We start from the raw sequence: 55,597 nt of genomic DNA, 5'->3' as shown, positions 1-55,597 counted from the left end.
TGGCTATGTTACCCAGCTTCGTTCACTTACTTCAGGCCGCGCAACTTCCACCATGGAATTCAGCCATTATGCACCGGCACCCGCAAACATAGCTGAAGAAGTGATTGCCAAAGCCAAGGGTAAGGTAAGCGTGGAATAGTAACTCAATTTTAAAAATATGCATGAACCCGCCTGATTCAGGCGGGTTTTTTATTTCCCGGAGGTGATGAAAATCATCATATCCTGATGACATATGTCATCAATCACAGCCATCACGACATATATTTTTGTGATGTTCAGTAAAATCAAAAATAATTTGTCATGAAAAAAAGATTAAATACTCTCTTATTCCTGATTGCCGGTTTGTGGGTTGTGGGTTGTCATTCTTCAACCTCAAACAGCCAGCAGGCAAGCGAAAATGCGGCTGCTCCTGCTGCGTCGGCATCCACTGCAAATCCCCTGGATGACAAAGGCATCGGACCTATCAAATCCGTTCAGCTCGGACCTATCCAGCCCGAACTTGCAAAAAAGGGCGAAACCATTTTCAATGAAAAATGTACGGCCTGTCACCGGATTGATAGCCGTTACATCGGTCCTGCTTTGAAAGGAGTTACCAGGCGACAGGCTCCTGAATGGATCATGAACATGATTCTCAATCCGGATGTGATGATTCAGCAGGATCCCATAGCCAAACAACTCGTAGGTGAAAGTAACGGCGCCGTTATGGCCAATCTTCATCTTAGTGAAGATGAAGCACGGGCCTTACTCGAATATTTGCGTTCGGTTGATGATAGTTCTTCATCCAAATAAAATGCATGTATCATGAAAACAAAAATTTTTCTCAAACAAAAGCAGCTGATTCCCATTGTTGCCGGAATCATTGCAGTTGCAGGTTTGCTGCTTGCCTCATGCAACAATCATTCATCAGTTGGTCAGGGTGCCATCAGTGCCCAGGATGCTGCACAACGGGTGTATGTAGCTCCGGGTCAATACGATGAATTTTATGCTTTCATGTCTGGTGGATACAACGGACAGGTCAGTGTATATGGATTGCCATCCGGGCGATTGTTTAAAATCATTCCGGTGTTTTCACAAAATCCTGAAAATGGCTATGGATACAGCGAAGAAACCAAACCTTTGTTGATGACTTCTTATGGATTTATTCCCTGGGACGATGCACATCATCCGGAATTGTCGCAAACTAATGGTGTGCCTGATGGGCGGTGGTTATTTATCAATGCCAACAATACTCCACGCGTGGCCAGAATTGATTTAAAAACTTTTGAAACCGTTGAAACCATCGAAATTCCCAATTCAGCTGGTAATCACAGTTCACCCTTTGTGACGGAAAATACGGAGTATGTAGTGGCAGGTACGCGTTTTGGTGTGCCTATTCCACAAAAAGATGTACCGATTGCATCTTATAAACAAAATTTTGGAGGCGTGCTTTCATTCATCAAGGTTGCTCCTTCCGGTGATATGGATCTTGCTTTCCAGTTGATGATGCCGGGATTTGATTATGACCTGGCACATGCAGGCAAAGGCAAATCAAAGGATTGGGTATTTTTCACCTGTTACAATTCAGAAGAAGCTCATACCTTGCTGGAAGTAAATGCTTCACAAAAGGATAAAGATTTTGTGGCTGCTATCAACTGGAAGAAAGCTGAGGAATATGTACAGCAGGGCAAATATCATGAATTTCCAGGTACATATTATGATAACCGGTTTGATACCAGCACACAAACTGCGCATTCGTATGTACATCAAGGTGTAAAGGTGTTGATTCCTTCCGAATGTCCCGGACTGGTTTATTTTATTCCTGCACCCAAATCACCTCATGGTGTGGATGTAGATCCGTCAGGAAATTACATTGTAGCCAATGGCAAGTTGAGTGCAGATCTGTCTGTATTTAGTTTTGATAAAATACAACAGGCCATTCAGCAAAAACAATTTGATGGAGAGGTAAATGGAATTCCGGTGTTGAAATTTGATGCTGTGCTGGCTGGTGTTGTGAAAAGCGGGGGTTTGGGACCATTGCACACAGAATTTGATGATAAGGGAAATGCATATACTACATTCTTTATTTCATCCGAAGTAGTGAAATGGAAACTTGGTACTTGGCAAGTGGAAGACCGGCAGCCTACATTTTATTCTCCCGGCCATCTGATGATACCCGGTGGTGATTCACGCAAGCCATGGGGTAAATACCTCGTTGCATTGAATAAAATTACAAAAGATAGATATCTGCCCACGGGACCTGAATTATCCCAGTCAGCTCAGTTGTTTGATATTTCGGGTGATAAAATGAAATTATTGCTCGATTTTCCGACAGTAGGTGAGCCGCATTATGCACAGGCCATTCCTGCCAGCATTCTGATGCCACGGTCTGATAAAATTTATCAATTGGCCAGCAATCATCATCCTTATCTGACCAGGACAGAGAAAGATGCAAAAGTAGTAAGAAAAGGCAATCGCGTAGATGTATATATGACAGAAATCCGCAGTCATTTTGTTCCGGATAATATTGAAGGGATTTATCTGGGAGATACGGTTTATTTCCATGTTACCAATCTGGAACAGGACTGGGATGCAGCACATGGTTTTGCTGTGGAAGGAAATCGTGATAATGCTGAATTGCTGTTGATGCCCGGTCAAACCAAAACATTGAAGTGGGTTCCCGAGAGAGTAGGTGTGTTTCCGTTTTATTGTACAGATTTCTGTTCGGCATTGCATCAGGAAATGCAGGGATATGTACGAGTGTCTTCCCCAAATGATCATGTAGCACTGACTTGGTCAACGGGCAAAGAATAAAATCATGAGTTAAAAATATTCAGCCATGAAAACAAAATCCAATCGCACAGCTTCCTGGCTTATGCTGGGAGCTGTGCTATCATCAGTATTGATTTATTTTTTTCCGCTTTGGCAAATCATACTTTATGCCCCCCAATATCCACAAGGCATCCGCATGTATATTTGGATCAACAGAATCACAGGTGATGATGCCTATGCACTACAAAATATCAATATCCTGAATCATTACGTAGGTATGAAAGATATTGACCCACATGCAGTGCCCGAATTATATTATTTTCCTTATGTACTGGCAGGGATCATTATTCTGGGTGTAACAGCATGGCTCATAAAAAAGAGATGGGCTTATTTATCATGGGCAGTTTTATATACCGTATTGGGTGCAATCGCAATCTATGATTTTTATTTATGGGAATATGATTACGGGCATCATCTTGATCCTAAGGCTCCCATCAAAGTGCCGGGTATGACCTATCAACCTCCTTTGATTGGTATGAAACATTTACTCAACTTCACAGCCATTTCTTTACCCGAATGGGCGACGGTATTTATGTTGATCTCAATTATATTGGGATTCACAGCTTATTTCTGTTGCAGAAGATCATCTGATAAGAAGCTGGTACAAAACCATCCGAATACGCTTACATCTTCGTCTCGATTAAGGGTTTTGATTCATCATTAAAAAACAATGATATGAAAAAATACATATTTCCCGTGTGTATCATGTGGCTGATGATAGCGTGTAAGCCCAAACCGGAACCAATTAAATATGGATATGACAGTTGTGATTTTTGCAGGATGACTATTGTAGATAAAAGATTTGGCGGAGAACTGATTACTTCCAAAGGCAAGGTGTATAAATTTGATTCCATTGATTGTCTTGACAGCTTTTATCATAGTGCGCATGAATCTTTCGCTTATGTGTTGTTTGTAGATTATAACCAACCGGGCACACTCATACCTGCAAAGGATGCGTATCTGCTCTACAGCCCGCAATTGCACAGCCCGATGGGTGAAGGTGTGGCTGCATTCACCGATAAACAGCAGGCAGAAGAAATGCAAAAGAAATATGGTGGTGAAATCAAAAGGTGCCCTTTGTCATTCAATAATCAGCCATGAAAAAAATTTTCCTTTTCTGCTTTCTGGCAATACTAACAATAAAATCCCGGGCAGGAAAAATTCAGGTATGTGCCTCCTGTGAAGTGCAAACCATTGAAAAAGCCTTGCAGCAGGCCAAACCTTATGATACAATCTTGCTGAGAGGAACCTTTCGGCTCGATAGTGCATATACCATTACAATGCCTTTGTCTATCATTGGCCAACAGGCGGTTTTGGACGGGCAGGGAAAAACAGGCATGTGGGTAATCCACGCCAATCATGTATTGATCAGAGATTTGATTCTGCAGCATACGGGCATGAGTTATGTGGAAGACAGGGCTGCAATCTCGATCTCAAAATCCAATCATATTAGCATCATAGATGTAAAAATCATTCAGTCTTTTTTCGGGATTTATGCCTATCAAAGCAAGCATATTCTTATTGAAAGAAACTTCTTTGATGGATCAGGAAGCAGTGAATTTAATGCAGCAAATGGCATTCACTTATGGTATTGTGATAGTGTAAATCTGATTGACAACATTGTTCAGCATCACCGAGATGGCATTTATCTTGAATTCACCCATAACAGTGAAATCAGAAATAATATCAGCTCGAACAATATTCGTTATGGCATGCATTTTATGTTTTCCAATAATGATGCCTACATTGGGAATACGTTTCAATCTAATGGTGCCGGAGTGGCTGTGATGTATTCACACCACATTCAGATGAAAAAAAATACGTTTTCACGTAATCACGGTCCAAATGCCTACGGTTTGTTGCTAAAAGAAATTCATGATTCAGAGATCAAGCAGAATTATTTTGTAGAAAATACAGTTGGAATATTTATGGAAGAATGCACCCGACTGAATATTATCGGAAATAATATTCAATCGAACGGATGGGCCATGCGGATAACGGGAAGTTCATCGAACAACGAGATTACCCAAAATAATTTTCTACAAAATTCATTTGATGTGGCCTCGTTAACGGCAAATGTTCAGGATAATCGTTTTTATGAAAACTACTGGAGTGATTACAGGGGCTATGACCTGAACGGGGATAACATAGGTGATGTGCCCTTTCACCCGATGCGGATGTTTGCTTATGTGGTGATGAGATATGATATTTCCGTGATTCTGCTGCGGAGTTTGCTTGAAAGTTTGCTCAACATCGCAGAATCTGTTATTCCCATTGTCACTCCATCCAAACTTGTTGATCTGGCACCATTAATGAAACCCATTCAGCATGATTGAGATTAAAAATTTATCGAAAGCATATAAGAAGCGTAAGGTATTGCATCATATTGATGCAACTATCAGCAACCCGGGTATATATGCCGTTTTAGGACCGAATGGATCAGGGAAAACGACTTTGATGAAAATTTGCATGGGCCTTGTACTTCCAGATGAAGGAGATGTCTATATCTATCGGGAATCTGTGCGCGCAAGTATCCAATACCGTCGGATGGTGAGTTATCTTCCGCAGATTGCACGTTTTCCAGACAACTTGAAGGTAAAGGAACTATTGCAATTAACCGAACATCTTCGTGGTAAGGCACAACGCAAGGAAATGCTGATGGAATTGTTGGATCTTGATCCATATATGGATCAGTTGTTTCGCAATCTTTCCGGGGGAACCCAGCAAAAAGTAAATCTGGTAACCTGCTTGATGTATGATGTCCCTTTGTATTTACTGGATGAGCCTACAGCAGCACTAGATCCGGTTACCCAGATCAGATTGAAAGAATTTATTCAGCACGAAAGAGAAAGGGGGAAAATGGTAGTGCTCACCACGCATGTTCCTCATCTGGTTCAGGCGATAGCCGATGAAATATTCTTTTTGCTGTATGGTGATATTTATTTTCATGGATCTGTTGAACAATTGATTGGTGCTTATCAGGCAAATGATGTGGAAGAAGCCATTGCCCGGTTGCTTATGTATGAACAGGAAAAAGTAAAAATATGAGGAAGATACTGCAATATGGTTTTATTGACCTGTTGAGGAGCAAATGGATGATGGGTTATGGCATCGTATTTTTTTGTCTTACTTCTACCATTTTGTATCTGATTGGTGATTTCAAGCAGGTTATTATAAGTATGATGTATCTGGTGTTGTATCTGATACCTTTGTTATCTGTGATACTGGGTATCATGTATGGCTATCAGATCAGGGAATATATCGCGTGGGTTTTATCACATCCTGTTTCAAGGAAAAATGTGTTTATGGGATATTATTTGAGTCTTTCTCTGGTGTTGATTATTTATTTTCTTATCGGAATGGGTATTCCGTTTTTAATTGCAGGAGTTTTGCATAGTACTTCTGCAGATGCATTTGCATTTTTATTGATAGCAGGAATTGTGCTTTGTTTTATCTTTTCAGGTATAGCATTATGGGTAGTATTTGGTTTTGATCATAAGCTCCTGGGTTTGGGTATGGGATTGTTGATATGGCTGGGAATGGCGGTTTTGTATGATGTTTTCTTTCTGATTGCAGTGATTGCGTATCAAGATTATCCGCTTGAAATATTTGCCATTGTGGCAAGCATGCTGAATCCAGTGGATTTAAGCCGTATTTTGCTGATAGCTCATCTCGACCTTTCTGCCCTGCTTGGATACACTGGCGCCGTTATCAAATCATTTTTTGGTACGAACGGAGGACTCATATGGATATGTGCCGGATACCTGATCTGGCTGATAATTCCTGTTTGGCGGTATATGCATATTACCTCAAAAAAAGATTTTTGATGCTTGTGATATGAAGAATAGCATAGCATCGGTAAATGGGCATGCACGTGTAGCTGCCTGGTGGTGGATAATGTCTATTGTGTTTCTTTTTTGTGGAGCTGTTATCGGATTAGGGCTCAGGTTTTATTTTGTGAAACCTTTGCCTGTGCGGTTTCAATATTGGCTTCACGCTCATTCACATGTGATGCTGCTGGGGTGGGTGTTCAACGCTTTGTTTTTATTGGTTTATCAGCAATTTTTTATCGTTTTTTCACGGATCGAACAGATTTGCATTGGATTGCTGCAGGTTGGGGTGTTGGGCATGCTGATTAGTTTTCCTTTTCAAGGATATGGGCCGGTGGCAATTGCTTTTTCTGCCGTGCATCTTACAGTAGCAGATGTGCTGGCAGTACTGCTTTGGATTCGAACAAAATCACCTGCTTTTTTCGCGGCCGGCTCGGAACACACCAGGCGTTTTCTCAGGATTGGCGCATTTTTCCAGCTTCTGTCTTCGCTGGGCCCGTTTATGCTTGCTTACCTGATGGCCGGTTCAAATCGTGCGTCTGGCATTGAACACACCGCTTTGTATCAATTATCCATATTTTTTTACCTGCATTTTTTATACAATGGTTTGTTTTTCTATCTGGTACTTGCTTTATGGCTGTCCTCGGGTATCGTTACACGTTCTTCTCAGTACCTGATGGTGTTGGGAACGATTTTAATCTTTGCCCATGCCATTCTGTACGTAGATGAACGATGGTTGTGGTCGTGGGTGGCTGCCATCGGTTCCATCCTGCAGTTATCGGTATGGCTAACATGGATGCATCAAAATTTTGATGTACTCAAGCGAAAGACTGGCATGATACTCCTGGCAGCTATGACTGTAAAACTGATTGTGCAGGTAGGCGGAAGTTTCCCTCCGTTGAGCCATCTGGTGGTTACACAAAGATTTTGGCTGATGGCCTATCTGCATTTTTTGTTTTTGGGTATTTATACACCATTTACATGGGCCATGAAAGGCCTTTCCAGAAGGTTTTTACCTTACGGATTGTACTGGCTGATGCTGCTGGGTACAGAAGGATTGCTGCTCTCTCCCTATCTGTTCAGAAAAACAAACTTCAATGCTGAAGCATGGTATGCCTGTATATTGGCTGTGTATGCCGGGCTTGTGGTATTGCTGCTGGGCATCACCTGCAGACTTTCTCCCTACCGATGACACGCATAATGTGAATCCTTTTTGTCATTTTCAAAAAATCCTATTACCTTTGCCGTCCCAAATTACATCGGGAAAATTGTTTAATCATGGCACAGCGGATTCGCATTAAATTGAAATCTTACGATCACAATCTGGTGGATAAATCGGCCGAAAAAATTGTAAAAACGGTCAGAAGCACGGGTGCTGTGGTAACGGGTCCTATTCCCCTGCCCACGGAAAAGAAAATTTTCACCGTGCTGCGTTCTCCCCATGTGAACAAGAAATCGCGCGAGCAGTTTCAGCTGTGCACACACAAGCGTTTGTTGGATATTTACACGTCCTCGTCCCGCACGGTAGATGCGCTTTCCAAGCTGGATTTACCTTCGGGTGTGGATGTTGAAATAAAAGCTTAGTATTCTGTTTATTGGTCTCAACTCCGTTTGGGGCAGCTTCCAGGAAGCCGTCCTATCCTTCGGTTAAGCCGGGGGCGGAGCGCTGAAAAACAAATATCATGAAAGGAATTCTTGGCAGAAAATTGGGTATGACCAGCATTTTCGAAGCTGATGGGCGGCAGACAGCCTGCACCATCATTGAAGCTGGTCCCTGTGTAGTAACTCAGGTCAAAACCCCCGAAAACGACGGTTATCATGCTCTTCAGATTGCCTTCGGGGAAAGAAAGGAAAAAAATACGCCTCGCCCGCTCAGGCAACACTTCGCAAAAGCCAATACTTCACCCAAAAGATATGTCAGGGAAATCCGCGATCCGGAAATCCAGAAGCAGGTGGGTGAACTGATTACCTGCGATATCTTTCAGGAAGGAGAAATTGTCAATGTAATCGGCACGTCCAAGGGTAAGGGATTCCAGGGCGTGGTGAAACGTCATCATTTCCGCGGTGTGGGTGAATCCACGCACGGCCAGCATGATCGCAGCCGGGCACCTGGTTCCATTGGTGCTTCCTCCTTTCCTTCGAGGGTATTAAAAGGGATGCGCATGGCCGGCCGGATGGGTAATGAACGGGTGAAGGTAAAGGGTTTGCGCATACTCAAAATATTTCCCGAACAGCATTATATCCTGGTAAGCGGATCCGTTCCGGGTCATAATGGTTCCATAGTTTTAATTGAAAAATGATATGCAGCTCGAGGTATTCAATATAGCAGGTGAAAAAACCGGGAGAACCGTTGAACTTCCCGACCAGATATTTCAGGCAAAGCCGCACCAGCACGTACTTTATCTGGCTGTGAAGCAATATCTGGCTGCTCAACGACAGGGTACACATAAAACCAAAACCCGGAATGAGGTAAAGGGTTCTACCCGTAAACTGCACCGGCAGAAGGGTACAGGAGGATCCCGCAAGGGCAGCATCCGCAATCCGCTGTTCCGTGGCGGAGGAACTGTATTTGGCCCCCAACCGCGTGATTATTCCATTAAACTCAACAAAAAAGAAAAAGACCTGGCAAGGGTTTCAGCCCTTTCTGTCAAAGCCTCCGAACAGGCTATCCGGATCGTGGAAGATTTTTCCATTCAGCCCCCGAAAACCAAACAGTTTGTAAGTGTGTTGAAGGCTTTGGGTATCGATCCGGAATGGAAGAAGGTGTTGTTTGTTACTCCGGAATATCAGGAATCCATTTTCCTCTCATTCCGGAATGTACCTACAGTTAACGGTCTGGCATTTAAGGACCTGAATGCCTATGATATTTTAAATGCCAATTATCTGGTATTTACCGAGCAGGCGGCCAGGCTGTTTCAGGAAGCAGCTGAACCTGTACCGGCTCAATAATTGAAGCTTAAAAAACAGAACAATGAAAGCCACCGATATTCTGATTAAGCCGATGGTTACCGAAAAATCGAATCAGCAGTCTGAAAAGCTGAACAGGTACACTTTTCAGGTGAACCGGAAGGCCAATAAACTGCAGATCAAAAAAGCTGTAGAAGAATTTTACGGCGTTACGGTAACAGATGTGAATACCAGCATTGTTCCCGGAAAACGCAGAAATCGATATACATATTCAGGCGTAATCAGCGGAAAAAAATCGGCCTATAAAAAAGCCGTGGTTACCCTGGCTGAAGGGGAATCGATTGATTTGTATGCCAATGTATAATGCAGGTCGCACATTGATAGTGTTTTAAACGAATGAGATTCCATGGCACTGAAGAAATTTAAACCGGTTACACCAGGCACCCGATGGAGAATCGGAAATGCTTTTGCGGAAATCACTACCGATGAACCCGAAAAAAGTCTGCTGGAGCCTATTTCCAAGACCGGCGGGCGTAACGCACAGGGGCATCGGACTATGCGCTATATCGGTGGCGGACATAAAAAACGCTATCGCATTATTGATTTTAAGCGGGACAAGAGAAATATTCCCGCCACAGTCAAAAGCATTGAATATGATCCCAATCGCAGTGCATTCATAGCCTTGGTGGTTTATGCAGATGGTGAAAAACGCTATATCCTGGCCCCCCAGGGTTTGCAAGTGGGTGCCACTGTGATGAGCGGTGAAGATGTGAGCCCTGAGGTTGGAAATGCCATGCCATTGAAAAATATGCCGCTGGGTACCATTGTGCACAACATTGAATTGCATCCCGGCCAGGGGGGTGCCATTGCCCGGAGCGCCGGCACCTATGCCCAGCTCACAGCGAAAGAAGAAAAATATGTGGTGTTGAAAATGCCTTCCGGAGAAATCCGTCGGGTACTCGGCCAATGTTATGCCACCGTGGGCAGTGTATCGAACTCCGATCATGCTCTTGAACAAATGGGTAAAGCCGGACGTAATCGCTGGCGTGGCATCAGGCCCAGAACCAGAGGAGTGGCTATGAATCCGGTTGATCATCCAATGGGAGGCGGAGAAGGAAAAGCATCGGGAGGTCATCCCCGTTCCAGAAAAGGCCTGTACGCCAAAGGATTGAAGACCCGCTCCAGAAAGAAAGCTTCCAACAAGCTTATTCTGCAGCGGAGAAATGGCCAGAAACTCAGCAGCTAATATTTGACAAGCATAAACCAATATTTTAAACGATATGGCTCGTTCTATCAAAAAAGGACCTTACGTAGATCATAAACTGGAAAAGAAAGTGCAGTTGATGAATGAAGGGACCATCAAGAAGGCCGTCATCAAGACCTGGAGCCGGCGTTCTACCATTACGCCCGATTTTGTGGGACATACATTTGCCGTGCACAACGGCAACAAGTTTATTCCGGTGTATGTGACGGAATTCATGGTAGGTCATAAGCTGGGAGAATTCGCTCCTACACGGAATTTTAAGGGACATTCCAATAAGAAACAACAATAATTTGTATACCTAATTTTTCGGTCATGGAAGCTGTAGCTCGTTTGAGAAATTATCCCAGTTCACCCCGTAAAATGCGTTTGCTGGCCGATCTGATTCGGGGCAAGGATGTAGATGTGGCTTTGAATATTTTAAAATTTCACCCGAAACATCCCAGCAAACCACTGGAAAAGCTTTTGCTGTCGGCCATTGCCAACTGGCGGGAAAAGAATCAGGGTGAACGGGTGGAAGATGCCAGGCTGTATGTCAAAACCATTTTCGTGGATGGCGGTCGTACCCTGAAAAGGCTCAGACCAGCCCCACAAGGCAGGGCCTATCGGATCCGCAAGCGCAGCAACCATGTAACCATTATTGTGGATTCTGCGCTGGCAGCCCAGGCAAAAGATTCGGCGCAAACCACGGCTTCCGCTACCGAAACAACATCCGAAGAAACTGCATCTTAAACTAAAATTTTAGAAAGTGGGTCAAAAAACAAATCCAATCGGCAACAGATTAGGCATTATCAGAGGCTGGGACTCAAATTGGTACGGCAACAAACGTGATTTTGCCCCTAAATTGGTGGAAGATCATAAGATCCGTACCTATCTGGATGCCCGAATCAGCCGGGGAGGTATCTCACGAGTGGTTATTGAGCGTACGCTCAACAAACTCATTATCACCATTCACACCTCCAAGCCCGGGATTATCATTGGAAAAGGAGGCGGGGAAGTGGATCGGATTAAGGAAGAATTGAAAAAACTCACAGGAAAAGAAGATGTGCAAATCAATATTCTGGAGATCCGTCGTCCTGAAACCGATGCACGCATTGTAGCCGAAACGATAGCCCGGCAGATTGAAAGCCGCGTGAACTATAAAAGAGCCATTAAGATGGCCATTGCCACCACCATGCGCATGGGCGCAGAGGGGATTAAGGTGAAGGTGAGTGGCCGCCTGGGTGGAGCAGAAATCGCTCGCTCCGAAGAAATCAAGCAGGGGCGCGTACCCTTGCATACATTCCGGATGGATATTGATTATGCATGCCTGTTTGCCCAAACTGTGTACGGGAAGATTGGCGTGAAGGTATGGATATGCAAAGGTGAAGTGCTGGGCAAGCGGGATCTGGATCCCAACTTTGTGGGAGGACGTGATCACGGAAGAGAACGCAGGGGCAGAGAACGCGATCGGAGAAAATAAATCAGTTGAATCCACTAATGTATTTGAATCATGTTACAGCCTAAACGTACCAAGCACAGAAAAATGCAGAAGGGCCGGATCAAAGGGGTGGCCCAGCGGGGAAATACCCTTGCCTTTGGTTCATTTGGCCTGAAGGCACTGGAACCACACTGGATCACCGACCGGCAGATAGAGGCAGCCCGGGTAGCCCTTACCCGGCACATGAAAAGGGAAGGGAATATCTGGATTCGCATTTTTCCCGATAAGCCCATCACCAAGAAACCACTGGAGGTGAGGATGGGAAAAGGGAAAGGCTCCCCCGACCATTGGGCAGCCGTGGTACAACCCGGTCGCATTCTGTTTGAAGCTGATGGGGTACCTATGGATGTAGCTAAGGAAGCTCTGCGCCTGGCAGCCCAGAAACTGCCTATTAAAACCAAATTCGTGGTGAGACCTGATTTTGAAGCTCAATAATAAATGGATCCATGGCAAAGACAAAAATTGATCTGAAAGCACTTAGCGATCAGGACCTGGAACAAAAAATCGCCGAAGAAACCTTGCATCTGAAGCGGCTGAAATTCAGCCATGCCATTTCCCCGCTGGAAAATCCGATGAGTATTCGGCAAACCCGCAGGGAAATTGCCAGGCTGAAGACAGAACTTCGGCGCCGGCAGCTTCAGGCCCGACAGGATGCAGCCATTCAATCTGAAAATAATAAACAATAACATACATCATGGCAGAACGAAGCTTAAGAAAAACCAGGGTGGGTGTGGTCACCAGCAATAAAATGCAGAAAACCATTACGGTGAGTGTGGAACGTCGCGTGAAGCACCCGATCTATGGAAAGTTCATCAAAAAAACCACCAAGTTTCTGGCACACGATGAAAACAACAGCTGCCAGATAGGTGATGTGGTGCGCATCATGGAAACCCGCCCCCTGAGCAAAAGAAAATGCTGGCGTTTGGTGGAAATTATTCAACGCGCCCAATAATATTGCCCGGCTATTTTGATTATGCTTTAAAAACCTTTTTACCATGATACAGCAGGAATCCAGATTGAAAGTAGCGGATAACAGCGGAGCTAAAGAAGTACTCTGCATCCGGGTGCTGGGCAACTCCGGTCAGACCTATGCAGGCATTGGAGATAAAATTGTAGTGACAGTTAAAGATGCAATCCCGTCGGGAGGCATTAAAAAAGGCACTGTTTCCAAAGCCGTCATTGTGCGCACCAAGAGCAAGCTCCGCAGAAAAGACGGATCCTATATCCGTTTTGACGACAATGCCGTGGTGCTGCTCAACAATATGGATGAACCCAGAGGCACCCGTATCTTCGGACCGGTAGCCCGGGAATTGCGTGACAAAGGATACATGAAAATCATTTCCCTTGCACCGGAAGTGCTATAAAATTGTATCTTTGCGCCCCTAAAAACCGTATACGTTTTTATTTATCCGCAAATGCTTGTTCATGAAAAAGAGATTTAAACCCAAGTTTCATATCAAAAAAGGCGACCAGGTAGTGGTCATTGCCGGTGAAGATAAAGACAGAACCCGCCCCAGACGGGTGCTGGCTGTGTATCCCGACAAGCAGCGGGTATTGGTCGAAGGCGTAAATATTGTTACCAAACACACCAAACCCAGTGCCCAGAATCCGCGCGGAGGTATTGTGAAAATGGAAGCCCCCATTCATATTTCCAATGTGATGCTATGGGATAGCAAAGCCGGGGCTCCCACCCGCATCAGCCGTTCGCGCGATGAAAACGGTAAACCCGTAAGAATATCCAAAAAATCTGGTGAAATCATCAAATAACAAGCATGAGTACAACGAATTATATTCCCAGGCTTCAGAAAAAATATCGCGAGGAAGTAGTACCTGCCCTGATGGAAAAATTTCACTACACCAGTGTGATGCAGGTACCCAGGTTGCTGAAAATATGCCTCAACCAGGGCGTGAATGGAGCCGTAAATGATAAGAAACTCGTGGATGTTGCCGTGGAAGAAATGACCCGCATAGCCGGGCAGCGAGCTGTACCTACTTTGGCCAAAAAAGATATTTCCAATTTTAAACTTCGTCGCAATATGCCCATCGGGGTGCGGGTAACCCTGCGGGGCGTGCGGATGTATGAATTCATGGATCGGCTCATATCCATTGCCCTGCCCCGTGTGCGCGACTTCAGAGGGGTGAATGAAAAATCATTTGATGGCCGGGGCAATTATACTTTGGGCATTACCGAGCAAATTATCTTCCCCGAAATCGATATTGATAAGGTGAGCAAAATCAACGGCATGGATATCACCTTTGTGACATCCGCCGAAACCGACGAAGAAGCCTATGAATTGCTAAGATTAATGGGAATGCCATTCCGAAATATCAATCCAAAAGCCTGATTCACTATGTCAAAACAATCCATCATTGCCAGAGAAAGAAAACGTGAACGGCTGGTCGCCAAATACGCCGAAAAACGGGCAGCCCTGAAAGCCGCAGGCGACTACAAGGCACTGGACGCACTTCCCAAAAATTCGTCGCCCGTGCGCCTGCGTAACCGCTGCCAGCTTACCGGCCGTCCCAGAGGATATATCCGCTATTTCGGAATTTCCCGTATTAAATTCCGGGAGATGGCACTGGAAGGAAAGATTCCCGGTGTAAGAAAAGCTTCATGGTAACATTAAAATTTGCAAACAGATTATGGTGACAGATCCCATAGCAGATTACCTGACCCGCATCCGCAATGCCCAGATGGCCGGTCATCGGATTGTCGAAATACCGGCTTCCAATCTGAAAAAACGGATGACGGAAATTCTGTATGAAAAGGGTTATATCCTGAAATATAAGTTTGAAGATGATAACAAACAGGGGATTATCAAAATTGCCCTGAAATATGATCCTCAAACCCGGCAGCCAGCCATCCGTATGCTGGAAAGAGTGAGCCGTCCGGGACTTCGCAGGTATGCCAAACCTCAAGACCTGCCTCGGGTGAAGAATGGCCTTGGTATTGCCATCGTTTCCACCTCCCGTGGGGTGATGACCGATAAAGAAGCCAGGGCTCAGCACATCGGAGGTGAGGTGTTGTGTGTGGTGTATTGATACAAAGCTGATTTGTTTCAAAGCTGAAGAAGATTTTGATTATGTCTCGCATAGCAAAAATACCGGTAAAAATTCCAGCAGGCGTTACGGTACAGGTTTCGCCGGCTAATGAAGTGACCGTAAAAGGTCCCAAAGGGGAACTCTCCCTTGCGGTAGATCGGGATATCCAGGTGATTGTTCAGTCAGGAGAAATTGTGGTAAAACGCCCCACCGATCAAATCCGGCACAAAGAGCTTCACGGTACCTACAGAGCTTTGCTGGCTAATATGGTAAAAGGCGTTTCGGAAGGATTTCGCAAGGAACTGGAATTGGTGGGGGTTGGCTACAGAGCTAATGCCCAGGGGCAGCTGCTGGATATTACCGTAGGGTATTCCCATAACATCCTGATGGAAGTACCTAAAGAGGTGAAAGTGAAAACCGAAGCCGAAAAGGGGCAAAACCCCAAAATCATACTGGAAAGTGCAGATAAGCAATTGCTTGGTGCAGTTGCCGCCAAAATCAGAAGTCTGCGCAAGCCTGAGCCCTACAAAGGCAAGGGTATCCGCTATGCCGATGAGGTAGTACGCCGCAAGGCAGGTAAAAGTGCCGGTAAATAAATAATGCATTCCCTGGTTCCGCGCTTCCGACCAAGACCGGAAGCCATTAAAACAGGAAATTTGATATGAAAAAACAATTATCCAGACGAGAAAAAATTCATCTCCGCATCCGCAAGCGGATCTCGGGTACACCAACCCGTCCCAGGCTCTCCGTATTCCGGAGCAACACATCTATCTATGCCCAGCTGATTGATGATACCAAAGGGCATACTTTAGCAGCTGCATCATCCCGCGATAAGGATATTGCCGCTAAAAAAGGTACCAAAACCGAGAAATCCTATTGGGTAGGAGAGGCATTAGCTAAAAAAGCATTGGCACTAGGTATTACCCAATGCGTGTTTGACCGGAGTGGCTACCTATACCATGGCCGGGTAAAAGCGCTGGCAGAAGGAGCACGTGCAGCAGGTTTACAATTTTAACTTGATTTATTAAACAGCATATGGCTAAACAACACATTCAACGGGTAAAAGCTGGCGATCTGGAGTTAAAGGAAAAAGTGGTCGCCATCAATCGTGTGACCAAGACTACGAAAGGTGGAAGAAACTTTAGCTTTTCAGCACTGGTAGTGGTTGGAAATGGCAAAGGTGTGGTAGGTCACGGACTGGGTAAAGCTAAGGAAGTTCAGGAAGCCATCAACAAAGGCATTGACGATGCGAAAAAAAACCTGATTCGTGTGCCTATTATTCACGGCACCATTCCGCATGAGCAATTTGCCAAGGAAGGAGCTGCCAAGGTACTGATCAAGCCCGCAGCTCACGGAACGGGAGTAATTGCTGGTGGTTCCATGCGTGCTGTGCTCGAAAGTGCTGGGATTACCGATGTGCTTACCAAGTCCCTGGGCTCAACCAACCCGCATAACGTGGTAAAAGCAACCTTCAAGGCTCTTGCCATGTTGCGTGAGCCTATACAAGTAGCGCGAGATCGCCACGTTTCATTGAAAAAAGTGTTCAACGGATAAAACCGGTGCATGGACAATTGCTTACCCATGCAAGAAACCATTAATTTTTTTACCATGGGAAAAATCAGAATCACACAGATAAGAAGTGCAATAGACCGGCCTGAACGCCAGAAAAAGACACTTCAGGCGCTTGGCCTGAAAAAGCTGCACGCCACCGTGGAACACGAGGCTACTCCCCAGATTCTGGGTATGGTGCGGAAAGTGCAGCATCTGGTAAGCGTACAACCCATCAACGAAGAAAAATAAAACTTAACTTTGTTAAACGAACTTGTTTATGCAATTACATACGCTCAAACCGGCTGCCGGATCAGTAAAAAAAGCCAAACGACTGGGAAGAGGAGAAGCTTCCGGCAAGGGTGGAACATCAACCAGAGGTACCAAAGGTCACCAATCACGCTCAGGATATAAAATCAAAAAAGGACATGAAGGAGGCCAGATGCCCCTGCATCGCCGCGTGCCCAAAAGAGGATTCAGTCATCCCGATAAACAATTGTTCAAAATTGTAAACCTGAGCCAGGTAGATGCCTGGGTACAAAAATACGGATTACGAGAAATTTCGCCTGAAGTATTGCAACAAACAGGTTTAATGAAAAATACCGAACGGTTGAAGATTCTGGCAAAAGGTAGTTTTACCGCCAAAGGGGTGCGTTTTGTTGCCCATGCGGCCAGTGCTCAAGCCCGAAAAGCCATCGAAGCAGCAGGATGTGAATTGCAGCTGATTTCATAATTATCAGCCAAATAAAACTCACCCGCCGTGAAAAGAATGATTGAAACGATACGAAATATCTGGAGCATCGAGGATTTGCGCAAACGCATTCTCTATACATTCGGGCTAATTTTTGTGTATCGTATTGGTTCATTTATCATTCTGCCGGGCATCAATCCGGCCTTACTCACCCTTCAGAATGCGCAGAAGGGGTTGCTGGGCTTGTTTGATATGTTTGCCGGAGGATCGTTCAGCCGGGCATCCATTTTTGCCCTGGGTATCATGCCCTATATCTCTGCTTCCATTGCCATGCAATTGCTTACCATTGCCGTACCCTCCTTTGCCAAATTGCAAAAAGAAGGTGAGAGCGGGCAGAAGCGCATCAATCAGTACACCCGCTGGCTTACTGTGATAGTCACGGCTTTTCAGGCTCTGGCATATGTAACTTATTTGAGGCAGCAATCGGGTGCAGCTATTCTTCCACAATTCAGTCCGTTCTTTTTTGCTTTTTCAACCATCGTGGTTCTTACGGCAGGTACTTTGTTTGTCATGTGGTTGGGTGAAAAAATTACCGACAAAGGCATTGGCAATGGTGCGTCTATCATCATTGAAATTGGTATTCTTGCCCGTTTGCCGCACGCCCTTGTGGCTGAGTTTAATGCAAAAAATACTTCCGGCGGAGGTGGATTGCTGATTTTCCTGATTGAAATTGCTTTTCTGGTGCTGGTGGTAATGGGGTTGGTGGTACTTGTGCAGGGTACCCGGAAAGTGCCGGTCAATTATGCAAAACGCATGGTAGGCACCCGGCAGATCGGGGGTGTACGTCAGTTTCTCCCGCTGAAAGTAAATGCAGCCGGTGTGATGCCCATCATCTTTGCACAGGCTATCATGTTTATACCCATGACTGTGGTAGGCTTTACCAATCCGGAAAGCCAAACCGGAGGTTTTATCCGCGCCTTAAGTGATTATACTTCTTTCTGGTATAACCTCATTTACGGCTTCATGGTCATTATCTTCACCTATTTCTATACTGCACTTATTTTCAACCCCACCCAGATTGCTGATGAAATGAAACGCAACAATGGCTTTATTCCCGGAGTGAAGCCCGGCAAGCCTACGGCTGAATTTATTGGCAGCATTATGGATCGCATTACCTTACCCGGAGCCTTTTTCCTGGCCATTGTCGGTATCCTGCCTGGTTTTGCGCATGCTCTGGGTGTCAATACCGTATTTGCCAGTTTCTTTGGGGGTACATCCCTGCTTATTATTGTGGGTGTAATTTTAGATACCTTGCAGCAGATTGAAAGCCAGCTTTTGATGCGTCATTACGACGGATTGATGAAATCCGGAAGGATTGCCGGACGTGCGGCTCAAATGACTACCACCTAAAGTGCTTCAGCCAGCAGCTAAAAAATATGATCATTTATAAATCAGAAGAAGACATCAATCGAATCCGAAAAAGTGCCAGACTGGTTTCTCAAACACTTGCAGAGATTGCCCGTCATTTGAAACCTGGCATAACCACTCGCGAAATAGATTCGCTTGTAGAAACTTATATCCGCGAACATGGCGCCATCCCTTCGTTTAAAAACTATCAGGGATATCCGGCCAGCTGTTGTGTGTCTGTGAATGATCGGGTAGTGCATGGCATACCCGATGGATACGAGCTACAGGAAGGTGATATTGTATCGGTAGACTGTGGTGTATTGCTCGACGGTTTTCATGGCGACAGTGCCTATACTTTTGCAATCGGACAGGTAGAGGAAGAAGTGCTTGCCCTTATGGCTGCCACCAAAACCGCCCTCTACAAAGGCATTGAACAGGCTGTTGCAGGTAACCGAATCGGGGATATTGCCTTTGCTATCCAGCAATATACCGAACGCGAGAGAGGTTATGGGGTGGTGAGAGAACTGGTAGGCCATGGATTGGGCAGGGAATTGCACGAAGATCCGCAGGTACCCAACTACGGGAAACGCGGAACGGGCATTCTCCTCCGGGAAGGCCTGGTCATTGCCATTGAGCCCATGATCAACCTGGGAACCCGAAAAATCCGCTATCTGGAAGATGGATGGACAGTTGTCACACAGGACCATAAACCCTCGGCTCATTATGAACATACCCTTGTGGTGCGACAGAAAAAAGCTGAAATTCTTTCCGATTTCAGGATAGTGGAAGAAGCCGAGCAGAGCAATCCGTACTTAAATACCAGTTATTATCGCTGGGTAGGTGTACATGAACCGGTGGAACATTGATTTTTGCCTGTTTTCAAATAATTATGCTATCTTTGCAGTCCTTAAAAATTTATGGCCAAACAAGCACTCATCAAACAAGACGGAGTTATCGTGGAAGCTTTATCCAATGCCATGTTCAGGGTGAGGCTTGAAAATGGGCATGAAATTATTGCCACTATTTCCGGGAAGATGCGTATGCACTACATAAAGATTTTGCCCGGTGATAAGGTGGGTGTGGAAATGAGTCCGTATGACCTGACCAGGGGAAGAATCATATTTCGGTACAAATAGTTTAAATCATTGCAGATATGAAAGTCAGAGCTTCAATCAAGAAAAGGAGTGCCGATTGCAAAATTGTGCGTCGGAAAGGGAAACTATACGTAATTAACAAAAAGAACCCCCGGTTTAAGCAAAGACAAGGATAATTCCAATCAAAAAAGAACAATCCAGCATATATGGCACGTATTGCAGGTATAGACTTACCCAGGAACAAAAGTGGCGAAATCGGATTAACCTATATCTATGGCATTGGTCGTTCCACCGCCCGTTACATTCTGGATAAAGCGGGCATTGATCCCCAAAAAAAGGTGAAAGACTGGAACGACGAAGAGCTCACCCAGATCCGGTCTATCATCAACAATGAAATCAAGGTTGAGGGCGCCTTGCGTTCGGAAGTGCAGCTTAACATCAAACGGCTGCTCGATATCGGATGCTATCGGGGATTGCGGCACAGGAAGGGTTTGCCTGTAAGAGGCCAGCGCACACGTACCAACGCCCGTACCCGCAAGGGTAGAAGAAAAACGGTGGCTGGAAAGAAGAAAGCGCCGAAGAAATAAAGCCTGAACGCATTGCTGCGTAAACAATTGCATGTTTTTATCGCATATCTGAAATACATCGATAGCTATGGCCAAGTCAACAATGAGCAGTGCAAAAGCCGCCCGCAAAAGGGTAGTGAAAGTAGATCCCTATGGGGATGTGCATATTTTAGCCAGTTTCAACAACATTATCATCAGCATCACCAACAAGCAAGGCCAGGTAATTTCCTGGTCTTCGGCCGGTAAGATGGGGTTTCGTGGATCGAAAAAAAATACCCCGTATGCCGCACAGCTGGCAGCTCAGGATGCTGCAAAAGCAGCAGTGGATGCCGGATTGAAAAAGGCGGATGTGTACGTAAAAGGGCCTGGGGCCGGCCGTGAAAGTGCTATACGTGCCATAGCCAATGCAGGTATTGAAATCAACACCATTAAAGATGTAACTCCGCTGCCTCATAATGGTTGCAGGCCACCCAAAAAGAGAAGGGTATAAACTTTTTCGACTTGACATAAAGCCTAACGATATTAAACAGTACTTTCCATGGCAAGATATACGGGTCCAAAGACAAGAATTTGCAGAATATTCGGAGAGCCCATTCTGGGAAACGGTAAATATTTGACGAAGAATAGCCTCCCGCCCGGTCAGCATGGTGCTGCCCGGAAACGCAAACAGCTGGGAGAATATGCGCTTCAGCTTCGTGAAAAACAAAAGGCAAAATATACCTATGGCGTGCTGGAAAGGCAATTTAAAAAACTGTTTTATGAAGCCAGCCGGCAGAAAGGGGTTACCGGTGAAACCCTCATGAAGTTGCTGGAGGCTCGTCTGGACAATACCGTATATCGCCTCGGTTTGGCTCCTTCCCGGCCTGCAGCCCGTCAGCTGGTATCGCATAAACACATCACCGTGAACGGACATATTGTGAATATTCCTTCCTATCAGCTGAAGCCGGGTGATATCATTGGCCTGAAACCCAAATCGGCCTCAAACTCAGCCATCACCAGCAATTTCAGGGGGAAAAACCCCAAGTTCACGTGGCTGGATTGGAATGAAAAAGAAATGAAAGGCACCTTCTTGGCTTATCCGGAACGGGATATGATTCCGGAAAATATTAAGGAGCAACTGATCGTAGAATTGTATTCAAAATAAACTTCTCAATATTCTTTATTTAAAAAGTTGTTTGGATTATGGCAATCCTAAATTTTCAGAAACCAGATAAAATCGTGCTTCAGAAATCAAGCGATTTTGAAGCACAATTCGAGTTTCGCCCGCTGGAACCCGGCTATGGCGTAACCATTGGAAATGCCCTTCGCAGGGTGCTGCTTTCCTCCCTGGAAGGTTATGCCATTTCAGGTGTGAAAATTGAAGGTGTGGATCATGAATTTACCACCATCAAAGGGGTAACAGAGGATGTAACGGAAATTATTTTAAACCTGAAGCAGGTAAGGCTGAAAAAAATTGCAGAAGGCGAAATCACCAGCGAAAAAGTACATATTTCCCTGAAGAATCAGCAGGAATTCAGGGCAGGTATGATTGGCAAGGCCACCAATACCTTCCAGGTGATGAATCCGGATCTGCTGATTTGTACCATGGACCCCTCAGCCAAACTGGAGATGGAACTGACTATCATTAAAGGCCGGGGATATGTTCCTGCTGAAGAAAATAAACCCAAGGATGCTCCATTTGGGTATATCCCTATGGATGCCATTTTTACACCCATTAAAAATGTGCGTTACACGGTTGAAAATACCCGTGTGGAGCAAAAAACTGATTATGAAAAGCTCATCATGGAAGTGGTTACCGATGGCACGATTCATCCCGAAGAGGCTGTCAAGGAAGCTTCCCGTATACTGATTCAGCATTTGATGATCATTACCGACGAAAACATCAGTTTCGATACAAAAGACACCGAAAAAGAACAAACCGTAGATGAAAAAACCCTGCAGCTGAAGAAAATCTTGAAAACACCATTGGAAGATCTTGATCTTTCGGTGCGTGCTTTCAACTGCCTGAAAGCTGCCAAAATCAACTCGCTCAGCGAACTGGTGCAATACGACCAGGAAGAACTGATGAAGTTCCGCAACTTTGGTCAGAAATCACTGAGTGAAATTGAACAGGTGTTGGCCGAGCGTGGATTGCATTTCGGTATGGACCTTTCCAAGCTAAACCTGGACGACGATTAAAATTTATTTATTGTTTACTTTCTCCCTGCCATCGGGGTGAAATTCAAATCCATTTGTTATGCGACACGGAGTGAAGATCAATCATCTGGGAAGAACCAAAGAACATCGCGGGGCCCTGCTCAGAAACCTAGCCTGCCAGCTCATTCAGCATAAGCGTATCATCACCACACTGGCCAAAGCACGCGCCCTTCGGCAGTTTGTAGAGCCTTTGCTGACACGTGCTAAAACAGACAATATGCATAATCGCTGGCTGGTATTCAGTTATCTGCAACACAAAACAGCCGTTAAGGAATTATTTGACGTCATTGGTGAAAAAATCGCACAACGCCCCGGTGGCTATACCCGTATCATTAAACTGGGTACACGCCCCGGAGATGCAGCAGAGCAAGCGCTTATCGAGCTGGTAGATTTTAACGAGACCTACAAAAAATCTGCTACCACACAGAAAGCAGCCACCCGTAAAACAAGGCGGGGAGGAAGAAAAAAGAGCAGTACAGGCCAGACAGCTGAAGCGGAAGCTGCATCAACAACAGAAAACCCATCATCCGAAGCTGCACAATGACCCCCATCTTCATACCGAACTTTTCTCGCAAAGACAAAGCTTTCCGCTTTGTCTTTTTTATTTTTGTAAAAATTGTTTCAAACCTTTCAACCAGATTTTGCAATGGCTTCAACAATTGCACCCCGTGCCGTTTTGCTGCTTGAAGACGGCACCTGTTATTACGGGAAAGCTTTTGGTAAAATAGGCACTACTTCCGGTGAAATATGTTTCAATACCGGCATGACTGGTTATCAGGAAGTATTCACAGATCCTTCCTACACCGGGCAGTTGCTGGTAATGAACAACTGCTATATCGGTAACTATGGCGTAAAAGCCGACGAGGTGGAATCTGATTCTATTAAAATCAAGGGGTTGATTTGCAAGAATATCTCTCATTTCTATTCCAGGACACTGGCCACATCATCTCTTGAACAATATTTGCTCGAAAACGGACTGGTAGCCATTCATCAGGTTGACACCCGTGCGCTGGTGATTCACATCCGCAATAAAGGCGCTATGAATGCTGTTATATCGTCTGAAACGGATGATTTGTCCTACTTGCAAAAAGTTTTGGAACAAACACCCCGTATGGAAGGGCTGGATCTGGCATCAGAAGCTTCAACGGATCATGCTTATACACTTGGCGATCCCCGGTCCGGTGTGCGAATTGCTGTTATTGATTACGGGGTCAAACGCCATATCCTGCAGTGCCTGGTTGATCGGGGCGCATATTTGAAAGTTTTCCCGGCATGTGTTACCCTACAAGAATGTGAAGACTTTCAGCCTGATGGTTATTTTGTTTCCAACGGCCCGGGAGATCCGGCAGCCATGCCGCATGTCGTGCAATTGGTTAAGCAAATCCTGAGCACGAAAAAACCGTTTTTTGGCATCTGCCTGGGGCATCAGCTTCTGGCTCTTGCCAATGGCATCCCAACCTATAAAATGCACCATGGTCACCGGGGCTTGAATCACCCGGTTAAGAATCTGATTAGCAATCGCAGTGAAATCACCACCCAGAACCATGGATTTGCCGTAGATCCGGATGCCCTGCGCCTTTCAAAGCACATGGAAATTACCCACATCAACCTCAACGATGGATCTATTGAAGGTATGCGCATGAAATATCAACCCGCTTTTTCAGTGCAATATCATCCTGAATCTACACCAGGGCCGCATGATTCCAGATACTTGTTTGATGATTTCATCAGGCAGGTAAAAATGTATCAGAACGCTCCTGTAAACGCCTAAAAAAAATTTGTGATTAAGGCTTTGTTAAATTCGGGAAATTTCCTATACTTGCGAATACAAAAAAGAAATGTCCCCTAGACAGGGGACATCTGATGCACAGTTAGGTAACTCCTTATTACCCACTACCATTTTCAAGCACCATATGAACAAGTATGGTGCCAATTTTTTATAAAGAAGTTTTATTTCTCAAGAACTATTTGTAAGTCTTTCTCTTTCACTCTTTCTGTATCACGCTGCAAATTTAGCTTATTCCGGGTTTTGTTTCGTATCATACCCCCAAGTTTTACATACAATTAATAATTCTTTTCACATAAATAGATATTATATTAAACTATATCCATAATTCAAATGCAATTTACTTAAAAAAATGATTATAAAAAATATTTTCTGTTATTGTTTATGACAAAATTACTCTATTTTACATTATTTTGAAAATAAAAAATGAAAATTTAATTTTTATTAATATGATTTAATTTTTCGATTTGGTTTGCCAATCTTTCCAGGGCTGTTGCTTCTTCATGGATTTGCTGCTGAGCTTCCTGCCAATTGTCTTGTTCAATGGCTTCACGGGCGCCAGGAAGCGTTTTCACACCGTAGCCTGTGTATAGGCCGGGTGCATAAATCGTGTGTTGATACCATGGGCGATGCGGAAGTCCATTCAGATCCAGCAGGCACTGTTCGCTGTGTGGCAGCATTTCATTCAGCTGTCGGAGCACCTGGGGCGGGATTTTCTCTATTTCCCGGGAATAGGATGCATATGCCCGGCTTAAGGTGTCCAGGCGACTCAGGGCATTTAACAGCGGACTAAAATCCAGATAGGGAACGGGTTTTTTGGGAGTCGGGGGACTGAAATGTTGCTGTGGATCGCTGGAAAGTACATATACCCTGTTTTCAATCCACTGATTGACAGTGGCAGCGGTGTCTCTTTTTTGCTGTTCCAATCTTTGCAGTTGATGGACATAGGATTTTACTGTTTCCGTGAAATGAGTGAAATCAAACGGCAGCAGATCACAATTGGCGAGCCTGAGCAAGCATCTGCCCATGGTCTTGCTGAGGGTAATGCCATAGCTGAAGGCGGAATCCTTAAACCGGATGTAATTGAGATAGGTGTCATACAGTGTATGGTATTCCCCGCCTTCATCCTCGCCGCCATATCCTACATTCAGGGAAGCAATGCCTGCATGTTGCAGGAAAGGCGAATAGTCCGATCCGGAGCCTAATGCGCTGATATGCACAAACCGTTCACCGTCCAGTGCAGGAGCATTTGCGCCGTCGTGGCTGATGATCCGCGCTCTCAGTCGTGCCAGCACATTGGTATCGGTTTCAGGGTCGGGGACGCTGAGGGCTACTTCGTTAAAAAACTTCTCCAGAGTATGGGATCCTCCCACGCCCAGAAATCCTCTGCCATTGCCATCGCTGTTCAGGTAAACGACTGCTTTTTGCTGCAGTTCGCTCAAATGATCTTCCACCCATTCGGTGGATCCCAGCAAACCTTGTTCTTCGCCGTCCCAGGCGCAGAAAACCAGGGTGCGTTGTGGTTGCCAACCCTGTTTATGCAATTCGGCAATTGCCTTTGCTTCGGCCAGCATGGCTACCTGTCCGCTGATGGGATCTGCAGCTCCGTGAACCCAGGCATCGTAATGATTGCCGCGGATGATCCATTGATCCGGATATAATTTTCCGGGCATCATGGCTATCACATCATAGCAGGGAACCAGATCCCATTTGAATTTCAGCTTCAGATGTACAACGGCAGGCCCTGCCCCCAGATGATAGGTGATGGGTAAGGCTCCCCGCCAGGATGGAGGCGCTACAGGTCCGGAAAGAGCTTCCAGCAGTGGTTGTGCATCATGATAGGAAATGGGCAACACAGGAATTTTGGTAAATACCTGCACCTGATCCAGGCTCAGCCGTTTGGCTTGAGGGGTAGCTGCAACGCCGGGTGTGAGCGGATCTCCGGAATAAACCGGCATATCCATAACCGATCCGCGTTGTACTCCCCATGGATTCTTGAACGGACCTGTAGGGTAAGTATCACCCTGAAAATAACCATCGTCGGCAGGATCAGAATAGATGATACAACCAATAGCTCCGTGCTCTGCAGCTACTTTGGGCTTGATACCTCGCCAGGAATGGCCATATCGTGCAATCACGATTTTACCTTTCACATCAATTCCGTATCGGGCAAGCGTTTCATAATCTTCTGGCAGACCATAATTCACATATACGAGCTCTCCTGTCACATCTCCATCTGCTGAATATGCATTAAAGGGAGGAAGTGCCTGTTGAATCTGCTGGGTATAAGGGTCGTTTGCTACTGGTTTTTCCATTAAAGAGGCAGTGAAATGATGCGGGGCTGATAATTCCAGAATGCGTATCTCGGGAGTAGGGAAAAGCACTTTGTAGCTATCGATCCGGGTTTGATAGCCCCAGGCACGAAACAAAGAATCCAGGAAGAGGGTATTTTGATGATCATAGGTTGAACCCAGGTGATGGGGCTGAGCAGCCAGGCGTTTCATCCAGTTACCCAGATCACGGGCCTGAAGCAAATGATCAAACTGTTGTTCCAGTTGCGTTTCGGCGGATGCGTGCGCTGTTGTAAAACCTATTATCCCGGCGGGTGCTGATGAAGACTGACCAAAACCTTGATAGGCATGCAGAAATACCAATAATAACCCCATTTCAGGGATGCGCAGGCGTAAGGTATGCATAGTGCTTAGATTTTGTGATACGAAAATATCGTGCACATGCAGGAAATGCAAGCTAAATTTTCATGACTGGGCGGAACATACAAAATGTGGTTAAGGCATGCAGCGGTCAGGATATTGTTCCAGCGCAATTTTCAGGCAATGCATGGCCCGGATCAGGGCGGTTTCTTCAAGCACATAGGCGATGCGTACTTCCTGCAGGCCCAGACCGGGTGTGGCATAAAATCCGGCTCCGGGCGCCATCATCACGGTTTCTCCTTCATAGGAAAAACTTTCCAGCATCCACTGGCAGAAACTGTCGGCATCTTTTACCGGAAGACGGGCCATGGCGTAAAATGCTCCTTGCGGCATCGGACAAAACACACCCGGTATTTCATTCAGCAATTTTACCAGGGTATCTCTGCGTTGTTTGTACTCCTGGCGTGTGGCTTGGAAATAATCCGGTGGAAGATCCAGAGCCGCAGCTGCACCGATTTGTTCGAGGGTTGGGGGCGAAAGCCGTGCCTGTGCGTATTTTAAAGCGGAGGCGACAACCTCGGGATGATGTGAAATCAATGCGCCGATGCGGGCTCCACAGGCACTGTAGCGCTTGGAAATGGTATCAAGCAAAACAACTTGATCACGGATCGATGACAGGCTAAGAGCTGAATAATGGGTACCTTCATAACAAAATTCCCGGTAGGCCTCATCGGAAAACAAAAATAGCTGGTGTTTACGGCAAAAATCTTCCAGCACCCGCAGCTCCTCAAGGGTATATACATGTCCGGTAGGGTTGTTGGGATTGCATATCAGCACGGCCCGCGTACGAGGCCCGATGGCTTGTTCAAAAGCTTCCCGATCCGGCAGGGCAAAACCGCTTTCAATGTCAGATGGTATGGACTTTACCTGAATACCCGTTTCGGCAGCAAAGCCCAGATAATTTGCATAACAAGGCTCCGGAATCAATACCTCATCGCCAGCATCCAGGCAGGTCATCATAGCAAACAAAATAGCCTCTGAACCACCTGTGGTAACGATGATTTCATCAGGAGATACTTTGAGACCCAGGCGTTGATAATATTGGGCCAATTTCTCCCTGAAAGGATAATTCCCGGCACTATGGCTATAGGCCAGTACATCAAGTTGTGCATTTTTGATCGCTTGCAGAAAGGCCGGTGGTGTTTTAATATCAGGTTGGCCGATATTCAAATAATGGATGTGAATACCTTTCCGGGCGGCCTGTTCAGCAAACGGTACCAGTTTGCGGATAGGCGAAGCAGGCATTTGTAGTGCACGCTGACTGACTGATAACATGTGGCAAACTTAAGATATTTCAGTTGCATAATGCATGCTATGTAGAATGAAAGCAAACCCAGCTGATGAAAAATAGCTGAAGGAATGGATTATTGGATATAAAAAGAAAAGCCGCTGTTGAAGCGGCTTTTCAAACATTTAACTACACAAGCAAAATCATTGTACTACTTTACCTGTAAAATGCAAATCCAGTTCCTGATCAATGCCTTTAAATTTCACCGAAACTGTTTTGCTGGCTTCTCCCAACACGGCCGCATTGTAGGTAGCAACTATTTTTCCTTCCTTACCGGGCAGCACGGGTTCCTGCGTGTAGCTGGGCGTGGTGCAGCCGCAAGATGGCCGAACATTTTCAATAATCAAAGGTGTATTACCCACATTTTTGAATACGAAAGTAACGGAAACCGGATGGTTTAGTTTCGTTGTTCCGAAATCAATTGTTTCCTGATTAAACTTCACCTTACCGGCAAAAGGATCGGATGATTGTGCGGATGAAGCTGTTTGCGCCATGGCCGGCAGCAGGGCACCTAACAGCATGGACAAGCTCAATATCAGTTTTTTCATGGGAAAAATGTTTTAAATGAAAAATTTTGTTCTGTTCAAAGCTCATCAAATTTACTACCAAAATATAAACAATAGCAGATAAATGATTCAAAATTCTACAAAATTTTTTCTTCCTTCGTGAGAAATTATACACGGGATAGCGGGGTTTGTCCTTCAGAAAAAAGGTAAATTTGTTAACATCGCACCTTCAATGTAAAGCTAAATAACCATACGCATGATGATTTCTGCTGAAACCCATTCCGAGCAGCTTTCCTTTGAAGAATTTCGCCGCCAGGTATTGCGCGATTACAGGATTGCCTGCGAAAGCCGGGAGGCCAGCGTGTTGGGCAGAAAAGAAGTATTAAATGGCAGGGCCAAGTTTGGCATTTTTGGCGATGGCAAGGAAGTACCGCAGGTGGCATTGGCACGTTTTTTCCGACCGGGTGATATTCGTTCGGGATATTATCGGGATCAAACGCTGGCTTTTGCTACGGGTATGGCCACAATAGAGCAGTTTTTCTCCCAGCTGTATGCGGATATTGACCCAGCACACGATCCCTTTTCATCAGGCCGGCAGATGAACAGCCATTTTGCTACGCCTTTTGTGGATGAAAACGGTCAATGGCTGGATCTGGTAAACCGATACAATTCCGCTGCCGATCTGGCTCCTACGGCTGCACAGATGCCGCGTTCACTGGGACTGGCTTTTGCTTCCAAATTGTTCAGGCATTTACCTTCCTTGCAATCACTCACCCACCTGTCACATCACGGTGATGAAGTATGTTTTGTGACGATTGGCGATGCCAGTACTTCAGAAGGATTGTTTTGGGAAACCATCAATGCCGCGGGTGTATTGCAGGTGCCCATGGCTGTGTTTGTGTGGGATGATGGCTATGGCATTTCCGTCCCCCGTAAGTTGCAAACTACCAAGAATTCCATTTCTGCCGTGATGGAAGGGTTTCGTCGCTCTGGCAAATCCAATGGCTGGGATATTTATCGGGTAAAAGGATGGGATTATGCAGAAATGTGTGAAGTATTTGAAGCCGGTATTCAGCGGGTTCGCGAGCATCATATCCCCGCCTTATTTCATGTGGAAGAGCTTACACAACCGCTGGGACATTCTACTTCGGGTTCACACGAGCGATACAAAAGCAAGGAGCGTTTGGAATGGGAAAAAGAATGGGACTGCAATCGCAAAATGCGGGAATGGATTTTGGATAATCAGCTGGCTACAGAAGAAGACCTGAACGCGCTGGAGCAAGAGGCCCGTCAATCTGTGCAGCAGGCCAGGCAACGAGCATGGGAAAAATATATGCAGCCCATTCGTGAGCAAGTAAAGCAGGTGATTTCATTGGGTAAAAAGTTGATGCAACATCCACAGGCTCACAAACCAATCATCAGCAAACTTTTGCAAGAACTCGCAGCTGAACAGGCTCCCTTTCATAAAGATGTATTGAAAACCGCTTCCCGCATTGCGCAAATGCATCATCATCTGCCCGATCCTGCCAAAGAAGAATTATTGAAATTCTGTGAAGAAAGAAGAGCATTTTACAAAAAAGCCTACAACACCCATTTATATGCAGATGGACCGATTTCAGCATTATCAGTTCCGGAAGTAAAACCTGTATACGACGAAAATGCTCCTTTGATTAACGGATATGAAGTGTTAAATCGTTATTTCGATGATTTGTTTTCTTATCATCCCACTGTATTTGCATTCGGCGAGGATGTAGGTAAAATCGGTGATGTAAACCAGGCATTTGCAGGCTTGCAGCAGAAGTATGGTGCTGATCGCATTTTCGATACAGGCATTCGTGAAGCTACCATCATTGGTCAGGGAATTGGTATGGCCATGCGAGGTTTGCGCCCTATTGCTGAAATTCAGTATCTGGATTATCTGCTTTTTGCTTTGCAAACACTTAGTGATGATGTAGCAACCCTGCATTATCGTACCAACGGGATACAGATTTGTCCGATTATTGTGCGTACCCGCGGGCATCGGCTGGAAGGCATCTGGCATTCCGGCTCGCCCATGCAATTGCTGCTCGGTGCTTTGCGGGGCATGTACATTTGTGTGCCCCGGAATATGGTTAAAGCTGCAGGTATGTATAATACGCTGTTGCGTGCTGCTGAACCCGCATTAGTAATTGAATGTTTAAATGGTTACCGCTTAAAAGAAAGAATGCCTTCCAATATTCGTGAATATACTGTACCAATGGGTGTTCCGGAAGTGATGAGGGAAGGAACAGATATTACCATAGTTTCCTATGGTTCTATTTTGCGTATAGCATCTGAGGCGGCCGATCGGTTGCAGCATGATTTTGGTATTTCCTGTGAATTGATTGATGTGCAGACTTTATTGCCTTTTGATATTCATCATCGCATTGTAGAATCATTGAAAAAAACCAATCGGATTTTGTTCCTCGATGAAGATGTACCGGGAGGCGCAACGGCTTATATGATGCAGGAAGTAATTGAGAAACAGGGTGGATATCGCTGGCTGGATGTAGCTCCCCGCACATTAAGTGCACAGGCTCATCGTCCTGCTTATGGTACAGATGGAGATTATTTTTCCAAACCCAATGCAGAAGATATCATTGATAATGTACTCGAAATGATGCGGGAATAGGAAAACAAGTTTCCCGCATCATTTCATATTGCATTTGGTAAACATTATCTTGAATGCAGAATTACGTTTGACTTTTGCCGATGGAGATATCTGATTACTTGCACCTTGTCTCTGTATCCGTTAATAAATCTTAAATCGGTACTTAATATTATCCGTTGAGTTTTTCAGCTCATCAATGTTGATAGATGCTTTCATATCATTTATTGCTTCTTGTTCAAGCTGGGCAAATTCCTGCTGTTTCTGTTTAATCAGGTTTTTATCAGCCAATCCATTGTCGGCGGCAATCTGAAGGGCATTGTTCACCTGCGCATAATAATTATCCAGCAAAGTGAAATACTCGTTGTAAATATTTTCAAAACGTTTGGTTAACAATACCAGGTCCTCCAGTTGATTATTTACTTCCTTCAGATTTCCGTTTTCCCGCAGTAATCTTTCATAATCAATTTTTCCGGTCTTTGGATTTGTATATTGTTTTTCCAGCTGATTGAAATATTGTTCTACTCTTTCCCGTGTGAAGGTGAGAAAGAATTGATTCATGGCTTCTGCAAGTGATTTGTTTTTCCGATCGGGCAAATTAAATTTCATAGCAGAAGCCGTGAACAGCAGATGATTATATAAATCCTCATGCAGGCTGTTTAGCTGATCCCTGTTAAAGTTCAAACCATATTTAAATTTCTGGTTACCTTCATTTAATGAGGTGTAAAACATCACGTACTTGTTCAGCTCATTTTCAAACGCTTTCAGATTTTTTTGGTTGATTGACTTATCTGTAATGCTGATGCTTTGGAAGAAAGTCATAATTGCATTGGCTATACCCAAGGGAGGTGAAAGAGCGGTAAAGCTTTTGAATATCGGGCTGTTGATAATGGAATTGGTTGATTCTACAATTTTTTGATTTCGTTTGTTTGCATCGGCCTTGCCTTCCAGTACAATTTTTTTAACCAGCTCAATTACGCGTTCGTTAAAGGAAAACCCCAGTTCTTTGCTTTCAGGATTATTAATGGAAGCGATAAATACATCCAGGTTGTTTGTACTGGCACGGCTTTTCAGGTCAATGATTTTTTTGTTTAGCAGGTAATAAGTTTGGGTAGCATTGATAATATTGTTTTTCATCAACTGGTATTTGGTCATATTATCCACTTCGCGGCCCTGGAGCAGGCCCTGGATGGCTATGGCATTCTGGCGGTCACTTTCCGATAGTTTTTTAATTTGCTGATACAGGCTTTGCAGGATGCTGTCTGTGGTCTGGATACGCATATGTTCCAGCCCCATGCTTACCGTATCTGTAACAGGAGTAAGTGTATCCGGAATCACCACACTCGCTGTGTCCTGTGCATAGGCAGATATATGGATGATGAGCAAGATGAGCCACCACAAATTTGCATACAAAGATTTGGGCATGGCCGTGGACAACTGGTTTATTCTTTTGAGGAAAAAGGTTATGGCGTTTGTGATCATGTATGAATATTTAAGCATAATCTTGTATGTTGATGTGTACAAATTTAATTGACTCAACTCATTTATCAGAGATTGATCGGTAATTTTGCCTGTTCTCTTTAAAATGTTTTAACAATCATGCCAAAAATTAAACATGATGCCGGTGAATGTGGAATTTAAAGCCCGGGTGGCCGGACTTGCTGATGCGCGTCATTGGTTGCAGAGCCAGCATGCCAGATTTATAGGCACTGACGAACAGGTGGATGTGTATTTCCGGGTGCCGGAGGGCAGGTTAAAATTGCGGATAGGCAATATTGAACGGGCTTTGATTTACTACCGGAGGGAAGAAAATGCTGCTATCAGGCAATCAGATGTATGGCTCTATCCCCTACAGGATGCACAAAACTTAAAACAGCTGCTGGCGGCTTGTTTGGGTATATTGGGTGAGGTTCATAAAAAACGAGAGATTTATTTCATCGGGCAAACCAAATTTCATCTCGATGAAGTGAGTGGTTTGGGATTTTTTGTGGAAGCAGAAGTTATTGAGGATTCTGCAACTGTGGATAAACAGCAAATGGAACAACTGGCAGCGTATTATCGTGATTCGCTGCACATCGCTGCCGATCAGCTTGTGCAGGCATCTTATCTGGATTTGATATTGGCTGCTAATGATAAATAACCGTGCCTGTAGCTTCGGCGAGCTGTTTTTCGAGGGCTTTAAGTTGTTGATGCAATTCGATGCAATGCAGCATTTCTTCTTCGGTTTGTGCTTGCTGGAGTTCACGAAGGTTATCGGCTATCATTTTTTTCAGTTTGTGCATTTTCAAATGGTGGACGGTCTGAATAGCTTGCTCAATGGGTATATCATGTTCGCGTTGTATCTGGAGTTGAAAGCGTTGTTCCCAGTTTTCGCTCAGGGGTTCATCCGATTGCAGATTCAGCACTTCGGCTACAAACTTTCCGATTTCCGGATTTTCGTGATACAGGAAATAACGCAGATCAATGGTTTGCTGTTTTTCATACAGTTGCTGGTATTCCAGCATAATCATCTTGGCTATGGGATGTTCCATTAATTCCAGTTGTACGCCCTGGTTAAAAATGAAATCAGCAATGGTGTAATTTTCTTTCAGAGGCAGCTGTCCGTATTTTAGTAAAATCTTGATCAACCCTTTTTCCTGCTGCTCATCCTGCTGAAGCAGTTGCAGGGTATCTGCCTTGTTTGCATCTTCAGCGGTTTGCGCAAGCAACTGGCCTTCAGCTTGTGTGGAAGCCGGAATGGATTTGCGCTGCAGTTGTTCCCGGATGAATTTATTGACAAGCGAAGTGAGCCCCTGTTCATCGATATGCAGCATCTGGCTGCAACGGCGAATATAATCCTGCCTGCGCAGAAAATCTGTGCTATCGTGCAAATGAGCCAGGGTAGCGGCTATTTGATTGATTAAGGCTGATTTTTTTTCAATATCATCCGATGCGCCTGCTGCGGCTGTTTCCAGCTGAAAGAGGATGATATCTTTTTTATGGGTTGCGATAAATTCTTTGAGAGCCTGGGCTCCATGCTTGTAAACAAAGCTGTCCGGATCTTCGCCATCGGGCAAAAGTACCAGCCGCACATCCAGCCCCTGTTCCAGAGCCAGATCCATCCCGCGCTGGGCAGCTTTGATGCCGGCAGCATCGCCATCGTAGACAATGGTTAGCCTGCGGGTAAGCTTTCGGATCAGCTGCAATTGATCGGTCGTGAGCGAAGTGCCGCTGGAAGCTACTGTGTTTTCAATTCCAGCCTGATGCATGGCCAGCACGTCCATATAGCCTTCCACCAGCAGGCATTCATCTTCTTTTCCGATAGCCTGCCGGGCCTGGTAAAGGCCGTACAGGATTTTGCTTTTAACGTAAATCTCATTTTCCGGCGTGTTGATGTATTTGGGTGTATGCGGATCGTTGCGCAGGCTGCGAGCGCCGAAGCCAGCTATCTTGCCGCTGAGGTTGTGAACGGGGAAAATGATGCGGCCCGCATAAGGATCGCGATAGGGAAATTCGCTTCCCTGTGCGCCTGCTCGCCTGGCAATGAGTCCGGTCTTCAGGAGATATTCTGCGTGATAACCTTTATCCAGCGCTGCCCGGGCAAATGCATCTCCATTCTCCGGATTGTATCCCAGCTGAAATTTTTGGATGATATGTTCCCGCAGGCCTCTTTCCTGCAGGTAACTCAGCCCGATATGCCGCCCTTCATCGGTTTCCAGTAAGGCGTGGGTGAAAAACTCCTGTGCAAAATGGTTGATGATAAAAAGGCTGTCGGCCAGCATTTGCTGTTCCTTCCACTCGGGTGAAACAGCCGTTTCCTGCAGCTCTACATGATAACGCTGAGCGAGCCAGCGGATAGCTTCCACATAGCTCAGCTTTTCGTGTTCCATCAGGAAGCCAATGACATTGCCACTGCGGCCGCAGCCAAAACATTTATAAATTTCTTTGCTTGGCGAGACCGTAAAAGAGGGTGTTTTTTCATGGTGAAACGGACAAAGCCCCAGATAGTTGGCTCCCCGCTTTTTCAGACGTACAAAACTGCCAATGACATCCACAATGTCAACCCGCTGCAGCACTTCTGAAATACTCTCCCTGGAAATCACGACCGGTATTTTTAGACAAATTAGGAAAATTCAGTAAAACCCACTGATCCTAAGCGTATCTGCTTTTTTTGCTTTTTCAGCCGGAAATACGCTTCCAGCCTAAGTTTCTATCCTTTGATTGACTGTGACAAACAATCCCATGCGATGTTTATACAAAGTATAAAGGGTTTGCATTAACACCGAAAGAAAAATGCAGGCAAAGCCCACATAAAAGCTCATATCCAGCATGCGGTTTTCATGAAACAAGGCAAAGGCGATGAGGATGCCGTAAACAGGTTCTAGGTTGTAGGATAGGTTGATGGTAAAAGGTGAGATATGCTTCAGGGCGCTGAGAGAAAGGGTAAATGCAAAAACGGTGCAAAGCCAGGAAAGAATCAACAAATACATCCAATCCATAGGAGCAGGCCAATGGATGCTGTGATGACGAAGATACCAGGGGCTTGCCAGGCTGAGGATAAGCCAGGCAAACAGCAGTTCGTACATGCTCAGCGTGCGAGCCGGAATCTGTTGGGCGGGCTTCTCGTTTAGCAGGGTAAACAATGCCGAAAGCACCGCAGCCAGCAACCCAAACATAATACCCAGCCGATATTGGGTGTTGAACTGAAAAATCACCACAATGCCGGCCAGTGCTAATAAGCTCAGGCCCACCTGTCGCCATCGCAGGCCATTGCGGTTGACCACCGGGTCGAGCAAGGCGGTGAATAAACTGCTGGTGGCGAAACAAACGAGAGCCACAGATACATTGGCATATTTTACACTGGAAAAAAAGCAAATCCAGTGAAATCCAATCAGGGCTCCGTTCGTGGCCAGCATAATCCACTGCCGTTGCGTAAAACGCGGCACCAGCCTGTCTGCTGCAGGAGCAAGTTTTTGATACCAGAGGGAAAGAACCACAAACAGCGGCATACTCAATCCCAGCCGGTACCAGACCAGCTCCTCGGCAGGCAACGTAATTAATCGTCCCAGCGGGCCGGTGATGCCGGCCAGCAATATGGCCACATGCAGTTCGACAAGGGCTTTGGACAATCCGGATTGAGGTGCCTTCATCGGAAGATGCTGAAGCGGCAAAGTTAAGATGATGCAGATAACCTGTAAGCCCCGGAGTTATTCATTGTGGTTGATGGGGTGTATGTGCCGGATTGTGAGGTACGCGCCTGAGTCGGCGGGTGTAATGCTTAAACAGGCTTTGCCATTGGATTTTCAATACCCCCAGGATGCCTTCCTTGATAATGCCTCTGTTCATTTTGGAGGTACCTTGCTTGCGATCCACAAAAGTGATGGGTACTTCAACCAGGCGGAAACCCAGTTTCCATGCGGTAAATTTCATTTCAATCTGAAAAGCATATCCCCAGAACTGAATTTCATCCAGGTTAATTTGTTCCAATACCTGCCGGCGATAACACACAAAGCCGGCCGTACTATCTTTAACGGGCATCCAGGTGATGAGACGAACATACAATGAAGCACCATAGGAAAGTATGCTGCGATCCAGCGGCCAGTTTTCGGTTTTGCCACCTTTTACATACCTGGATCCGATGGCTATGTCGGCTTCGTTGCGGGCACAGGGTTCATAAAGCCGGATCAGATCTCCGGGATTATGGGAAAAATCGGCATCCATTTCAAAAATAAAATCATACCCATTTTGCAGAGCCCACTTGAAACCATGGATGTAGGCTGTGCCCAGCCCCATTTTGCCGGGACGTTGTTCCAGAAACAACCGGTCAGGATATACACTTTGCATGGCCGCAACGATACCGGCCGTGCCATCGGGTGAATTGTCGTCAATGACCAGCACATCAAAAGCCAGCGGAAGAGAAAATATTTCCGTGAGAATACGGCCGATATTTTCTTTTTCGTTGTAGGTCGGTATGATTACTAAGCGATTCGTCAAGGCTAACAGCTTGAAATGGTTAAATATTCAACGTATAAGATGCGTATCGGGTTGCTAAAGCACCGATTCAGCACAAATTACAGAGAGTTCAGATCGTCACGTTGGGGTTAGCAGTTACAACAGATGAATGTGTGTGCATTTTTTTGGAACAGCTCAGGCCTTACGCGCCTGTTTTAAATTTTCCATTTGCAAGCTATTCCAGATTTCGGTTAACTTTTCCTTGGTATCCAGTAAAAATTCGCCGTTCATGATCCAGTCATAGTAATGAGGTTCTTCGGTCAATACCTGTCGGACCGGTTTGCCCTTGTGTTTGCCGAAATTAAACAGTACTTCTCCGTTTTGCCGGATCATGCGGCGGCCCACATCCACATAATCGCCATCGGATGTGAATTTAGCCAGGCTTTCCAAATCATCGCATGCCTGCAGTTCGGCATATTTTTTCAGCTGTGCCTGCAGTACTTCGTAGGTAGCCATGGCATCGGCTTCGGCGCTGTGGGCATTTTGAATTTCCTTGCCACAGTAAAATCGGTAAGCTGCGCTGAGATCTCTGGGCTCCATCCGAAAAAAAATTTTCTGCACATCTACTATATGCCGGTCTTTCAAGTTAAATGATTGCCCTATCCTTAAAAATTCTTCCACGAGCATGGGAATATCGAAGCGGTGCAAATTATACCCGGCCAGATCACAGTGATTCAGGAATTGTTTGATTTCGTTGGCTACCTGTTTAAAGCTGGGGCAGTCAGCCACATCTTCATCGCTGATACCATGTACGGCTGTAGCTTCGGCCGGAATGGGTATGCCGGGATTGATGCGTTTTACTTTGGTTTGTTGGGAACCATCCGGAAAAACCTTTACCATCGCGATTTCCACGATCCGGTCAATAGCCACATTCGTACCTGTGGTTTCCAGATCGAGGAAAACAAGTGGACGTTTCAGGTGCAATGACATAAAGGAATGAAATCTGCTTCAAAGTTAGTTTTTCTGAATGTTATTTGTGGATGCCCTGCTCATTTTTGCATCATGTTTACTTTTTTCCAAATTTCAGCGGGTGGATGCAGGAGAGGAGGAGGGTCGAACGGGTAAGTTGCGGATGTATTCGATATCCATTCCATCAAAATTTCCGGAGCTCATGAGCAGCAGGTTGGTTTCCCGGTAATCCTGTTGTTCGAGAAAGCTAAGCAGGTTGTCCAGGTTTTGAAACACATGCAGGTCGTCGCGACGAAAGCCCTGTTTGATAGTATCCGGTGTAAGTTCGGGCAGGCGTTTCAGTGCCAGGGCATGTGGGCTGTAAAATACTACCGCAACAGCAGCTTCATCCATGCATCCTGCATATTGGGTTTGAAAAGATGCTGACAGGCTGCTGTAGGTGTGCAATTCCAGCACAGCAATCAGCCGGCGGTTGGGAAATTGTTTTCTGAGTGCCTGAATCGTGGCCTTTACTTTGGAAGGGGCATGAGCAAAATCGCGGTACACGGCTGCATGCGGATACGATGCAATGAGCTCAAGTCGCCGGCTGGCACCGGTGAAGCTGGCAATGGCCTGAAAGAAGTCTGCACCGGAAATACCCAATAAAGCACAGGCTTGCCGTGCTGCCTGCAGGTTGAGCAGGTTGTGTTCTCCAAATATTTGCAAAGCAACCGGACGTTGCTGATCGTCATATACGAAAGTGATGCCTTTTTCCACTGTATATCTGGGCAGGCTGTAACCGATTAGCTGGAGGTCGGTGCGAGAACTTTGCTGTACCAGCTTTCTCACCGTGGCATCATCCTGGTTGTAAATCAATGTGCCATGAGGTTCGATGGCTTCGATAAATCCAGCAAATTGCTGCAAGTATTGTTCCCAGGTAGGGAAAACGTTGATATGATCCCATGATATGCCGCTGATAACGGCTATATGAGGTTTTAGCAGATGAAATTTAGGCCTTGGATCCAGGGCTGAGGCAGGATATTCATCGCCCTCGCAGATGATAGCCGGCGCATCGGTAAGTTGCACAGCCTGAGAAAAGCCAGGGATCGCGGCTCCAACGAGATAGTCGAACGTCCGTCCGCAGGCTTTCAACACATGCATAATCATGCCGGTAATGGTGGTTTTCCCATGGCTGCCGCCTACAACCACCCGGGTTTTATGGCAACTTTCGTGAGCCATGAATTCCGGGAAAGAGTAAATCTTCAGATTCAGGGCTTTTGCCTTTTGTAATTCAGGGTTATCGTTGCGGGCGTGCATGCCTACCACCACAGCATCCAATTGAGGAGAAATTTTTTCCGGAAACCAGCCGGGTTGGGCAGGCAGAATACCAGCTGCGAGCAGGTTGCTGCGTGCAGGATCAAAAATTTCATCGTCACTACCCGAAACTTCATATCCCTTTTGTTTCAGGGCAATGGCCAGCTGATGCATGACGCTGCCACCAATGGCGATGAAATGAATTTTCACGATTTAAAAATTACAAAATTTTTGTTGCTACATACAAAAATGATGTTCCCGGACGTTATGCATCGTAACCGGGAGTGAATTGACAGATTCCGGTTTTACAAAAATATCATAAAACCTGCTTACACCTAAATGAAAGCACTATGAAAAAGTATGTACCACTTGCTCTGATGTTATTGCTGATGGGGATCATGCTGATGAGTGCCTGCAGCTCATCGCGGATGATTGGATGTCCTTCACGGATTACTACGCTGCATCCGGTTTCTGCGCCCCAGTCTTAAGATTTGTTACCTGAAAGGTGTTTATCGGACTGCCATTTGTGGGGATGGGGCATTGCGCCGGTTGTGAAGCCTTTTTGCTCGCCATTTTTTCATTTTACTGCAGCCACGCAATGGGCTGGCAATTTTTTCTTCACAATCCACGGCAAACTGATTAGGTTTGTGCATATGTTTGTGATATGGCGGGTCAAGTTCCCCTGAAATTGGTCGTGGCTGTTACGGGTGCCAGCGGTGCGTTGTATACGCGTATTTTGCTGGAAAAATGCATGGTTTTATCTGCGCAATTGCAACAGGTGGATCTTGTCTGGAGTAAAAATGCCTTCACCGTCTGGCAGGCTGAGCTGGGCAACGACGATTACCGCCGGTTTCCCTTTCCGGTGTATGATGTGCAGGATTTTCAGGCGCCCTTTGCTTCGGGTTCAGCGCGATATGATGCCATGGTTATTTGTCCCTGCTCCATGGGCACGCTGGGGCGCATAGCAAATGGCATTTCGGGTGATTTGATTACGCGTGCGGCAGATGTGATGTTGAAGGAACGGAGAAAACTCATCTGTGTGATTCGGGATATGCCGTATAACCTGATTCACATAGAAAATATGAAACGCGTGACGGAAGCTGGAGGCATTATTTGCCCGGCCAGTCCGTCGTTTTACAGCAGGCCAGCTACCATTGAACAACTGGCTGCTACTGTTGTAGACCGGGTACTGGATTTGCTGGGTCTTGAACACCACACATTCCGCTGGGGAAGTCAGCATTGATTGAAATATTCAGTCTTTATTCCATGTTACGCATCACCATCATCAACGGTCCCAATTTGAATCTGCTCGGGAAAAGAGAGCCGGAGATTTATGGCCGTAGTAGCTTTGAGGCCTATCTGGATCAGCTCAGAAAGCGTTTTCCCGGCGTGGATATCCAGTATTTTCAGAGCAATGAAGAAGGTGCATTGATAAATGCATTGCACGAAGCAGGTTTCAGCCGTGATGGTATCCTGCTGAATGCAGGCGGGTACAGCCACACATCGGTGGCTTTACGGGATGCAGTAGCCGCCATTCCGGCTCCTGTGGTGGAGGTTCACATCAGCAATATTTTTGCGCGGGAATCGTTCCGGCACCATTCTCTGCTCAGCGCGGTATGCAGGGGCTGCATTTGCGGACTCGGTTTGGAAGGCTATGCCCTGGGCGTGCAATATTTTCTCGCAGAGCTATCCCGGTAAATTTTATTTCGGGTTTTGCTGCATCCAGGCCAGGCCTTTTTCGACCGTACGATCGGAGTTGAAAACGCGGACAGCATAATATCCTTCGCTGCCCCAGACGATGCGGGCCAGCTCTGCTTTAAGTCGGGTGAGGATATAGGCTTGTTCATCCGTGCTGAGCCGAATGGGTGGGTGAAGGCCTTGCTGCTTGCAAAAGGATAAAAATTCAGCAAGATCTCCGGATTGCCAGGAGAAGCCCGATGCAAAGTCTTTCCACGTGCGAAATTTTTGCTGGATTGATGGATGAGTCAAGTAATATTGAAGTGCAAAATACTGAAACAGTCCCAGTGCCCAGCTATGGGCAATAAAAGAATGGATAGCAGCAGAATCCAACGGTACCAGGATATCCGGGGTAATTCCGCTTTCGGCATAAACCACTCTTTTGCGGATGCGGGTATAGTAAGGGGTGGTATCACGGAAATGAATACTGTCGAGGCCAGACTCGTCTGTAGCTGGATAGCTGCTGAGGGTGTCATTATACGCAAAAAAGTCGGGATCCTGAGTATAGGGTTTCTGGATACACCTGCCGGAGGGCAGGTAATAACGGGCTACCGTCAGGCGGATGGCCCCTCCATTGGATAAATCATACTGTTCCTGCACCAGGCCTTTGCCGAAAGTCGGCCGGCCGATGATAACAGCCCGGTCCCAATCCTGCAGGATGCCGGCCAGAATTTCGCTGGCAGATGCGGAGTTTTCATTTACCAGCACAGCCAGTTTGCCGTTTTCAAAAATTCCATTGTCACTGCTGTAATAATCCTCCCGCGGATAATGGACTCCCTGGGTGTAGAGCAAAAGTTTTCTGCCAGGAATACATTCGTCGGCAATGCGTAAGGCAGCATCCATATAGCCTCCCGGATTATCGCGCAGGTCCAGGATCAACTGGCGCATACCCTGCTGCTTTAGCCCGGTCACGGCTTTTTTCCATTCCTGGTAAGTATCAGAGCCAAAAACATTCAGCCGGATATAGCCTGTTTCAGGATTCAGCATCACAGCAGCATCTATGCTTGAATTGGGAATTTCATCCCGTTTCAGGGTAAGTTGAAAAGGCCGTACCTGACGGGACCTTTTCACCTGGAGGGTAAGGGAAGTACCCACGGGTCCGCGAAGCAGATTCCGGATCTGATCAGCGGTGAGTGAGTGACCTGAAAGAGGAGCCTCATTGGCAGAAAGAAGCACATCACCCGGTTGTAATCCGGCCTTTGCAGCGGGTGTGCCGGGAATCACATGAAGCACGATGAGGCTGTCGTGCCAGAGCATGTATTCCACGCCAATGCCTCCGAACTCAGAGGATAGTTCCTCATTTACTTCGGCTACATCCTGGGGAGGAATGTACACCGAATGCGGGTCAAGATGATGCAGAATGGCATCAATGGCTGCATTCCGCAACAGGCTGTCATTCACGGAGTCCACATATTTGTTGTGGATTAGCATCAAAATCTGATCAATGGTGCCGGGATGGCCTACAAACAATTGCACCCCCCGGTGGGGTAGCTTGTAACTATCGCGCAGCTTAAATCCCAGAAACATGCCTAAGGTCAGCACCAGGGACAAAATCAGAGGTAGAAAAACCTGTAGTTTTTTGGATGGTTTCATCTGAACTGAAATAAATTATCTTGCATGCAGAATTTTGTGAATCAGGTCGTAAGATGCATTTTTGAATTATCTTGGAACAAAATTAGGGGATTCGAGCCTCTGCTTGTTTCAAAACTTTCCGTATGGAAGACACGCAAACCATCCTGATTGCCGATAGCGGATCCACAAAAGCAGATTGGTGTTTGCTGCATATGGGCCTTCCGCATTACTATCGCACATCAGGTATCAGTCCTTATTTGCTTAGCGAAAACCGCATCCGTGAAATATTACAGACCGAACTGGTGGCACATTTACCCAGAGGTATGCACGTTTCACACATTTATTTTTATGGAACCGGTTGTGCAGCCAATCACCATCAGCAGCTGATGCACAAGCTTTTATCGGAGTTTTTCCCTGCAGCACAAACAGAAGTGCATACGGATCTGGTGGGGGCGGCACGTGCGGCCTGTGGGCAATCTGCCGGAGTAGTAGCTATTCTCGGCACAGGTTCGGGGCTATGCTATTATGAACAGGGCCAAATTGTAAAATACAGGCCAGGATTGGGTTATATCTTGGGAGATGAAGGCAGCGGCACTTATCTGGGTAAAAAAGTGTTGCAATATTATCTCTACGAAATTTTTGATGAAGAACTCCGCGAAGCATTCTATGAAAAATATCATGAAACACGCGATGCCATTTTGGATAAAGTTTACCGGCAGCTTACGCCCAATACTTATCTCGCATCATTTTCCCGGTTTTTAAGTGAACATCGCGGGCATTACATGGTGGAAAATATTCTGGAAGACGGATTGAATGATTTCTTTTTTTATCACGTATTCAAATACAAGGAAAGCTGGACCTGTCCGGTACATTTTGTAGGAGGTGTGGCCTGGGCCTATCAGGATGTGCTGCAGGAGATTTGCATTTTGAATGAACTGCAGATAGGCCGTATCCTGCACAAGCCCATTGAAGGGTTGGTTGCCTATCATCAGGCTGGCATACTTCAATCCTGAGCTCATGCGTTGTATAAAATATATTTCTTTCTTGTTCGATTGCCCAAATGATCAGATTGGCATATTTTGCCAGCTACAGATAAACTCCGCCGGTGAATCGGACAGGTTGCAAGCATCGATTTATGATTAATTATGGCAGCATTTATCAAGATTACTGAACAACCATCTCCCCATCGTCATCTGGAACAGCTTAGCATTCGGGAGTTGCTCATCCGCATCAACGAAGAAGACAAGAAGGTGCCTTATGCGGTGGAAAAAGCCATTCCCGCCATAGAAGCACTGGTGAGTGCGATTACCGACAAGATGCTGGCAGGAGGCAGGCTGTTTTACCTGGGGGCAGGCACCAGTGGGCGTTTGGGAATTGTAGATGCTTCGGAATGTCCGCCTACATTTGGGGTGCCGCATGGCCTGGTGGTGGGGCTGATTGCTGGTGGTGATCAGGCCATTCGCAAGGCTGTGGAATATGCCGAAGATGATCCAGACCAGGGGTGGCGCGATCTGCAGGCGCATCAGGTATCCACTAAAGATGTGGTGGTGGGCATTGCTGCCAGCGGCACTACGCCCTATGTGGTAGGGGGACTGAAACACTGCCAGGAGGCGGGCATTGTAACCGGATGCATTACCTGCAACCCCGGTGCACCCATCACGGAAGTGGCCGACTATCCAGTGGTGGTGGTCGTAGGGCCGGAATTTATCACCGGGAGTACCCGCATGAAAAGCGGCACCGCCCAGAAATTGGTACTGAATATGATTTCCACCACAGTGATGATTCAACTGGGAAGAGTGGAAGACAACAAGATGGTGAACATGCAACTGAGCAATGAAAAGCTCATTGATCGTGGTGTGCGAATGGTTATGGAAAAAACCGGATGGCAGGATTATGAACAAGTAAAATCTGTATTGCTTGCACAGGGTAGTGTGAAAAAAGCCATCGAAGCGATTCTTCAGCAAATGCCCTCTCCCCGTTAAACGTGCAGGCCCACCAGCTTGCATGCATATTTCGTAACCTGCATTTTATTAACTTGCAATTAAACCCCTGCCGGCACATGCTACCGGCACGGTTATCCGGAGAAAGGAGGGGAATGATCATGTATGACATTGAGCCATTTTACAACTGGAGGCATCTGTATGCAGCTGAAGAGGATGAATTTTCCATATTTTACGGCCGGCAACATGATGAATTTCATTTTACCCAAACCGTATATAACTACTACATTCATCCTCAATGGGATTCCTTTGGTGCCGCCAATCTTTATCTAAAGGTCTTGTTTGCTGATTATGATTACAACTATGCCATCATTGAAATGATGGGCGAGTGGAATGACTGCATTGAAAATGATATCATGACGCTGAAGCGGAAGGTGATTGATCACATGATTGCCAGAGGTATCTATAAGTTCATCTTGATTACCGAAAATATTTTCAATTTTCATGCTTCTGATGATTGCTACTATCAGGAGTGGTGGGAGGATGTCCAGGAAAAGGGCGGATGGATTGCTGTACTGAACATGCCTGAATATGTGGCTCAGGAATTCAATCGCATTCATTTATACCAATATATCCACTTGCTGGAACAAAATAACTGGCGAACATTTCAGCCGCAACACCTGTTTCATTTTGTGGACAATCAGATGATCAAAATGCTTTCCCGTTAAACCTTCCCGGCCTGTTGGCTGTTATGTTGCATAAAATTTCTTTTCATTTTCAGCCATCGTGCTGTAATTTTGAACGCCTTTTATGGAGCAAATCTTTCTCATTCGGATAATATCTTAATATCCTACAGACTATGAAGTGGCGACAATTATTCATTTCACCGGTAGGCAGAAAAATTGTGATGGGCTTCACGGGACTTTTTCTGATCCTGTTTCTCATAGTGCATGTGACGATCAATGCCTGCATTTTTCTGAATGATCATGGCCAAACGTTCAATGCTGTAGCCCATTTCATGGGTACCAACATCCTGGTTCACTTTCTGGAATTGGGGCTTTTTGTGGGATTGATTTTGCACATTGTGCAGGGCTGGATTATTTGGTCGTCCAACAGCAAAAAGAGACCCGTGAAATACGCGGTGTGGGGCGCAAAGGCCAACAGCCACTGGTATTCGCGTTCCATGGGCCTGCTGGGCACGCTTATCTTCATTTTTCTGGTCATTCATTTAGCCAATTTCTGGGCGCCCAACCGATACCATTATGTGGTGCATGGTGAGGAGCTGAATTTATTTGAAAGGATGAAAGCCGTGTTCAGCCATCCAGGAGTGGTGCTGATTTATTTAGGCGGACTGGTATCGTTGTCTTATCATCTCATGCACGGGTTTCAGAGTGCTTTTCGCACATTCGGGATGAATTCCCGGCGCTATATTCCCATTGTCAAGGGCATAGGTGTAGCATTTGCCATTATTGTGCCGGTGCTGTTTGCCCTGATGCCGATTCTGTTGTATTTCAAAGTGATTTCCTGATAAAAACGTAAAGTATGGAACTGGATGCCAAGATTCCCAAAGGAGCGTTGGAAGATAAGTGGAAACATTATAAAGACACGGTGAGACTGGTGAGTCCGGCCAACAAACGGCGGTTGGAAGTTGTGATTGTGGGCACGGGACTGGCGGGTGCTTCTGCTGCAGCTTCGCTGGCCGAGCTGGGCTATCATGTGAAAGTATTTTGCTTTCAGGACAGCCCCCGGCGGGCACATAGTATAGCTGCCCAGGGAGGCATCAATGCGGCCAAGAATTATCAAAATGATGGTGATTCCGTATTTCGCTTGTTTTATGATACCATCAAGGGTGGCGACTACCGTTCCCGCGAAGCCAATGTGTATCGCCTGGCCGAGGTAAGCGCTGACATTATTGACCATTGTGTGGCCCTGGGAGTGCCTTTTGCACGGGAATATGGTGGATTGCTGGCCAACCGTTCATTTGGTGGCGTGCAGGTACAGCGTACATTTTATGCGGCCGGACAAACGGGGCAACAGTTGCTGCTGGGTGCTTACTCTGCCATGCAACGCCAGGTGGCCCTGGGCAACGTAGAAGTGTTTGCCCGGCATGAAATGCTGGATCTGGTATTGATTGATGGCAAGGCACGTGGTATCATTGCCCGCAACCTGGTTACCGGCGAGCTTGAGCGGCATGCAGGCCACGCTGTGTTACTTGCCTCGGGCGGTTATGGCAATGTATTTTATCTTTCAACCAATGCCATGGGCAGCAATGTAACAGCGTCGTGGAAAGCGCATAAACGCGGCGCTTATTTCGCCAATCCCTGTTTTACGCAAATTCATCCCACCTGTATTCCGGTAAGCGGAGACTATCAGTCCAAACTCACGTTGATGTCAGAATCTCTGCGCAATGATGGCCGGGTGTGGGTGCCCAAGAAAAAAGATGATCCACGTAAGCCCACCGAAATTCCGGAAGAAGAAAGAGATTATTTTCTGGAACGACGTTATCCTGCATTTGGCAATCTGGTGCCGCGCGATGTGGCATCACGGGCAGCCAAAGAACGTTGTGATGCCGGTTATGGTGTGGGCCCCTCCAAAATGGCTGTGTACCTGGACTTTCGCTCGGCTATGCATCGGTATGGCCAGGCCGAGGCTCATCGCCTGGGCATTGCCCATCCGACCGAAGACCAGATTCTGAACTTGGGTAAGCAAATCATCCGGGAAAAATACGGCAATCTCTTTGAGATGTACGAACGCATCACCGGCGAAAATCCATACGAAACGCCTATGCGCATCTATCCGGCTGTCCATTACACCATGGGCGGGCTTTGGGTAGATTACGAGCTCATGACCACCATTCCGGGTCTGTATGCCTTAGGCGAGTGCAATTTTTCCGATCATGGCGCCAACCGTTTAGGCGCATCAGCTCTGATGCAGGGCCTGGCCGATGGATTTTTCATTATCCCTTACACCATTGGCAATTATCTGGCCGATGAAATCCGCACACCCAAAATATCTACGGATCATCCGGCCTTTGCACAGGCGGAACGGGAAGTGAAAGACCGGATAGACCGTCTCATGAGCGTGCAAGGCAAAGAAACGGTGGATTATTATCACCGTCATCTGGGGAAAATTATGTGGGACAAATGTGGTATGGCCCGCAATGCACGGGGACTGCAGGAAGCCATCAGTGAAATTCAGGCCCTGCGGGAGGAATTCTGGAAAAATGTTCGGGTGCCCGGCGACGCTAACTCCCTGAATCCGGAGCTGGAAAAAGCCGGACGGGTGGCTGATTTTCTGGAACTGGCCGAGCTCATCTGCATTGATGCCCTGCATCGCAATGAAAGTTGTGGAGGCCATTTCCGGGAAGAATACCAGACGCCCGACGGAGAGGCTTTGCGGGATGATGAGCATTTTGCTTATGTGGCTGCATGGGAATATCAGGACGGTAAAAATTATACCCTGCACAAAGAACCTTTGCAGTTTGAAGTCGTACATCCCACCCAGCGCAGTTATAAATAAACCTAAAATTTGACGATCATGCATATCACACTGAAAGTATGGCGGCAGAAGAATCAGCAGGATCCTGGGCATTTCGAGACCTATCAGCTCGACAATGTGAATGAAGACATGTCGTTCCTCGAAATGTTTGATGTGCTCAACGATAAGCTGATTCGCGAAGGGAAAGACCCGGTTGCTTTTGACCATGATTGCCGGGAAGGGATTTGTGGCATGTGCTCCATGTATATCAATGGCCGTCCGCACGGTCCCCTGAAGGGAACGACCACCTGTCAGCTGCATATGCGCCATTTTAAGGATGGTGATACCATTGTGGTGGAACCCTGGCGGGCAGCAGCCTTTCCGGTTATCAAGGACCTGGTTGTGGACCGCAGTGCGTTTGATCGCATCATGCAGGCGGGAGGATTTATTTCGGTTAACACGGGCAGTGCGCCCGATGCCAATACCATTCCGGTCGAGAAAGACAAGGCTGATGCGGCTTTTGCAGCTGCAGCTTGCATTGGTTGTGGAGCCTGTGTGGCAGCCTGCAAGAACAGCTCGGCCATGTTGTTTGTATCTGCCAAAATAGCTCAGCTGGCTTTGCTGCCGCAGGGACAGCCTGAACGCAAAACGCGTGTCCTGAACATGATTGCCCAGATGCAGAAGGAAGGGTTTGGCAGTTGCAGCAATATCGGCTCCTGTGAAGCTGAATGCCCCAAAGAAATCCCTATCACTTTCATTGCAAAAGCCAATAGCGAATACCTGAAAGCCATGCTGGCGGCAGATCTGCCGGAATAATTCCTGATTTATGCGTCAATCTGTTATCACATCTCGCTTTATTGCCCTGATGGTATGCGTGAGTTTGTTTTCACTTTCCTGGGGCATCTGGGGGCATCAGCATATCAATCGGGCAGCCGTGTTTGCCTTGCCCGACAGCATGCGTGTGTTCTTCTTCAATCATATTGACTATCTCACAGAAGAAGCTGCAGTGCCCGATTTGCGGAAATATGTCATCGGTGATCAATCTGAGCCTGACCGGCACTATATTGATCTTGAGAAATTTGGTGACCATCCTTTTGATTCCCTTCCCGAAACTTGGGATGCAGCCGTCCGGAAATATGGTGAGAAAAAACTGCATGAAGCCGGTATTTTGCCCTGGTATATTCAGCAAATGGAACAAAAACTGGAGCAGGCTTTTCGTAACCGCCGTACCGATGAAATCCTGTTTATTGCAGCTGATCTGGGTCATTACATTGCCGATGCCCATGTACCGCTTCACACCACTATCAATCACGACGGGCAGCTAACGGGGCAACGGGGTATTCATGCCTTCTGGGAATCACAATTACCGGAATTGTTTGGCAATCAATATAATTTTCACGTAGCTCCTGCACGCTATATTCCCGATATTCAGGCAGAAGTCTGGAAAATCATCCGTCATAGCCATCAGCTGTCAGACACGGTTTTGTTGGTGGAAAAACAACTGTTGGCCCGTTTCCCCAAAAATGAATTATACCGAAAAGACGCAGATGGAAATATCATGAAAAACAAATATGGACAGCTCATATTTTCTTATGCTTTTGCAAAAGCATATCACGAGGCACTTCATGGGATGGTGGAAGATCAGATGCGCAGGGCTATCCAGGAACTGGCCGATTTTTGGTATACGGCCTGGGTGAATGCAGGACGCCCGAATTTAACTGAGCTGGATGATGCATCGCTTACGGAAGCCAATAAGAAAATCTTCAAAAAAGCCTACCGGTTGTGGCAGCAGGGCAAACTTTGGGGCATACATTCCGGAAGTGAATATTGATTAGGGTTTGGTTTTAGGATGTACCAATGTATCGTCAATGGCATGCAAAAACAGGCTATCGTGCAACGGTGCATAAGTGGGTAAGATAGCCTTAAATTGGCGAGCAGCCTTTAAAATATCGGCATACAAATCGTAATCGCTTGCAAAGCGTACCCACTCATAATCGGGATGATAGTAATTTTCCAGAAACAGCTTCAGGGTATCGCCATGCAGCCCTGTCAGCTGCTCCACCAGGCTCACTTTGATGCGCGAGGCAATATATTGTTGTTGTTCAAATTGCTGTTCAATTTTCTGAAAATGCCAGATTTGCTTCTGGCGCTTACTCAAAGCATCGAATAAACCGGATATGGGATGAGCTACGGCACCCAGGCCATGGGTTTTTTCCTGTCCCAATGCAAAACCATATAATTCCCTTCGTTCCATGGAATCACGGTAGTAGTCTATTCTTCGGCTTTGTACCCGGATTTCATTGAGCAGATAGCCTGTGGGGCGCAAAAATACATTTACAATGGCTCCGTTTTTCCCGATGATGCGAATCTGGATGCTGTCGGGTGCATAACCGATGTAGGAAAATACAATCCAATCATGTAGCCGTGCATGGATGCGATACATCCCTGCGGTATCTGTGAGTGTGCCTTCTCCTGTGGATCGGTTTATCACTGTAGCCCCTGCCAGTGGCAAGCGGGTTGTATTGTCCATTACTTTCCCAAATACTACATCCTGGGCGTGGAGTTTTGCGGGAAACAATCCAGCCAGCAGCAGAAAAGATAGCAGCCAAAAAGGCCCTGGTTCATATTTCCGGAACAAACGATAACTCACTGCAGCATGTTTCTGACCCTTAATGGGAACTTGCAAAATACATTTTTCTGCACTGGCATGATGAGATGGGTAATCATAGGGTGTGTTTTCTCATTTTGTCATGAATAAAATCACGGGAAAAAACGTAGATTACCCGAAATGAAAACCGTATGAGCAGCAGCATAGCAGGGAAATGGTATCTGATATTGGGTATGCAAATGATGTGGCATGTTTCGTTGCTGTATGCACAATCAGCTTTTACAGGCACGGTCAAAGATGCTCAAACCCATCTTGCATTGTACCCGGCTACGGTGCAGAATCGTACGGCCGGTGTGTATGCGCTTACCAATCCGGATGGCAGCTTTGCTGTAGTTGCCCGCCCGGGAGATACCATCTGGATTGCCTTTCTGGGCTATGAAACCGATACGCTGGTGATGACGCAAAACATAGCTCATCATCCAGTGGAGATTGATCTTAAACCCATGACGCATAGTTTGCAGCCGGTGGTTGTGCATGGCGGATTGAATCCCTATCAGATGGATTCGATCCAACGCATGCAGCTATTCGGAGCCTATTTATCACGTGCCCGTCAGCCATTGGCGGGAACCTACACGCCTTCCGGCTTTGGCATTGTATTGAGTCCCTTTACCTATTTTTCCCATAAGCAACGCAACCTGCGTAAATTCAGGCGCATGTTTGAGGCTTATGAGCGGGCTGAGCGCGAAAAGTACTATCAAAATCTGAAGTTACAGCTCCTTGCTGACAAATACAATCCTCAGCGCATCATGGAAATTACCGGGCTGAGGGGCGATTCCCTGCAGGCATTTCTGCATACCATGCAACCTGATACCAGTTTCTTGCTTCAAGCGCCTCAGGATGCTGTGGATATGTACATTCGCCAGCAATATCAGAAATTTTTGCATCAGAAAAAGAGTAACAGATGAACTTTCACATGAGATGCAGAAAATATGATAATTTCGGAGGTATATGTCTCTGCAACCCAAACAGCCATATTTGAGTTTGTACGAACTTTCGCTCTGGATTAAAAACACGATACAACAGGCATTTCCAGAGCGGATATGGATTAAAGCGGAAATCCACAAACTCAACTATTATCCTCACTCAGGGCATTGTTATCCTGATCTTGTCGAAAAACGCGAGGATAAGATTGTAGCGGAAATGCGGGGATTGTTATGGAGCAGTCATTATCGCAGAATCAATGCAGCCTTTCAGCGCCTTACTGGAGAACCCTTGCGCGATGGATTAAAAGTGTTGTGTTTAGTAGAAATTACATTTGATACCCGAAGAGGCATAGCGTTAATGATTCATGATATCGATCCCAGTTTTACCCTGGGTGATCTGGAGAAAGAAAAGCAACAAACCATACAGCGGTTAAAACAGGAAGGATATTTTGATTGCAACCGTCAGCTTCCGATTCCACTTTTACCCAAGCGCATAGCTGTTATATCTGCTCTTACCAGTCGCGGATATGCGGATTTTATGAATGTGCTTCAACAACGAAGCGACCAATATAAGATCATCTGCAAATTGTTTCCGGCATGGCTGCAGGGCGACAAAGCCGTTGCATCAATTATTGCCCAGCTCAATCATATCAGGCGATATAAAGATGTTTTTGATGTAGTGGCTATCATTCGCGGCGGTGGCGGAGAAACGGGTCTTGCGGCTTTTAATGATTATTTGCTTGCAAAAGAAGTAGCCACATTTCCTTTGCCTGTATTGACAGGTATTGGTCATGCTACCAATCAGACGGTCACGGAAATGGTGGCCTGTGTGAATTGCATCACGCCTACCAAACTTGCTGAGTTTCTGATAGAACGTTTTGATGCATTTGCCGACACTTTGCACAAAGCCGAAGATAGCCTTATTCGTTCTACACGCATGCAAATGCATGCTCATAAAGAGCAATTGTTGCTTACAGGCCGGCAGCTGGAAGTGCATGTCTCCCATGATCTCATGCAGCATCGTCAACAAATCGTATATGAACAAAAATCTTTGAATAAAGGTTGTATTCGTGTTTTGCAGGAACATCAAACGGAAATCCGTATGCTGGCTCGCATGATAGGAAAAGAAAGCAGGCATTTGTTGCAGCAAAACCGACATGTTATCCTGCAATGGGTTACTGCATTTGAAAAAAATATCAGGCAGCTTATTTCACAATTTCATCAGCAAATGAATATCCGGGAAAAACAAATTCATTGGTATGATCCAATTCATACCATGAAAAGAGGATTTACCATTACATTGCATAACGGTAAAATGGTAAGCAGTGTTACCCAGCTTCGGCCCGATGATCGGATTACCACGCGCTTTGCTGATGGGGAGGTAGATAGCCATATCGAACGGATCCGGGATAATGAATTTCATGATCATTAATCATCCATATTATGTCAGAAGAAATCACCTATACACAGGCATTTGAAGAACTTCAGCAGATTGTAGGTTTGATAGAGCGCGGAGAAATCACTATTGACGAACTCTCTGCAAAGGTGAAGCGTGCTGCTTTCCTGATCAGGATATGCAGACAAAAATTAGCAGAAACTGAACAGGATATAGAAGAAGTTTTGAAAAGTATCGATGAGGATAAAAAACTTTCTTCTGCTGATGATCAGATACAAACAGAGAATGAGGATCTGCCATTTTAGATTTTCTTCTTTTTCATCCATGTTTGTTTAATCAACCCTGATTATGATAGCGGCCAGCCGGAAGATCATGATCATTATCAATGATGATCAATTTTTTTGTTCTCATTTTCTTCCATTGTTTTCGCGTGTATTTCATGGGCAATCTTCTTGTGTGTATGTGGTGAGTCGTGACAATGGTTATCGTACAACCATTGAGCAGGCAGGATTTACCTTTATTTCGGCTGCTGTGCGTCGCGGAAAAGGAGATGCGTGGCATAATGCTTTGTTTTTTCTGCAATTAATTCGTTTATATGTAGTGTATAAACCCGATGTGGTTTTGCTCATTTCATTGAAGATTATTGTATTCGGTTCACTGGCTGCATTTTTTGTACCTTCTTTGCGAGTATTGAATTATTTCAGCGGACTGGGCCATGTGTTTTTGTTACCTGAGAATCATTGGATGCGGAGGGCTATACAATGGTTACTTCGGTTCGCAGGCAAAAGAAAAAACAATTGGTATTTGTTTGAAACAAAAGATGATCAACAACTGATACATCACATCATCCAATCATCGTATGATCATTATCTGGTGATGCACGGCCTGGGTGTGCCCTTGCAGGAATTTAAGTTTACGGAATTACCGAATCAGCATCCGATGGTTGTTTTGTTTCCCGCACGCATCATCAGTACAAAGGGATTGTTTGAATTGCATCTGTTGGTGAAAAATTATCGGCAGGAATGGCAGGGCAGAATTAAATTTTTGCTTGCTGGTAAAATAGATCCTTACAATCCGGCTTATATTGATCCTCAAAAACTTCATGAATTATTGATTCCCGGATATCTGGAATGGTTGGGTTATGTGCAGGATATGGCTCCCTGTTACGCCAAAGCCGATGTCGTAATATTGCTTTCTTACCGGGAAGGCGTTCCCCGTGTGCTGATGGAAGCCTGTGCTGCCGGCCGCCCCATCGTTACTTTTGATGTTCCGGGATGCCGGGAATGTGTGCGGGAAGGGAAAAACGGCTTTCTGATTCCCTTTGGGGATATGGCTGCTTTGCATGATAAAATTAACCTGCTTGCTTCTGATCCACAATTGAGAAAAGCCATGGGAGCTTGTTCCAGGCAAATAGCAAAAGAAAATTTTGATATCGAAGATGCGGCAAAACGCTGGAAAGCCTTATTGGGTAAATACCTCCCTGATGGTACCTGAAGGCTGCCATAACGCAAATAAATATTAACTTACTGCATAAACGTTCAGCACAATGGCAGAAGGGGAAATTCTCTGGCAGCCTGCGGATGCAATCTGGCAGGCGAGTCATCTGGCGCATTATGTGCAATGGCTGTCGCGTGAAAAACGATTATCTTTTCACGATTACACTACATTGTGGCAATGGTCGGTACGCGATATTCCCGCATTCTGGCAGTCAGTCTGGGAATATTTTAAGCTTCCCCGGCTCGATGAACATGTAAAGGTCATGAGCGGCGACCCCATGCCCTACACCCGTTGGTTTGCAGGTGCGCGGTTGAATTATGCGGCTCATGTATTCAAACACGCAACCGATCAACGACCGGCGTTATGGTTTGCTGCGGAAGACAAGCCTTTGCGGCCCGTATCCTGGCAAACCTTGCTGCAGCATGTGGCCGGCTTGCAATATTTTTT

68 protein-coding genes (2 of these 68 only partly in view) are annotated in these 55,597 nt (G+C 45.9%); 57 read left to right on the top strand and 11 right to left on the bottom strand.

The annotated features are described in order from the left end of the window. The 40 genes from fusA to carA all read left to right on the top strand — a co-directional run. Positions 1–139: the final stretch of an elongation factor G gene (fusA, locus tag BM367_RS02500; protein WP_092457261.1), read on the top strand. 2,009 nt of this gene lie to the left of the window's left edge; only the last 139 of its 2,148 coding nucleotides appear in the window; the start codon falls outside the window, past its left edge; the stop codon is at positions 137–139. 161 nt (positions 140–300) lie between these two features. Then, positions 301–789, top strand: a complete 489-nt coding sequence (locus BM367_RS02495; RefSeq protein WP_092457258.1) for a c-type cytochrome — start codon at positions 301–303, stop codon at positions 787–789. Positions 790–801: 12 nt separating this feature from the next. Continuing rightward, complete coding sequence (gene nosZ, locus BM367_RS02490; protein WP_092457255.1) at positions 802–2,790, top strand: Sec-dependent nitrous-oxide reductase; 1,989 nt, start codon at positions 802–804, stop codon at positions 2,788–2,790. Between the two features lie 25 nt (positions 2,791–2,815). Further along, positions 2,816–3,472, top strand: a complete 657-nt coding sequence (locus BM367_RS02485; protein ID WP_222842556.1) for a hypothetical protein — start codon at positions 2,816–2,818, stop codon at positions 3,470–3,472. An 11-nt stretch (positions 3,473–3,483) separates the two neighbouring features. Beyond that, complete coding sequence (locus tag BM367_RS02480; RefSeq protein ID WP_092457252.1) at positions 3,484–3,909, top strand: nitrous oxide reductase accessory protein NosL; 426 nt, start codon at positions 3,484–3,486, stop codon at positions 3,907–3,909. After that, a complete protein-coding gene (nosD, locus tag BM367_RS02475) occupies positions 3,906–5,144 on the top strand; it encodes a nitrous oxide reductase family maturation protein NosD (RefSeq protein WP_092457249.1) in 1,239 nt (412 codons plus the stop codon). Before BM367_RS02480 ends, nosD begins: the two co-directional genes overlap by 4 nt. Further along, a complete protein-coding gene (locus BM367_RS02470) occupies positions 5,137–5,856 on the top strand; it encodes an ABC transporter ATP-binding protein (RefSeq protein WP_092457245.1) in 720 nt (239 codons plus the stop codon). Before nosD ends, BM367_RS02470 begins: the two co-directional genes overlap by 8 nt. Next, positions 5,853–6,635: a hypothetical protein gene (locus BM367_RS02465; protein WP_092457242.1), complete on the top strand. Its 783-nt coding sequence runs from the start codon at positions 5,853–5,855 to the stop codon at positions 6,633–6,635. The genes BM367_RS02470 and BM367_RS02465 overlap by 4 nt, the downstream gene beginning before the upstream one ends. Positions 6,636–6,645: 10 nt before the next feature. Next, positions 6,646–7,830, top strand: coding sequence for a hypothetical protein (locus BM367_RS02460; RefSeq protein ID WP_092457239.1), 1,185 nt, complete (start codon positions 6,646–6,648; stop codon positions 7,828–7,830). Between the two features lie 86 nt (positions 7,831–7,916). Next, complete coding sequence (gene rpsJ, locus BM367_RS02455) at positions 7,917–8,222, top strand: 30S ribosomal protein S10 (RefSeq protein WP_092457236.1); 306 nt, start codon at positions 7,917–7,919, stop codon at positions 8,220–8,222. A gap of 98 nt (positions 8,223–8,320) precedes the next feature. After that, a complete protein-coding gene (gene rplC / locus BM367_RS02450; RefSeq protein WP_092457233.1) occupies positions 8,321–8,938 on the top strand; it encodes a 50S ribosomal protein L3 in 618 nt (205 codons plus the stop codon). A 1-nt stretch (position 8,939) separates the two neighbouring features. Next, the gene (rplD, locus tag BM367_RS02445; RefSeq protein ID WP_092457230.1) at positions 8,940–9,587 is read left to right on the top strand and encodes a 50S ribosomal protein L4; all 648 of its coding nucleotides are present in this window, start codon (positions 8,940–8,942) and stop codon (positions 9,585–9,587) included. Between the two features lie 22 nt (positions 9,588–9,609). Further along, a complete protein-coding gene (rplW, locus tag BM367_RS02440; RefSeq protein WP_092457227.1) occupies positions 9,610–9,909 on the top strand; it encodes a 50S ribosomal protein L23 in 300 nt (99 codons plus the stop codon). Between the two features lie 42 nt (positions 9,910–9,951). Then, the gene (rplB, locus tag BM367_RS02435) at positions 9,952–10,791 is read left to right on the top strand and encodes a 50S ribosomal protein L2 (RefSeq protein WP_092457224.1); all 840 of its coding nucleotides are present in this window, start codon (positions 9,952–9,954) and stop codon (positions 10,789–10,791) included. 34 nt (positions 10,792–10,825) lie between these two features. Continuing rightward, a complete protein-coding gene (gene rpsS, locus BM367_RS02430) occupies positions 10,826–11,098 on the top strand; it encodes a 30S ribosomal protein S19 (RefSeq protein WP_092457221.1) in 273 nt (90 codons plus the stop codon). A gap of 23 nt (positions 11,099–11,121) precedes the next feature. Beyond that, entirely contained in the window at positions 11,122–11,538 is a 417-nt protein-coding gene (gene rplV, locus BM367_RS02425) for a 50S ribosomal protein L22 (RefSeq protein WP_092457218.1), read from the top strand. 16 nt (positions 11,539–11,554) lie between these two features. Further along, complete coding sequence (rpsC, locus tag BM367_RS02420; RefSeq protein ID WP_092457215.1) at positions 11,555–12,268, top strand: 30S ribosomal protein S3; 714 nt, start codon at positions 11,555–11,557, stop codon at positions 12,266–12,268. 30 nt (positions 12,269–12,298) lie between these two features. Further along, positions 12,299–12,721 carry a 50S ribosomal protein L16 gene (gene rplP / locus BM367_RS02415; RefSeq protein ID WP_092457212.1) on the top strand — a complete coding sequence of 141 codons (423 nt, stop codon included), beginning with the start codon at positions 12,299–12,301 and terminating at the stop codon, positions 12,719–12,721. Between the two features lie 11 nt (positions 12,722–12,732). Beyond that, positions 12,733–12,972: a 50S ribosomal protein L29 gene (rpmC, locus tag BM367_RS02410; protein WP_092457209.1), complete on the top strand. Its 240-nt coding sequence runs from the start codon at positions 12,733–12,735 to the stop codon at positions 12,970–12,972. A gap of 8 nt (positions 12,973–12,980) precedes the next feature. Beyond that, the gene (rpsQ, locus tag BM367_RS02405; protein ID WP_092457206.1) at positions 12,981–13,238 is read left to right on the top strand and encodes a 30S ribosomal protein S17; all 258 of its coding nucleotides are present in this window, start codon (positions 12,981–12,983) and stop codon (positions 13,236–13,238) included. A 43-nt stretch (positions 13,239–13,281) separates the two neighbouring features. Continuing rightward, the gene (rplN, locus tag BM367_RS02400) at positions 13,282–13,650 is read left to right on the top strand and encodes a 50S ribosomal protein L14 (protein WP_092457203.1); all 369 of its coding nucleotides are present in this window, start codon (positions 13,282–13,284) and stop codon (positions 13,648–13,650) included. A 61-nt stretch (positions 13,651–13,711) separates the two neighbouring features. Beyond that, positions 13,712–14,053, top strand: a complete 342-nt coding sequence (rplX, locus tag BM367_RS02395) for a 50S ribosomal protein L24 (protein ID WP_092457200.1) — start codon at positions 13,712–13,714, stop codon at positions 14,051–14,053. A 5-nt stretch (positions 14,054–14,058) separates the two neighbouring features. Beyond that, positions 14,059–14,631: a 50S ribosomal protein L5 gene (gene rplE, locus BM367_RS02390; protein ID WP_092457197.1), complete on the top strand. Its 573-nt coding sequence runs from the start codon at positions 14,059–14,061 to the stop codon at positions 14,629–14,631. Between the two features lie 6 nt (positions 14,632–14,637). Beyond that, the gene (gene rpsN / locus BM367_RS02385; protein ID WP_092457194.1) at positions 14,638–14,907 is read left to right on the top strand and encodes a 30S ribosomal protein S14; all 270 of its coding nucleotides are present in this window, start codon (positions 14,638–14,640) and stop codon (positions 14,905–14,907) included. A 22-nt stretch (positions 14,908–14,929) separates the two neighbouring features. Then, complete coding sequence (rpsH, locus tag BM367_RS02380) at positions 14,930–15,328, top strand: 30S ribosomal protein S8 (protein ID WP_449649452.1); 399 nt, start codon at positions 14,930–14,932, stop codon at positions 15,326–15,328. Between the two features lie 41 nt (positions 15,329–15,369). After that, positions 15,370–15,924 carry a 50S ribosomal protein L6 gene (rplF, locus tag BM367_RS02375; protein ID WP_092457191.1) on the top strand — a complete coding sequence of 185 codons (555 nt, stop codon included), beginning with the start codon at positions 15,370–15,372 and terminating at the stop codon, positions 15,922–15,924. 65 nt (positions 15,925–15,989) lie between these two features. After that, the gene (gene rplR, locus BM367_RS02370) at positions 15,990–16,343 is read left to right on the top strand and encodes a 50S ribosomal protein L18 (RefSeq protein ID WP_092457189.1); all 354 of its coding nucleotides are present in this window, start codon (positions 15,990–15,992) and stop codon (positions 16,341–16,343) included. Between the two features lie 20 nt (positions 16,344–16,363). After that, positions 16,364–16,882: a 30S ribosomal protein S5 gene (gene rpsE, locus BM367_RS02365; protein ID WP_092457186.1), complete on the top strand. Its 519-nt coding sequence runs from the start codon at positions 16,364–16,366 to the stop codon at positions 16,880–16,882. Between the two features lie 54 nt (positions 16,883–16,936). Beyond that, positions 16,937–17,128 (top strand): 50S ribosomal protein L30, encoded by a 192-nt coding sequence (gene rpmD / locus BM367_RS02360; protein ID WP_222842555.1) that lies wholly within the window; start codon positions 16,937–16,939, stop codon positions 17,126–17,128. 28 nt (positions 17,129–17,156) lie between these two features. Then, entirely contained in the window at positions 17,157–17,609 is a 453-nt protein-coding gene (rplO, locus tag BM367_RS02355) for a 50S ribosomal protein L15 (RefSeq protein ID WP_092457178.1), read from the top strand. A 36-nt stretch (positions 17,610–17,645) separates the two neighbouring features. Then, the gene (secY, locus tag BM367_RS02350) at positions 17,646–18,977 is read left to right on the top strand and encodes a preprotein translocase subunit SecY (protein WP_245759981.1); all 1,332 of its coding nucleotides are present in this window, start codon (positions 17,646–17,648) and stop codon (positions 18,975–18,977) included. 26 nt (positions 18,978–19,003) lie between these two features. Beyond that, a complete protein-coding gene (gene map, locus BM367_RS02345) occupies positions 19,004–19,840 on the top strand; it encodes a type I methionyl aminopeptidase (RefSeq protein ID WP_092457172.1) in 837 nt (278 codons plus the stop codon). 51 nt (positions 19,841–19,891) lie between these two features. After that, entirely contained in the window at positions 19,892–20,110 is a 219-nt protein-coding gene (gene infA / locus BM367_RS02340) for a translation initiation factor IF-1 (RefSeq protein ID WP_092457170.1), read from the top strand. 17 nt (positions 20,111–20,127) lie between these two features. Next, on the top strand, positions 20,128–20,244 hold the full coding sequence (ykgO, locus tag BM367_RS02335) for a type B 50S ribosomal protein L36 (RefSeq protein WP_038084689.1): 117 nt from the start codon (positions 20,128–20,130) through the stop codon (positions 20,242–20,244). Positions 20,245–20,274: 30 nt separating this feature from the next. Next, positions 20,275–20,655: a 30S ribosomal protein S13 gene (gene rpsM / locus BM367_RS02330; protein WP_092457167.1), complete on the top strand. Its 381-nt coding sequence runs from the start codon at positions 20,275–20,277 to the stop codon at positions 20,653–20,655. A 67-nt stretch (positions 20,656–20,722) separates the two neighbouring features. Beyond that, on the top strand, positions 20,723–21,124 hold the full coding sequence (gene rpsK, locus BM367_RS02325) for a 30S ribosomal protein S11 (RefSeq protein WP_092457163.1): 402 nt from the start codon (positions 20,723–20,725) through the stop codon (positions 21,122–21,124). A 48-nt stretch (positions 21,125–21,172) separates the two neighbouring features. Continuing rightward, complete coding sequence (gene rpsD / locus BM367_RS02320) at positions 21,173–21,778, top strand: 30S ribosomal protein S4 (protein ID WP_092457160.1); 606 nt, start codon at positions 21,173–21,175, stop codon at positions 21,776–21,778. A 38-nt stretch (positions 21,779–21,816) separates the two neighbouring features. After that, complete coding sequence (locus BM367_RS02315) at positions 21,817–22,812, top strand: DNA-directed RNA polymerase subunit alpha (RefSeq protein WP_092457157.1); 996 nt, start codon at positions 21,817–21,819, stop codon at positions 22,810–22,812. A 58-nt stretch (positions 22,813–22,870) separates the two neighbouring features. Next, positions 22,871–23,374, top strand: coding sequence for a 50S ribosomal protein L17 (gene rplQ / locus BM367_RS02310; protein ID WP_092457154.1), 504 nt, complete (start codon positions 22,871–22,873; stop codon positions 23,372–23,374). A 102-nt stretch (positions 23,375–23,476) separates the two neighbouring features. Further along, on the top strand, positions 23,477–24,601 hold the full coding sequence (gene carA / locus BM367_RS02305; RefSeq protein ID WP_092457151.1) for a glutamine-hydrolyzing carbamoyl-phosphate synthase small subunit: 1,125 nt from the start codon (positions 23,477–23,479) through the stop codon (positions 24,599–24,601). A gap of 449 nt (positions 24,602–25,050) precedes the next feature. Here carA and BM367_RS02300 read toward each other — a convergent pair whose 3' ends face one another. The 3 genes from BM367_RS02300 to BM367_RS02290 all read right to left on the bottom strand — a co-directional run bounded on the left by BM367_RS02300 (position 25,051) and on the right by BM367_RS02290 (position 29,163). After that, positions 25,051–27,312 carry a transferrin receptor-like dimerization domain-containing protein gene (locus BM367_RS02300; RefSeq protein ID WP_245759872.1) on the bottom strand — a complete coding sequence of 754 codons (2,262 nt, stop codon included), beginning with the start codon at positions 27,310–27,312 and terminating at the stop codon, positions 25,051–25,053. A 90-nt stretch (positions 27,313–27,402) separates the two neighbouring features. Beyond that, complete coding sequence (locus BM367_RS02295) at positions 27,403–28,602, bottom strand: pyridoxal phosphate-dependent aminotransferase (RefSeq protein ID WP_092457147.1); 1,200 nt, start codon at positions 28,600–28,602, stop codon at positions 27,403–27,405. Positions 28,603–28,758: 156 nt separating this feature from the next. After that, positions 28,759–29,163, bottom strand: a complete 405-nt coding sequence (locus BM367_RS02290) for a DUF1573 domain-containing protein (protein ID WP_092457144.1) — start codon at positions 29,161–29,163, stop codon at positions 28,759–28,761. Between the two features lie 214 nt (positions 29,164–29,377). On the opposite strand from BM367_RS02290, the gene BM367_RS02285 reads away from it, so the two are divergent. After that, the gene (locus BM367_RS02285) at positions 29,378–31,771 is read left to right on the top strand and encodes an alpha-ketoacid dehydrogenase subunit alpha/beta (RefSeq protein ID WP_092457141.1); all 2,394 of its coding nucleotides are present in this window, start codon (positions 29,378–29,380) and stop codon (positions 31,769–31,771) included. Positions 31,772–31,891: 120 nt separating this feature from the next. Here BM367_RS02285 and BM367_RS02280 read toward each other — a convergent pair whose 3' ends face one another. Then, entirely contained in the window at positions 31,892–33,172 is a 1,281-nt protein-coding gene (locus BM367_RS02280; RefSeq protein WP_092457139.1) for a hypothetical protein, read from the bottom strand. A 193-nt stretch (positions 33,173–33,365) separates the two neighbouring features. Here BM367_RS02280 and BM367_RS02275 point away from each other — a divergent pair, with 193 nt between their 5' ends. After that, on the top strand, positions 33,366–33,887 hold the full coding sequence (locus tag BM367_RS02275) for a class IV adenylate cyclase (RefSeq protein ID WP_222842554.1): 522 nt from the start codon (positions 33,366–33,368) through the stop codon (positions 33,885–33,887). Here BM367_RS02275 and dnaG read toward each other — a convergent pair. The 5 genes from dnaG to BM367_RS02250 form a co-directional block, all read right to left on the bottom strand. Continuing rightward, positions 33,874–35,829, bottom strand: coding sequence for a DNA primase (gene dnaG, locus BM367_RS02270; RefSeq protein ID WP_092457133.1), 1,956 nt, complete (start codon positions 35,827–35,829; stop codon positions 33,874–33,876). The two genes, BM367_RS02275 and dnaG, sit on opposite strands and share 14 nt — an antisense overlap. Positions 35,830–35,928: 99 nt before the next feature. Further along, positions 35,929–36,876, bottom strand: a complete 948-nt coding sequence (locus BM367_RS02265; RefSeq protein ID WP_092457130.1) for a DMT family transporter — start codon at positions 36,874–36,876, stop codon at positions 35,929–35,931. 61 nt (positions 36,877–36,937) lie between these two features. Further along, positions 36,938–37,720, bottom strand: coding sequence for a polyprenol monophosphomannose synthase (locus tag BM367_RS02260; protein WP_092457127.1), 783 nt, complete (start codon positions 37,718–37,720; stop codon positions 36,938–36,940). Between the two features lie 153 nt (positions 37,721–37,873). Further along, a complete protein-coding gene (locus BM367_RS02255; RefSeq protein ID WP_092457123.1) occupies positions 37,874–38,668 on the bottom strand; it encodes a 3'-5' exonuclease in 795 nt (264 codons plus the stop codon). 93 nt (positions 38,669–38,761) lie between these two features. Beyond that, entirely contained in the window at positions 38,762–40,150 is a 1,389-nt protein-coding gene (locus BM367_RS02250; protein WP_092457120.1) for a UDP-N-acetylmuramate--L-alanine ligase, read from the bottom strand. A 140-nt stretch (positions 40,151–40,290) separates the two neighbouring features. Between BM367_RS02250 and BM367_RS12145 the strand changes: the two genes are divergently transcribed. The 3 genes from BM367_RS12145 (at position 40,291) to aroQ (ending at position 41,638) form a co-directional block, all read left to right on the top strand. Beyond that, complete coding sequence (locus BM367_RS12145) at positions 40,291–40,428, top strand: hypothetical protein (RefSeq protein WP_177224080.1); 138 nt, start codon at positions 40,291–40,293, stop codon at positions 40,426–40,428. Positions 40,429–40,604: 176 nt separating this feature from the next. Beyond that, positions 40,605–41,183 carry a UbiX family flavin prenyltransferase gene (locus BM367_RS02245; protein WP_092457117.1) on the top strand — a complete coding sequence of 193 codons (579 nt, stop codon included), beginning with the start codon at positions 40,605–40,607 and terminating at the stop codon, positions 41,181–41,183. A 23-nt stretch (positions 41,184–41,206) separates the two neighbouring features. Beyond that, complete coding sequence (gene aroQ / locus BM367_RS02240; protein WP_092457114.1) at positions 41,207–41,638, top strand: type II 3-dehydroquinate dehydratase; 432 nt, start codon at positions 41,207–41,209, stop codon at positions 41,636–41,638. Between the two features lie 3 nt (positions 41,639–41,641). Here the strand turns inward: aroQ and BM367_RS02235 are convergent, their stop codons facing one another. Next, positions 41,642–43,270: a S41 family peptidase gene (locus tag BM367_RS02235; RefSeq protein WP_092457111.1), complete on the bottom strand. Its 1,629-nt coding sequence runs from the start codon at positions 43,268–43,270 to the stop codon at positions 41,642–41,644. 122 nt (positions 43,271–43,392) lie between these two features. Here BM367_RS02235 and BM367_RS02230 point away from each other — a divergent pair, with 122 nt between their 5' ends. From BM367_RS02230 to BM367_RS02200, 7 genes are all read left to right on the top strand, one after another. After that, the gene (locus BM367_RS02230; RefSeq protein WP_092457108.1) at positions 43,393–44,262 is read left to right on the top strand and encodes an N-acetylglucosamine kinase; all 870 of its coding nucleotides are present in this window, start codon (positions 43,393–43,395) and stop codon (positions 44,260–44,262) included. 132 nt (positions 44,263–44,394) lie between these two features. Then, positions 44,395–45,231 (top strand): N-acetylmuramic acid 6-phosphate etherase, encoded by an 837-nt coding sequence (murQ, locus tag BM367_RS02225; protein WP_092457105.1) that lies wholly within the window; start codon positions 44,395–44,397, stop codon positions 45,229–45,231. Between the two features lie 77 nt (positions 45,232–45,308). Beyond that, positions 45,309–45,917 (top strand): hypothetical protein, encoded by a 609-nt coding sequence (locus tag BM367_RS02220; protein WP_245759871.1) that lies wholly within the window; start codon positions 45,309–45,311, stop codon positions 45,915–45,917. A 131-nt stretch (positions 45,918–46,048) separates the two neighbouring features. Beyond that, positions 46,049–46,717, top strand: coding sequence for a succinate dehydrogenase cytochrome b subunit (locus tag BM367_RS02215; RefSeq protein WP_092457102.1), 669 nt, complete (start codon positions 46,049–46,051; stop codon positions 46,715–46,717). A 14-nt stretch (positions 46,718–46,731) separates the two neighbouring features. Beyond that, on the top strand, positions 46,732–48,708 hold the full coding sequence (locus BM367_RS02210; RefSeq protein ID WP_092457099.1) for a fumarate reductase/succinate dehydrogenase flavoprotein subunit: 1,977 nt from the start codon (positions 46,732–46,734) through the stop codon (positions 48,706–48,708). Positions 48,709–48,726: 18 nt separating this feature from the next. Then, positions 48,727–49,482 (top strand): succinate dehydrogenase/fumarate reductase iron-sulfur subunit, encoded by a 756-nt coding sequence (locus tag BM367_RS02205; RefSeq protein ID WP_092457096.1) that lies wholly within the window; start codon positions 48,727–48,729, stop codon positions 49,480–49,482. A gap of 10 nt (positions 49,483–49,492) precedes the next feature. Further along, a complete protein-coding gene (locus BM367_RS02200; protein ID WP_092457093.1) occupies positions 49,493–50,497 on the top strand; it encodes a zinc dependent phospholipase C family protein in 1,005 nt (334 codons plus the stop codon). Here BM367_RS02200 and BM367_RS02195 read toward each other — a convergent pair whose 3' ends face one another. Beyond that, positions 50,498–51,316 carry a carboxypeptidase-like regulatory domain-containing protein gene (locus BM367_RS02195; RefSeq protein ID WP_092457090.1) on the bottom strand — a complete coding sequence of 273 codons (819 nt, stop codon included), beginning with the start codon at positions 51,314–51,316 and terminating at the stop codon, positions 50,498–50,500. A gap of 149 nt (positions 51,317–51,465) precedes the next feature. Here BM367_RS02195 and BM367_RS02190 point away from each other — a divergent pair, with 149 nt between their 5' ends. The 5 genes in view from BM367_RS02190 to BM367_RS02170 are tightly spaced (at most 52 nt apart) and all read left to right on the top strand, a layout consistent with a single transcriptional unit that may run on beyond the window. Beyond that, entirely contained in the window at positions 51,466–52,239 is a 774-nt protein-coding gene (locus BM367_RS02190; protein ID WP_092457087.1) for a carboxypeptidase-like regulatory domain-containing protein, read from the top strand. A 43-nt stretch (positions 52,240–52,282) separates the two neighbouring features. Continuing rightward, a complete protein-coding gene (gene xseA, locus BM367_RS02185; RefSeq protein ID WP_092457084.1) occupies positions 52,283–53,689 on the top strand; it encodes an exodeoxyribonuclease VII large subunit in 1,407 nt (468 codons plus the stop codon). Between the two features lie 11 nt (positions 53,690–53,700). Further along, complete coding sequence (gene xseB / locus BM367_RS02180; protein ID WP_092457081.1) at positions 53,701–53,958, top strand: exodeoxyribonuclease VII small subunit; 258 nt, start codon at positions 53,701–53,703, stop codon at positions 53,956–53,958. 43 nt (positions 53,959–54,001) lie between these two features. Continuing rightward, positions 54,002–55,147 carry a glycosyltransferase family 4 protein gene (locus BM367_RS02175; RefSeq protein ID WP_092457078.1) on the top strand — a complete coding sequence of 382 codons (1,146 nt, stop codon included), beginning with the start codon at positions 54,002–54,004 and terminating at the stop codon, positions 55,145–55,147. 52 nt (positions 55,148–55,199) lie between these two features. Continuing rightward, positions 55,200–55,597, top strand: partial view of an acetoacetate--CoA ligase gene (locus tag BM367_RS02170; RefSeq protein ID WP_092457075.1) — the 5' portion only. 1,600 nt of this gene lie beyond the right edge of the window; 398 of the gene's 1,998 nt are visible here — the first part of the coding sequence; its start codon is at positions 55,200–55,202; the stop codon falls past the right edge of the window.

The organism is Thermoflavifilum thermophilum (assembly GCF_900116565.1).
Taxonomy (GTDB): domain Bacteria; phylum Bacteroidota; class Bacteroidia; order Chitinophagales; family Chitinophagaceae; genus Thermoflavifilum; species Thermoflavifilum thermophilum.
The sequence above is the reverse complement of the archived record's forward strand: the minus strand, read 5'-3'. Positions and strand labels throughout refer to the sequence as shown.

What these genes read in the sequence shown, in the direction of transcription:
- BM367_RS02495 (WP_092457258.1), top strand. Translation starts at nt 301, where the DNA reads ATGAAAAAAAGATTAAATACTCTCTTATTCCTGATTGCCGGTTTGTGG.
- nosZ (WP_092457255.1), top strand. Translation starts at nt 802, where the DNA reads ATGAAAACAAAAATTTTTCTCAAACAAAAGCAGCTGATTCCCATTGTT.
- BM367_RS02485 (WP_222842556.1), top strand. Translation starts at nt 2,816, where the DNA reads ATGAAAACAAAATCCAATCGCACAGCTTCCTGGCTTATGCTGGGAGCT.
- BM367_RS02480 (WP_092457252.1), top strand. Translation starts at nt 3,484, where the DNA reads ATGAAAAAATACATATTTCCCGTGTGTATCATGTGGCTGATGATAGCG.
- nosD (WP_092457249.1), top strand. Translation starts at nt 3,906, where the DNA reads ATGAAAAAAATTTTCCTTTTCTGCTTTCTGGCAATACTAACAATAAAA.
- BM367_RS02470 (WP_092457245.1), top strand. Translation starts at nt 5,137, where the DNA reads ATGATTGAGATTAAAAATTTATCGAAAGCATATAAGAAGCGTAAGGTA.
- BM367_RS02465 (WP_092457242.1), top strand. Translation starts at nt 5,853, where the DNA reads ATGAGGAAGATACTGCAATATGGTTTTATTGACCTGTTGAGGAGCAAA.
- BM367_RS02460 (WP_092457239.1), top strand. Translation starts at nt 6,646, where the DNA reads ATGAAGAATAGCATAGCATCGGTAAATGGGCATGCACGTGTAGCTGCC.
- rpsJ (WP_092457236.1), top strand. Translation starts at nt 7,917, where the DNA reads ATGGCACAGCGGATTCGCATTAAATTGAAATCTTACGATCACAATCTG.
- rplC (WP_092457233.1), top strand. Translation starts at nt 8,321, where the DNA reads ATGAAAGGAATTCTTGGCAGAAAATTGGGTATGACCAGCATTTTCGAA.
- rplD (WP_092457230.1), top strand. Translation starts at nt 8,940, where the DNA reads ATGCAGCTCGAGGTATTCAATATAGCAGGTGAAAAAACCGGGAGAACC.
- rplW (WP_092457227.1), top strand. Translation starts at nt 9,610, where the DNA reads ATGAAAGCCACCGATATTCTGATTAAGCCGATGGTTACCGAAAAATCG.
- rplB (WP_092457224.1), top strand. Translation starts at nt 9,952, where the DNA reads ATGGCACTGAAGAAATTTAAACCGGTTACACCAGGCACCCGATGGAGA.
- rpsS (WP_092457221.1), top strand. Translation starts at nt 10,826, where the DNA reads ATGGCTCGTTCTATCAAAAAAGGACCTTACGTAGATCATAAACTGGAA.
- rplV (WP_092457218.1), top strand. Translation starts at nt 11,122, where the DNA reads ATGGAAGCTGTAGCTCGTTTGAGAAATTATCCCAGTTCACCCCGTAAA.
- rplP (WP_092457212.1), top strand. Translation starts at nt 12,299, where the DNA reads ATGTTACAGCCTAAACGTACCAAGCACAGAAAAATGCAGAAGGGCCGG.
- rpmC (WP_092457209.1), top strand. Translation starts at nt 12,733, where the DNA reads ATGGCAAAGACAAAAATTGATCTGAAAGCACTTAGCGATCAGGACCTG.
- rpsQ (WP_092457206.1), top strand. Translation starts at nt 12,981, where the DNA reads ATGGCAGAACGAAGCTTAAGAAAAACCAGGGTGGGTGTGGTCACCAGC.
- rplN (WP_092457203.1), top strand. Translation starts at nt 13,282, where the DNA reads ATGATACAGCAGGAATCCAGATTGAAAGTAGCGGATAACAGCGGAGCT.
- rplX (WP_092457200.1), top strand. Translation starts at nt 13,712, where the DNA reads ATGAAAAAGAGATTTAAACCCAAGTTTCATATCAAAAAAGGCGACCAG.
- rplE (WP_092457197.1), top strand. Translation starts at nt 14,059, where the DNA reads ATGAGTACAACGAATTATATTCCCAGGCTTCAGAAAAAATATCGCGAG.
- rpsN (WP_092457194.1), top strand. Translation starts at nt 14,638, where the DNA reads ATGTCAAAACAATCCATCATTGCCAGAGAAAGAAAACGTGAACGGCTG.
- rpsH (WP_449649452.1), top strand. Translation starts at nt 14,930, where the DNA reads ATGGTGACAGATCCCATAGCAGATTACCTGACCCGCATCCGCAATGCC.
- rplF (WP_092457191.1), top strand. Translation starts at nt 15,370, where the DNA reads ATGTCTCGCATAGCAAAAATACCGGTAAAAATTCCAGCAGGCGTTACG.
- rplR (WP_092457189.1), top strand. Translation starts at nt 15,990, where the DNA reads ATGAAAAAACAATTATCCAGACGAGAAAAAATTCATCTCCGCATCCGC.
- rpsE (WP_092457186.1), top strand. Translation starts at nt 16,364, where the DNA reads ATGGCTAAACAACACATTCAACGGGTAAAAGCTGGCGATCTGGAGTTA.
- rpmD (WP_222842555.1), top strand. Translation starts at nt 16,937, where the DNA reads ATGGGAAAAATCAGAATCACACAGATAAGAAGTGCAATAGACCGGCCT.
- rplO (WP_092457178.1), top strand. Translation starts at nt 17,157, where the DNA reads ATGCAATTACATACGCTCAAACCGGCTGCCGGATCAGTAAAAAAAGCC.
- secY (WP_245759981.1), top strand. Translation starts at nt 17,646, where the DNA reads ATGATTGAAACGATACGAAATATCTGGAGCATCGAGGATTTGCGCAAA.
- map (WP_092457172.1), top strand. Translation starts at nt 19,004, where the DNA reads ATGATCATTTATAAATCAGAAGAAGACATCAATCGAATCCGAAAAAGT.
- infA (WP_092457170.1), top strand. Translation starts at nt 19,892, where the DNA reads ATGGCCAAACAAGCACTCATCAAACAAGACGGAGTTATCGTGGAAGCT.
- ykgO (WP_038084689.1), top strand. Translation starts at nt 20,128, where the DNA reads ATGAAAGTCAGAGCTTCAATCAAGAAAAGGAGTGCCGATTGCAAAATT.
- rpsM (WP_092457167.1), top strand. Translation starts at nt 20,275, where the DNA reads ATGGCACGTATTGCAGGTATAGACTTACCCAGGAACAAAAGTGGCGAA.
- rpsK (WP_092457163.1), top strand. Translation starts at nt 20,723, where the DNA reads ATGGCCAAGTCAACAATGAGCAGTGCAAAAGCCGCCCGCAAAAGGGTA.
- rpsD (WP_092457160.1), top strand. Translation starts at nt 21,173, where the DNA reads ATGGCAAGATATACGGGTCCAAAGACAAGAATTTGCAGAATATTCGGA.
- BM367_RS02315 (WP_092457157.1), top strand. Translation starts at nt 21,817, where the DNA reads ATGGCAATCCTAAATTTTCAGAAACCAGATAAAATCGTGCTTCAGAAA.
- rplQ (WP_092457154.1), top strand. Translation starts at nt 22,871, where the DNA reads ATGCGACACGGAGTGAAGATCAATCATCTGGGAAGAACCAAAGAACAT.
- carA (WP_092457151.1), top strand. Translation starts at nt 23,477, where the DNA reads ATGGCTTCAACAATTGCACCCCGTGCCGTTTTGCTGCTTGAAGACGGC.
- BM367_RS02300 (WP_245759872.1), bottom strand. Translation starts at nt 27,312, where the DNA reads ATGCATACCTTACGCCTGCGCATCCCTGAAATGGGGTTATTATTGGTA.
- BM367_RS02295 (WP_092457147.1), bottom strand. Translation starts at nt 28,602, where the DNA reads ATGTTATCAGTCAGTCAGCGTGCACTACAAATGCCTGCTTCGCCTATC.
- BM367_RS02290 (WP_092457144.1), bottom strand. Translation starts at nt 29,163, where the DNA reads ATGAAAAAACTGATATTGAGCTTGTCCATGCTGTTAGGTGCCCTGCTG.
- BM367_RS02285 (WP_092457141.1), top strand. Translation starts at nt 29,378, where the DNA reads ATGATGATTTCTGCTGAAACCCATTCCGAGCAGCTTTCCTTTGAAGAA.
- BM367_RS02280 (WP_092457139.1), bottom strand. Translation starts at nt 33,172, where the DNA reads ATGCCCAAATCTTTGTATGCAAATTTGTGGTGGCTCATCTTGCTCATC.
- BM367_RS02275 (WP_222842554.1), top strand. Translation starts at nt 33,366, where the DNA reads ATGCCGGTGAATGTGGAATTTAAAGCCCGGGTGGCCGGACTTGCTGAT.
- BM367_RS02265 (WP_092457130.1), bottom strand. Translation starts at nt 36,876, where the DNA reads ATGAAGGCACCTCAATCCGGATTGTCCAAAGCCCTTGTCGAACTGCAT.
- BM367_RS02255 (WP_092457123.1), bottom strand. Translation starts at nt 38,668, where the DNA reads ATGTCATTGCACCTGAAACGTCCACTTGTTTTCCTCGATCTGGAAACC.
- BM367_RS12145 (WP_177224080.1), top strand. Translation starts at nt 40,291, where the DNA reads ATGAAAAAGTATGTACCACTTGCTCTGATGTTATTGCTGATGGGGATC.
- BM367_RS02245 (WP_092457117.1), top strand. Translation starts at nt 40,605, where the DNA reads ATGGCGGGTCAAGTTCCCCTGAAATTGGTCGTGGCTGTTACGGGTGCC.
- aroQ (WP_092457114.1), top strand. Translation starts at nt 41,207, where the DNA reads ATGTTACGCATCACCATCATCAACGGTCCCAATTTGAATCTGCTCGGG.
- BM367_RS02235 (WP_092457111.1), bottom strand. Translation starts at nt 43,270, where the DNA reads ATGAAACCATCCAAAAAACTACAGGTTTTTCTACCTCTGATTTTGTCC.
- BM367_RS02230 (WP_092457108.1), top strand. Translation starts at nt 43,393, where the DNA reads ATGGAAGACACGCAAACCATCCTGATTGCCGATAGCGGATCCACAAAA.
- murQ (WP_092457105.1), top strand. Translation starts at nt 44,395, where the DNA reads ATGGCAGCATTTATCAAGATTACTGAACAACCATCTCCCCATCGTCAT.
- BM367_RS02220 (WP_245759871.1), top strand. Translation starts at nt 45,309, where the DNA reads ATGCTACCGGCACGGTTATCCGGAGAAAGGAGGGGAATGATCATGTAT.
- BM367_RS02215 (WP_092457102.1), top strand. Translation starts at nt 46,049, where the DNA reads ATGAAGTGGCGACAATTATTCATTTCACCGGTAGGCAGAAAAATTGTG.
- BM367_RS02210 (WP_092457099.1), top strand. Translation starts at nt 46,732, where the DNA reads ATGGAACTGGATGCCAAGATTCCCAAAGGAGCGTTGGAAGATAAGTGG.
- BM367_RS02205 (WP_092457096.1), top strand. Translation starts at nt 48,727, where the DNA reads ATGCATATCACACTGAAAGTATGGCGGCAGAAGAATCAGCAGGATCCT.
- BM367_RS02200 (WP_092457093.1), top strand. Translation starts at nt 49,493, where the DNA reads ATGCGTCAATCTGTTATCACATCTCGCTTTATTGCCCTGATGGTATGC.
- BM367_RS02190 (WP_092457087.1), top strand. Translation starts at nt 51,466, where the DNA reads ATGAGCAGCAGCATAGCAGGGAAATGGTATCTGATATTGGGTATGCAA.
- xseA (WP_092457084.1), top strand. Translation starts at nt 52,283, where the DNA reads ATGTCTCTGCAACCCAAACAGCCATATTTGAGTTTGTACGAACTTTCG.
- xseB (WP_092457081.1), top strand. Translation starts at nt 53,701, where the DNA reads ATGTCAGAAGAAATCACCTATACACAGGCATTTGAAGAACTTCAGCAG.
- BM367_RS02175 (WP_092457078.1), top strand. Translation starts at nt 54,002, where the DNA reads ATGATAGCGGCCAGCCGGAAGATCATGATCATTATCAATGATGATCAA.